Source organism: Bradyrhizobium sp. 14AA (assembly GCF_054185205.1).
In genome coordinates, this window is sequence record NZ_JAVAYM010000041.1 from 1 (window position 1) to 46,153 (window position 46,153).

Here is a 46,153-nt window from a genome sequence, read left to right on the forward strand (position 1 = left end):
TGCGCCTCGGTCAGCTCATATCGCTTCGCCGCCATCATCTGCTCCGTGTCGAATCACGGAACTCTATGAATCAGCGATCAAACCACTTGGGAATCCTGAATGTCGATCGGCCCTAGGCCGGGACGACGGCGGTGGGTCGGCGCCAGCGTGCCCAACGCTCACTTACGGCTTCGCATCGCCCGCATGCAGCACGACCTTGCAGGCCGCGGGCATCTGCGCCAGCGTCATCGGCGGTTTTGGCTTCGGCGGCTCCGGCGGCGGCTTGGGGTGCAGCACGGCGTCGGAGAACCAATAGGCGAGATCGGCGGGCTTGCAGCCTTCGTCCTCGGCCTGCGACGGCTGGCCCTCGCATTCGCCTGATCCCGCCGGGCAGCGCATGCGGATGTGGAAGTGGTAATCGTGACCCCACCAGGGGCGGATCTTCGACAGCCAGGAACGGTCGCCCTTGGCCTCGCGGCACAGCGCCTTCTTGATCGCGGCATTGACGAAGATGCGCTGCACGCCCGGCTCCTGCGCCGCATCGCGCAGCACCAGCACATGGCCAGGGGTGAACACCTTCGGGTCGATGTCGAGCCGGTCCTGCCGCACCATCATCACCGCCGACATCTCCTCGCGCTCCTCGCGCGAGAGCCGGCGGTCGGGCATCGGCGTCAGCCAGATGTCGGCATCGAGACCAATTTGATGGCTGGCATGGCCTGACAGCGCCGGCCCGCCGCGCGGCTGGGCGATGTCGCCGACCAGGATGCCCGGCCATCCCGCGTCCTTGCGCGCCCTGGCGGCGAGCCGCTTGATCAGCGCGATCATGTCGGGGTGGCCGTAGCTGCGATTGCGCGACAGCCGCATCACCTGCCAGGCGTCGCCGTTGAGCGGCATCTGCTCCGCGCCGCCGATGCAGCCCTTGGTGTAGGAGCCGATGACATGCGCCGCGCCCTTCGACGGCAGCAGCTTTCGCGCGAACAGCTCCTTGGCGCCGAGACTGGGATCGTTGGGATTGGCGAGCGGCGGCAGCGGCTTTGGGTTGACGCTGCCCTTGTCCTGGGCCGGCGCGCCGCCGGCGGTCAGGAGTGTCGCCAAAAGCAGGAGAGGGGTGAAGCGGCGGGGACTCATGCTGACGCTCTTATAGCCCAACGCCGCATCAGGGTTAAGAACGGTGTCTTTAAGCCTTTGCCCCGCGCGAAGGCGCGCCTGGCATGCTTCCCATCTCGGAGGTGATCGTCCGAAAGTCGTAGTGTCCTGCCGGGATCGGCCGCGTTCTTAACAGCGCAATAACCGTATCCCGCATTGACCAAAATTCGTGCGCGGAACGGCTTTCGTTTCTGTCCCGTATGCAATCGGACGCACGGGCGGAATTGATTCATGGAGAGAGCGCGTTTTTGCACCATGTCTGTTTCCGATTGTAACGACACAGCAGGTTTGGCGCGCCTCGTGACGCCGCCGAGCCTCTCAAACAGGCAAATCGGTCCGGTTCTCAGCGTCGCGAGACACGGCCTTGGCTGACGCGTCCGCCCGAGATTACTTTTTTTTCAGACACTTGCCTCAGAACTTGCGATCGCTGGCGCGACTGGGACGAGTGACGTTGAGTTTGAGGCCTCGAAAAACAGGAAAACGAAAGCGAAGCGTGCTTGCCCGCGCCGGCCAACCGCCGCGCAAGCCGCGTTTTGCGCGCGCGCCTCAGCCGGTTTCCGAGCGCGACGAAATCCTGCGCAGCCGCGCCGAGGCGGAAGCCGCGATCGCGGAGGCGCGCAAATCCCATGAGCGCCTGCGCCAGGCCATCGACATCCTGCCCCAGGGCATCGTGTTTCTCGATGCCGAGGGCCGCTACGTTCTCTGGAACAAGAAATACGCCGAGATCTACAGCAAGACCGCCGATCTGTTCGAAGAAGGTGCGCGCCTCGAGGACACGCTGCGCATCGGCGTTGCCCGCGGCGATTACCCCGAGGCCGCCGGCCACGAGGACGAGTGGATCGCCGAGCGGCTGCAAAAGCTTTATCAGCCCGGCGCCCGCCACGAGCAGAAGCTGGCCGACGGCCGCGTCATCCTGATCGACGAGCGGCTGACCGATGACGGCGGCGTCGTCGGACTGCGTGTCGACATCACCGAGTTGAAGCAGCGCGAGGCCTCCTTCCGCCTGCTGTTCGACGGCAATCCCGTTCCCATGATCGTCTGCGCGCTGGACGACGAGCGCATTCTCGGCGTCAACGATGCCGCGGTCGCGCATTATGGATACAGCCGCACCGAGTTCGAGCGGCTGAAGATCCGCTCCCTGCAGGCCTTCGACAGCGAGCCGCCCTGGACCGCCGATCCGACCGGGGAAGAGCAGGCCGGCCGCACCTGGAAGCACGTCAAGGCCGACGGCGCGCTGATCGACCTTGCGATCTATTCGCGCGAACTGACCTATGCCGAGCGGCCCGCGGTGCTGCTCGCATTGATGGACATCACCGAGCGCAAGCGCGCCGAGGCGCGGCTCGCCTTCATGGCCCAGCACGACGGGCTCACCGGCCTGCCCAACCGCAACCTGCTGCGCCAGCAGGTCGACGAGATGCTGCTGCATACGCGGCGCGGCACCGAGAAGGTCGCGCTGCTGATGCTGGGGCTGGACAATTTCAAGGCGGTCAACGACACGCTGGGACATGCGGTCGGCGACAAGCTCCTGCGCGGCGTCGCCAAGCGGCTGCGCTCGACCTTGCGCGAGGAGGACGCGCTGGCGCGGCTGAACTCCGACGAGTTCGCGATCGTGCAGAGCGGGCTGACGCGGCCGGAAGACGCGGTGATGCTGGCCAAGCGCCTGTTGGAAGCCATCGCCGATCCCTATCTGCTCGATGGCCATTCCGTGGTGATCGGCGCCTCGATCGGCATCGCGATGGCGCCGGGCGACGGCGACGATTCCGAAAAGCTGCTCAAGAGCGCCGACATGGCGCTGTCGCGCGCCAAGCTGGATGCGCGCGGCACCTTCGCCTTCTTCGAGGCCGCGCTCGATGCGAAAGCGCAGAGCCGGCGCAAGATCGAGGTCGAGCTGCGCGATGCGATCCAGAACGACGTGCTGCGTCCCTATTACCAGCCGCTGGTCGACCTCCAGAGCGGCCGCATCACTGGTTTCGAGGCGCTGGTGCGCTGGCCGCATGCCGAGCGCGGCATGGTCTCGCCGGCCGAGTTCATTCCGGTCGCCGAGGAAACCGGCCTGATCAATCCGCTCGGCGGGTTGATGCTGCGCCGCGCCTGCCTCGACGCCGCGGCCTGGCCCGACGACGTCCGCGTCGCCGTCAATCTGTCGCCGCTGCAGTTCCGCAGCGGCAATCTGCTGTCGATGGTGACGGACGCGCTGAAACATTCCGGCCTGCCGCCGCGGCGGCTGGAGCTCGAGATCACCGAGACGCTGCTGCTGGAGAAGAGCGCGCAGGTGCTGGCGACGCTGCATGCACTGCGCGCGTTAGGGGTGCGCATCTCGATGGACGATTTCGGCACCGGCTATTCCAGCCTCAGCTATCTCAGAAGCTTCCCCTTCGACAAGATCAAGATCGACCAGTCCTTCGTGCGCGATTTAGGGGCCAACCGCGAGGCCCAGGCGATCATCCGCTCCATCGTCAGCCTCGGCAAAGGTCTTGGCGTCATCATCACCGCCGAAGGCGTCGAGACCGAAGCGGAGCTCAGCTGCCTCCGCACTGAGGGCTGCGACGAAGGCCAGGGCTTTCTGTTCAGCAAGGCCCGGCCCAATGCCGAGATCATCAGCCTGCTCGCCGCGCAGCGCGGCATCGACGGTGCCGACGAGGACGCGGCGCTGGTGGCCTAGGACCGTTTGCTTTTGGCCTGACCCGGTCGTTTTTGAATTTGCGCCAGATCAACTTCGTCGTTGCCATTTTTTCCTAGTCTGCCTCCAAAATAAGGGAGGCGATCATGCTGCTGCGGAACGGCAGGGCGGCCCACCACGCGGACGACGGGTATCTGGGCGTGCTGGCCGGCGAGCGGGTGCTTGCGAGCCATTTCAAGTATCGAAGAGGTTCCGAGATCTTTGGCGAGGGAGATGAGGCGGAATACGTCTATCAGATCCAATCGGGAGCCGTGCGTACGTACAAGCTGCTTCCCGATGGCCGTCGCCAGATCAATTCATTTCACCTGCCCGGGGATCTGTTCGGCCTCGAGAATGGCAAAGTTCATCGCTTTTCAGCCGAGGCCGTCATCGAGACGAACGTTCGCATCATGAGGCGGCACAGCCTTCTCGACGCGATGGCGAGCAGAGAAGGTGGCACGAGAGACCTCATCGGCCTCGTCACGCGCAATCTTCAGCACGCCGAAAATCACATGCTGCTGCTCGGGCGAAAGACCGCTTTGGAGAAGGTGATCGCATTCGTCCATGAGATGGACGAGCGACAGCTCCAGCCGGACATCATGGTTTTCCCGATGAGCCGCCGCGACATTGCGGACTATCTCGGGCTGACCTTGGAAACGGTTTCGCGCGCCCTCTCCAATCTTCGCGACGAGGGAATCCTGCGGTTCGAAGGAGCCACGCAGAGACAGGTGACGATCCTCGATAGGAAGCGTCTCGGAGAGCTGAACGCGTGATGAAGACGATTGCCGGCATGTGATAAACGGCAGCTTGAAATAAAGGCCGCCATGCCCGGGGCAAAAGCGCGAAGCGCCTCTTCGCGCGGGATGTCCCGGCATCCACGTTCTTCGGTATGCGCGGCAAGCCGTGGATGGCGGGAACGAAGCCCGGCCATGACGATGTGGAGGCTTGGGTGCGCCGAAAACCCTCGGGTTCCAATCTGCCTCGTCTACGGGGCGCCGCCCGACAAGATCGCCTTGCCCACATCCTCAAAATGCGTGTCGCGCGCCTGGATCTGCTGGGCGATGGCGTGCATGTCGCGAAAGCGCCGCTCGAACGGCTGGCTGCGAAACACCGCGGTGGCGCCGGCCATGTGATAGGCGGTGTCGACCACTTTGGCCGACTGATGGATCGTCCAGGTCGCGGCGAGGCGAACCGCGCTCCGATGCGCGGCGCTGAACTCGCCGGTCGTGCCGAGGTCGCGCCACATCGCATTCGCGGTCGCATAGAGATAGGCGCGCGCGGCGCGCAAGTCGCCCTCGGTGCGGCCGATCAGTCCCTGGACCGCGCCGTTGTCGCGCATGGCGCCGGCCGCAAGCGACTGGTGTTTTCCACGCGCGAGCGCAATGGCCGCATCCAGCGTGGCGCGCGCCACCCCGAGCGAGACCGCGGCAAAGCCGAGACTGAAGGTCGAGCCGGTGCCGATCCTGTAGAGCGGACCCGCCTCGCGCAGCGCGGCCGGCACGTCGCGGAACGCCGTGAAGCGCTCGGGGATGAAGAGGTCGCTCACCTCATACGAATCCGTGCCGGTGCCGGCGAGCCCGATCGCCTGCCAGACGTCGTGCAACGTCGCGCGCGCGACCGGAAACAGGATGGTGCACACCTCCGGTGAGCCATCGGCGTTTTTGCGCGGCACACCGTCGTTACCCACGATGCGGACATGCGCGCCCAGCCAGCTCGCCTGCCGCGAGCCCGAGGCGAAATCCCAGCGCGCCGTGACGCGATAGCCGCCCTCCACCGCGCGCGCCTCATGCGCAATCGCGCCCCAGGCGAGGATGCCGGGGTCTGCGTTGAAGATCTCCTGCGCGGTGTCGTGGTCGAGCCAGGCCGCGATCATCGCGCAGACGCCGCACTGGCCGAGACACCAGGCCGTGGAGGCATCCGCCTTCGCGATCTCCTCCAGCATCTGCATGAAGGTTTCGATCGGCGCCTCAGCGCCGCCGAGGCTTTGCGGCAGCAGCGCGCGGTAAAGCCCGTTCTCGATCAAGGCGGAGACGACCGCCGGCGTCAGCCGCCGCGTCCGTTCGATTTCGTCGGCCTCGCCCGCAATCAGCGGCGCGAGGGCACGAGCCCGCTCGACGAGGCCAACTCCGGGAGTTGCGTTCATGCGCGTTTCCTCGCCCCTTCTGTCGTGAGCGGTGTGAGGCGCGATGGTGGTCTATTTGGCGGGGAGGATCAAGACGGAGCAGGGGCCGTCATTCCGGGACGCGTGATCGCCACGGACGTTTGATTTATTCGATCACGTCGTCCGCAAACGCCAACAGAGCCGGCGGGATTTCGAGGTTGAGCGTCTTTGCCACCTTCAGGTTGATCACGAACTCGAACCTGGTGGGCTGCCAGATCGGCAGGTCGCCCGGTCTGTCGCCTTTGAGAATGCGGCCGACATAGAGCCCGCCTTGCCGAAAGGCGTCGGTCAGACTGTTGCCGTAGCTCATCAGTCCGCCGGCATCGGCAAAATCGCGCCAGGGGTACATTGCGGGTATGGCGCTACGCGCTGCCAGATCAACGACACGATGACGCTCCAGATTGAAAAGGCGGTCGGAGGTCACGAGCAGCGCGTTCGCGTGGCGTTCGGCCAATGTTGCAAATGCGGTTTCGAGTTCGGCGAGGTTTCGCGCCTCCAGGACGAGCATTTGCAGCCCCGAGGAAGCTGCCGCTGAGCGCAGACCCGCTACATCCGCATTTGGATTGTCCGGATTGACCAGCACGGCCACCAGGGACGCGTTGGGCAATAGTGCGTGCAGCAATTCGAACCGCTTCGGCTCCAGCGCGCTCACCCGGAACGCAACCCCGGTCGCGTTACCGGCCGGGCGATTGATCGATGCGGCAAGACCCATGGCAACGGGATCGAGACCCACCACGAACACGATGGGGATGTTCGAGGTCGCCGCCTTGGCCGCCAGCGCGCCGCCATTGTCGGCGGTAAAGATGAGAGCGACGCGCTTGCGCACGAGATCGGCTGCGGCGTCCCGCAGCTCCTCATTGGCGTTGGGCCAGCGCTCCTCGGTGGAAACGTTCTGACCTTCGACAAATCCCATTTGCTTGAGTCCGCGGCGAAACGCCTCCCCGAACGTCGCCGTCCCCGGGCTCGGGCGGTTGAGCGAGCCGATCACCGGGATTGCCAATTTCTGTGCCCGGGCGGCCAACGGCAAAGTCATTGCCGCGGAGCCAAGGGCCGTCATGAATTCACGCCGCTTCATGCGTGCGACCTCGGAAAGCCCCTTTTGGATCAGGCGCTATCGCTTCACAGGCTCGGTCACCGGTTTTCCCTTCTCGACCACGAAGACGTTGAACGTTTTCGCCGGAACGCTTCCCTTGTTGTTTGCCTCGTGAACGATGCCGGGCTCGTTGTGATAGGACTGTCCCGCCGCATAGGTCTTTGCTTCGCTGCCTTCCTTTCGACCGATGACCTCGCCTTCGAGGACGGTCGTGTATTCGTCGCCGGGATGCGTATGAAGACCGGTGCCGGAGCCGGGCGGCCACTCGACGATCAGAGAGACGACTTCCTTGTCCGGTTGTCCCGTCAGCGGCTCCTTCTGCAACGGAGTCACTTTGAGCTTTGGAGGCTCCTGTGCGAGAGCGACGGGATTCACCGCGACGACTGTGACCAGCGCAATCGACGCCAAAATGTGAGCGAGCTTCATTGAGATCTCCCCCCGGAATGATGAAACAAAAAAGACAAACGGCCGTTTCGTGGAAACGCAGCCAGACTATTCGTCGCGGTGTTTGTTGCCAAGGCCGTTGGTGGTCGCCGGAAGGCCCATGGCCGATCCATGGCTGATCCTTGGCTGATCCTCAGCCGTTTGGCAGCCACCACCCGAAGATCGCAACGACGAGGCACGCTGCCAGGCCGATGGCCTGGAGGGCCATTTCCATCCAGTACTGGACCGGCGCAGTGTCCCTCCCAAAAACCTGCCGCGACCAGTCCAGCAGATCGGGGCTGAAAGCCCTGATTTGCCGCTCGGCATAGCCATCCCGCAGCATACGGCCGCAATCGACGCACAGGTAGACCGCGACGAGCCGGGCGACGATTTCACAGAGGAAGAACCGCATGCAGTGACCCGTTTCATCGCGCGTCTCTCGGCGGGATACGGCCGTTATTGCATTGGCGCGACCTTGTTTGGTGTGGCCGGCCTTGCGGTCGGTTCAATCGCGGAAATGACCCTTCTCGGGCCTGCGCCCCGCATCGTGATGGCGGGCTTCCGCGTCTTCCACTACCATCCGATCGAGGGATTTTCGGAGATGCCGGGATGCGAACCATTGGCCTGATCGGGGGCATGAGCTGGGAGAGCACTGCGCTCTACTACAAGCTCATCAACGAGCGTGTTCGCCATCGCATGGGCAAGCTGCATTCGGCTCCGCTGCTGATGTATTCCTACGATTTTCAGGCGATCAAGGAGATGCAATATGCCGGCCGTTGGGAGGAGGCCGCAACCAGCCTGGCGGAGATCGCGCGGCGTCTCGAAAGCGCCGGTGCGCGGGCGATCGTGTTGTGCACGAACACAATGCACAAGCTGGCGCCCGACATCACGTCGAACCTGACCGTTCCCTTCATCCACATCGGCGACGCAACGGCGGAGCGCATCCGGTCCAAGGGGTACCGTCGGGTCGGACTGCTCGGCACGAAGTTCACGATGGAGGAGGATTTCTACATCGACCGGCTGCGCGCGAACGGTCTCGACGTCCTGGTTCCTCCCGAAGGCGCGCGCGCCGAGGTGAACCGCATCATCTACGACGAGCTGTGCCTCGGGATCGTCAATGCTCCCTCGCGCGGCCTCTATCAGGACGTGATGGCCGCATTGGTCGCCTCGGGCGCGGAGTGCATCATCCTCGGCTGCACCGAGATCACGATGCTGGTCGGCGAGGGCGATACCTCGGTCGAGACGTTCGACACGACGGCCATTCACGCGGAGACAGCGGCTGATTTCGCGATCGGGTGAGCAGGCGCCAGCGCCCAGCCATCCTGCGGGCTTCAATAGTATGATTATTCAAAGGCCTGTTTGCGCGGCAAATCTGCCCGACTGAGCCCGGAATAGCACGTACTTGATCTCCATTGAGGGCTCTGTTTGGATCGTTTCGTTGGGCAATCCGCATTTCGGGTCATCGTAGTGGATCAAACGAATGGATACCGTCGTTCATTGACGGCTCTTTCGGCAGAAGGCGTCCCGGGCGTGCGGAGCACCGGCATCGGCAACCGGCTGCTTGCGGCGCTGCCGCCGGCGGATCTCGCCTTGCTCACCCCCCATTTCCAGAAGGTCTCGTACGAACCCGATTCCATCCTGGTGCGCTCGGGCGATGAGCTCGACCCGATCTACTTCCCCCATAGCGGCGCCATCGCGTTCATGCTCGACATGCCGGACGGGCAAACGGTCGCCACCACGTTGATGGGACGGGAAGGTGCCTTGGCCTCGTTCTCCGTGCTCGGCCCGTCGCTGTCATCGGTCACCGCGGTTGCTCGCGTCGCGGGCACGGCATCGCAGATCTCTGCCGCGAAGTTTCGGGCGGCCTATGCGCAAAGCGCGGCCATCAGGAATGTCGTGCAAATCCACGTCCGTGCGCTGATGTTGCAGCTCCAGCACGTCGCCGCCTGCAACGCGCTGCACCGGGTGGATCGCCGCATGGCGCGGTGGCTGCTGCAGCTGCAGGACCGCGTTCCCGGGGACCACCTTCCGGTGACGCAGGAGGCGCTTGCGCAGTTGCTCGGGGTGCGGCGGACGACAGTGACCCTGACGATGAGCAAGCTGCGCGCCGCCGGCGCCGTTCCGTCCGACCGGCGCGGGTTCGTCGAGATCGACCGGCCGAAGCTCGAGCGCGTCGCATGCAGTTGCTATGCGCTCATGCAGCGCAAGATCGATCGGATGTATTGCCAGGAGCTGCCGGCGCAGCAGCCTGCCCTTGCGCTGTTGTAGAAGGCCGCCGATGCCGCCTTCGCCGCCGCGCTGCAGGCGGTGAATTGATCTGAGGTCTTGCCGGATGCGCGGTGAGCGGCTTGGTCAGACGCTGTCGTTGAGCTCGTAGGGTCGAGCGACTTGTCCGCCGTAGCTCAAAGAGCGAGGGCGGAAGCGAAGCCCATCAAACTTCATCCCTACAATCAGGTCTGCGTCTGCCCGACAGGACGATGGGTTTCGCAAGAGCTCAACCCGTCCTACGAGCTCTGGTTGCCGTATCCCGACGGGTGACCGGGGTATCCCTGGCCCGCCGGCGCCTTGCGGCCGATCAGGCCGAATACGATCATGACGATGCTGATGCCGCTGACGGCGCCGGAGACCTCTCCGACCGTCCGCATCAGGGCGACAGGATTATTGGACCAGGGCGTCATGTCACGCATGTTCAGAAAGAACAGCACGGCGAGAGCCAGCAACACCACGCCGACGGCGATCAAACGCCAGTTTCGCTTCCGCATGACAGATCTTCCCCTGTGTCACCCGTCGATGAACGCGGGTGTTCATGACGCGCAGGGAATAGTGTCGTCGATCTCGATTCGGGTTCAATCGGACCCGCAGAATTCGCAAGAGCTCAACCCGTCCTGCGAGCTGCCTCGTGTGACCAGGGCTGACCCTCGACCCGGCTAAATCCCATGGCTTCCCAAAACCGGGCAGCGCCGTCATTTCCTGCGTGGACAGTCACGGTTGAGACCTTCCCCGCTGCTTCTTGCAGCAAGGCGTTCGCGATAGCCTGCGCAACCTTGCGTCTTCTATAGTTGTGGTGCACGTAAAGCCGCCGCATCCGCCACATGGGTAGCGACGTCGGCGTAGGCTCATTGGTAATCGCTCCGATCCCTACCAATCTGCCATCCAGGCGGCTCGTGAATATCGCGTGAAACTTGGCTCGTTCGTGTGTGAATTCCGCGACCAGGCGAGTCATGTGTGCGTGGCCATCCGCCTTGGCGTCAGCCTCCAGCTCGGGAAAATCTGCGGGAAGAGTATCGGCGGTTCGTTCAAGCGAAATCATCGTCATGATGCAGTTCACCCCCATCCTACAGGCTGTCTGCTTCCCGCAGGAGTGTCCAGATCCAGCCGATGAAGGTCGCGACCAGCACGGGATAGGCGTAGGTCGGCAACGGTGTCGACGTCGGCTGCAGCGGCTCACCCCAGAAAATTCTCGCCGCGGTGACGATGAACAGGACCGCACTCACGATGCCGAGGAGTCGGATCGGCATGGCGAACAGCCTGGGAATGCTGATGAGGAGGAGCGCCGTCCCCCAAAGAGCGCTGCCGGCGGCAAATGCGCCGATGCTGCCCGCAACGCCTGCCGCAGGCCCCGACAGCATGATGACCCCCTCGCCGATGGCAAAGACCAGAAAGCCGCCGGCGACAACGTCATGGCCTGCCCGGAAATATTTTGTGGCGAGGAGTGCTGCGGCCATCACAAGTCCCGAGCCGTCGATCGCCCACAGCATCGCCTGCACGTTTTGTTGCGTGACAATGGCCCCCGCCATTCCCAGAGCGCCACCAAGTGCAAGGCCTACGGCCGCGATCACGTTGATCGAGCGATGCATCTTCGTCCCCCGGCGGGACTCCACCCGTCCCGCGGGCGGCGATGATGCCATCCTGCCCCTGATTTGCCCGGCGTGTCAACTCGATTTCGTAAAATCGTAAGCTCGTAGGATGGGTTGAGCTCTTCGCGAAACCCATAAGACTCAGTGTCGGTGGAGGAGCTGGGTCGCCGTTCGATCGGATCGGTACCCATCGAAGCCTTGAGGGCTGTCTGACGTAGCGAGATCGCGATCGGCACTTCATCGGTGCACCAGAGGGGTTGAAGCTCACTGAGGTGCGGTCATGATTTCGAGCACATGGCCGTCAGGGTCGCGAAAATAGACGCCGCGGCCGCCGTTCCAGTCATTGAGCTTAGCATCGTCGATGCTCCACGGTGCGCTGCCATAGACGAGCTTCGCCTCGCGAATGCGGCCGAAGATGGCATCGAACTCGGCATCACTGACGTGGAAGGCATAGTGGTGGCTCTCGAACTCCTCGCCGTCGTCGAAAAGGAGCGTGAGCGTGTCGTTGATACGTACGGGTGCGAAATGGCCGCCTTTCGCATCGGCATGGAGGCCAAAAATGCGCGCAAAAAATTGCGCCGCTGCCCTCTTGTCGCGGGCAGGGACGATGGTGTGGTTGAGGATGATGGTCATTCGAGGACCTCTCGTTAACGACTGCCGCAGACCAATCGGCATACCCAAGACAAACCCAAGATAGGTCTTGGAGATTGTGCGTGAAGGAGAGTCACCGGCCTGCGGTGCCATCACGACAAAAGGCTGGATTGGCTCATGAGCGAGGTCCCGAGCACAGGGTCGGGGGCCACAGCCTAATAGGCGTGCCGCCTGCACCACATGCGGCGACCGGCCATGCGTCCCGACCTGCGGGAAGGCAGCGAGAACAGCTCAAATTGCGCGTACGCTCGCGCCGATGTCTGGTAATCCTGGCCAAGTATGACAGGAACTCTGGTTGACCCGACTGCTAAGTCGGATAGGATTGTGGCCCCAGAGAACGGAAAGAAGGCGACGGTCGCGCTTCGCATGCGCTGGTTCCGGGATCATGTCAGACAAGGCTCATGGCTCGCGCTCCTTGCGATTGCCATAAACTTTGCGCTGGCCTTTGGTCACGTTCACGCCATTGGCGGCCCGGGCTCAGGTCCAAGCCAAGTTGCCCTCGCCGCGTCAAGCACGCCGGACAATGGCGATCAGACGCCAAACCATCCTGCCAACGGTGTGGACCATCTCTGTCCGATCTGCATCGCCACCGCGGCGGTGGGAAACGCCCTGGCGGCGACACCACCTGCGCTACCCGTTAGCTTTGCCGACGTGTCGATCGACCGCCCGATCGAGCATGAGTACCCAATCCCTCAGCCGCCACGCGCGGCCTTTCAGTCCCGCGGACCACCGATTTCCTGACGCCGCTGCCTCGCTCGCGTAGCGCAGCACCAGAACTGCTGTCGCCATCGGCCGAGGTTCCGTCGCTCACTACACGGCGTGTGTCGCCTTTTGGCCCCTAGCGCGTGAATCATCTCAGTCAGGAATCTTCATGTACTCCGCCTCGTTGCGCATCCCGCGTAGCCTTTTCCTATCAGCGTCCACGCTTGTGCTGGTCGCAGCGTTAGGCGCACCCGCGCTCGCGCAAGCCGGCGCCGCCTCGCCGACGCCGCAGCCATCCGCTTCCCCTTCCGCGCCAGAAACGCCGGCTCCGACCCAGCCCTCACCGCAGCAAAGCCCCCCTGCTACGGAACAGCCCCCGTCGCCTCCGCCTCAAGCGCAGGGCGGCAACGTGCTGCCCGAGACGCGCGTCGTGGCGCCGGTAGAGCGGCCACGGCCGCGTACCAAGCCTCCGCGCGTCGTGGCGACCAATCGGCCGGCGCCGCCGTCTACGCAGGCACAGGTCATCACCGAGCAGAACCAGAAGTTCGACGCGGCCCGCCAGACCATCTTCCCGGCGATAGGGGCCAGTTCCTACCAGCTCAGCCACCAGGCCATCGAATCCCTGCCGCAGGGCAACAACACCTCGCTGGATAAGGCGCTGTTGCAGTTCCCGGGCGTGCATCAGGATTCGGCGGCGAGCGGCGAACTGCATGTGCGCAACGAGCATGCCAATCTGCAATACCGCATCAACGGCATTATGCTGCCCGACGGTGTCGGCGGCTTCGGACAAATCCTCGACACAGGTATCGTCGGCAATATGGCGCTGCTGATGGGCGCGCTGCCGGCGCAATATGGCCTGCGCACGGCCGGCGTGCTGGACATTACGACCAAGGCTGACGCGTTCGACAATTCCGGCAAGGTCAGCGTCTATGGCGGCAGCCACCAGACCATCACGCCGTTCGCCGAATACGGCGGGACGGTGGGACAAACGCAATATTACGTGTCGGGTCGCTATCTCTACAACAATCTCGGCATCGAGAATCCGACGCCCGCAAATGAGGCCATTCACGACCGCACGCAACAGGAAAAGGGCTTTGCCTACGTCTCGACGGTGCTCGACCCCAACAGCCGCATCACCTACATCGGCGGCGTCTCGAACGCGCTGTATCAGATTCCCAATAATCCCGGTCAGCCGTCCAACTTCCAGTTGGGAAACATAACCAGCTTCAATTCCGCGTTTCTCAATGAGCGCCAGTCCGAACTCAATCAGTTCAATGTCGTGGCCTACCAGCACTCGGCCGAAGGAATTGACTACCAGCTTTCCTATTTCAACCGCTACAGCCAGCTCCACTTCTGGCCCGACCCGACCGGTGACCTGCTCATCAACGGCGTTTCGTCGAGCGTGTATCGTCAGAGCTACGTCAACGGCATTCAGGAGGACACGGCTTGGCGCATCGCCGACGCGCACACGCTGCGGTTCGGGTTCACCACCAGCGCAGAGCGGTCCCTGGTCACTGGCATCAACACCACATTCCCGGCCGATCCGGTGAGCGGTGGTCAAGCGTTCGACCCGACCACGGGCGCACCGCTTCCGCCTGTCACCATTTTCGATTCCAGTTCCAAGCTCGGCTGGCTGTTCGGCGCCTACGTGCAGGACGAATGGAAGATCACCAACAACCTGACCCTTAACGTGGGCCTGCGCTTCGACCAGATGTGGCAATATGTAGATGCCAACCAGTTCAGCCCGCGCATCAGCCTGACCTGGGTGCCTCAGGACGGCACCACGGTTCATGCCGGCTACGCGCGGACCTTTACGCCGCCGCAGCAGGTGATTGCGGCGCCGAGCAACATTGCGCTGTTTCAGGGCACCGTGGCTGCGCCGGCGGTCACTCAGAACGATCCGGTGCTGCCGGAACGGGCCCACGTCTTCGATGCCGGCGTGGTTCAGAAGATTTGGCCGATTCCCGGCCTCGAAGTCGGCGTCGACGGCTATGTCAAGCTGGCAACCGATCTGCTCGATGACGGGCAGTTCGGCCAAGCTTATGTGCTCGATGGCTTCAACTATGCCAAGGCGAACAATATCGGCCTCGAGTTCAAGGCGAGCTATACCGATGGCAATCTCAGGCTTTATGGGAACGTCGCCTGGGCACGCCAGATCGGCACCAATGTCGTCTCGAACCAGTTCCTGTTCGATCCGGACGAGTTGGCCTACATCGCCCGTCACTACATCTACACCGACCACAGCCAAGTCCTGACGGCGTCCGCCGGGGCCTCCTATCAATGGCACGACACGAAGTTTACCGCGTCCATGATCTACGGCAGCGGACTTCGTTCCGGCTTCGCCAATACCGACCACATGCCGTCCTACACTCAGGTCAACGTCGGCGTGTCGCACGATTTCTATTTCGTCGCCCCGAACAAACCGACCACAGTGCGGTTCGACGTCGTGAACCTTTTCGACAAGATCTACGAAATCAGGGACGGGTCCGGCATCGGCGTATTCGCGCCGCAATTCGGACCGCGGCGAGGTTTCTTCGTCGGTATCTCTCAGAAGATATGAGCGGGAGCAGGGGTGATTCAGAAGGACAACGGAAAAGAGAACCATATGCCTGATCGCAAATCTCGGGCCACGTTTGGAAATTTCGCCCGCATCGTCACGCTGAGCATCGCGAGCCTTGCATCGCTCGCGATGCCGACCGCTGCGCTGGCCCAGGCGGACACCTCAAATCCGCTGCTGCCCCGCAATCTCTCGCCGTGGGGCATGTTCCTCAACGCCGACATCATCGTGAAGGCGGTGATGATCGGGCTTGCCTTTGCATCTCTGGTGACCTGGACGGTGTGGCTTGCCAAGACCATCGAGCTTGCGGGCGCGCGGCGGCGGGCGCGCCGCCGCATCAGGCTGTTGGAAGCTGGCGGCAGCCTTGTCGAGGTGGTCCGCGCTTGCCGGAACGACAGGGACGGCGTTGCCCAGCTCATCCTCTCCGCCGCACGCGAGGCCGAACTATCAGACGGCATCGTCGACGACGCGTTCAAGGAACGCGTCGCCTTGCGGCTGGAGCGCGTGCAGGCGGCGATGACACGGCAGATCTCGCGCGGAACCGGCCTGCTCGCCACGATCGGCGCAACCGCGCCCTTCGTCGGCCTGTTCGGCACGGTCTGGGGCATTATGAACTCCTTCATCGGCATTTCCGAATCCCACACCACCAATCTCGCGGTCGTGGCGCCAGGGATTGCCGAAGCGCTGCTGGCAACCGCCATGGGGCTCGTCGCAGCGATCCCCGCGGTCGTGATCTACAATCACCTGGTGCGGGTCATTGGCGGCTACCGCGTGTTGCTGGATGACGCTTCGGCGCAACTTCTGTTGATGATTAGCCGCGTCCATCACGGCCGGGCCACGCTGCCGCGCGCCGCGGAGTGAAGGTCATGGCTGTACGTCTTGGACAACGTTCGGGCAGCGACGATCTCGAGATTCAGCATGAGATCAACGTCACGCCCTTCATCGACGTCATCCTGGTGCTGCTCATCATCTTTATGGTGGCGGCTCCGCTCGCGACCGTGGATATCGGCGTCAACCTGCCCGCGAGCACGGCTCCCGAGCAGCCGCGCCCCGACAAGCCCATCTTTGTTACCATCAAGCCGGACCAGACGATTGCGGTGGGAGAAACCGTGGTTGCGCACGAGTCACTCGCAAGCGCGCTCGACGCGGCGACGGGAAACCACAAAGACGAAACGATTTTCGTCCGCGCCGACAAGTCGCTCAGCTATGGCAGCCTGATGGGGGTGATGAACAGTCTGCGCGACGCCGGTTATCTCAAGCTGGCGCTGGTCGGATTGGAAGAAGCGCCGGCAAAACCATGACAGCCTTCGCCCTCCATCTACCGGAACGGCCTGGCGTCACGCGCTGGATGTTCGCCGCGGCGGTGATTGCGGCCCTCCACGTCGCGATCTTCGCGACCGCGCTGTTGTGGCTCGAGCGCAACCCCACGCCGCCGCAGATTCTTCCCGCTATCGCGGTGACCCTTGCGCCCGTGCAGAGCAGTTCGCCCGAAATCCAGGACCAGGATATTGCCGTCGGGCCGACCATGCAGCAGGCCGAGGCGACGCCGCCGGAGCGACCCAAGGTCGAAGACAAGCCGGTCGAACGCGTGGAGCCGCCGCCATCGCCGCCGCGAGAGGCGGAGGTCACCTTGCCGAAGGACGAGCCCAAAGAGCAGGAGCAGCCGAAGCCAGAGCCCCAGCCGCCTGCACCCGAAACCCGTGCGCTGCCGAAGAATGACCGTGTGGGTCAGTTCAGCGAGGCCGGCGCAAAAGCCTACAATTCACTGATTCTTGGCCACCTCCAGCGCTTCAAGCGCTATCCGAAATCGGCGCATGGCGTCTTGGGCAAGGTGGTGGTGCGCTTCGTATTGAACCGAGAAGGCGACGTGATCGACAGCACGATCACGAAATCATCCGGCAATACCGTACTGGACCGCGAGGCATTGGACATGCTTCATCGCGCGAGCCCCTTCCCGCCATTCCCGGCCGAGAAGCCAGGCGGGCAGGACATTTACATCGCGCCCGTGAATTTTGATCGTGACTAGCTCTCCTACAGCGCCTGGCGGATGGTGATCTCGCTTGGTGCTGCGGCTTGCCCGTCTGGGTGAGTGCATGTTTGGTCGCCATGCGGAATGAGAAGCCCGAGGTGACGCTTTGACGATTGGCGGTCAGTCGTCGTCGCCGCCGTAATAGCTTCTCTGGAGCCGGTAATGTCCGCCCGTAGAGATGTACTCTTGCCGGAGGCAACTGGTACCCCTGCAAAACCGTGCCTGCTCATCACAATGCAGATGTTCGAAGTGCAGCTTGATCAGCCGTGAATTGTCGAGAAAGGTTGCAAAGTAATGAGCGGCCGTCGCATTCCCGCACATGCGGGTGACGGCACCTCGAACCTCGGGCGGCAAACGATCGATACGTTCCGAATTCCAGGGATCGTCGTGCGCTACCTGACTGCCGCGAGCGAATGTAGGTGGCTGATTGGCGAGCAAGAGCAGCAGAATCCCGGCCGCGATTGGCGAAAACCGTGTGTAAGGCATCCACATGCCAGCACCCCATCCAGAGTGGAAGATTTGGCAAATGCAGTCGCGAAGCAAAGACTATCAGGAACGTAAAAGAGCGCCAGCGGTAATGAATCGTCCAAAGTACGTGCGGCGCATCAATTTGATCAACTTCCTTGGCGTTCGAGGTCAGTTCAGGGTCACAAGCGGCCGTCGGAGCGAGCGCGGCCCCACGTCTGCTCTACCGACGATAACCGACATCACGACGGGCTTATCGTGGTTCGGCTAAGGGCCAATAAGCGAAATTGGAAACGGAAAGCGATCGCCACGGAGGCGCCCAAGCCGCCACGTTACAATCACCAATCCGACCGATCGATGCGGCCGCTGCTTCCGACAGCCATCCGGTCATGGTGACGTTGCCGGTTGATCGATCTAAGGCTGCTTCTCGAACGTTCGCAGAGATCCGATCTGTGTGACCCATGGCCGCGCGGAGCGAGACCACCACTGCGTTTGGGGGACGATCTGATCGCGTTGACGGATGGTGCCCATGCGGATGGCGTAAATCTTGGGGCCTGCTCCGGCCGCGGCCGCGTAGATATGCGTGCCACATTCCGGGCAAAACGCCTGTGGCCTCTTGCTGCCGCTTTCGGCGGTCTTGATGTAGATTTTTGGCTCGCCCGAGAGCAACCAGAAAGCGTCTTCCCGCGTGAAGGCGTGCACGCGGAATGCGGAGCCGGAGAACGTCTGGCAATCAGTGCAATTGCAAAGCAGGGTCTTGTCCGGCTCGATCTCGGCTTCAAATGTGATGTATCCGCAGTGACAACGGCCGTCGATTTTCATCCTTCAATCCTCCGCGGCGCGGTTATATGCAATGGAGCGTCGCCACTTTGCTGATGGGCGCCAAAGGCGACAAGCTCGCAGCCGCGAACATCAAGAATCAGAATGCGGGTGCCATCGGTCGCCGCCGGCTCATAACCGCATTCGCGTTACTTGCACGAACCGGTTGGATGCTGCGTGCCATCGAACATGCTGACGTAGACGCTGGTCTTGCCGTTGCAGCTCGCCTTGCACTGCTGCACGGCGGCGGCGCACTTGCTCATGAAGGACGCATGTTCGGAGGCCGGCACCTTGAGCTTCACCTGGGACCGGCAATACGCGCCGGCCGCAGAACAGGAAGCCGGCTCAGCGTGCACCGAGGAGATGGCGAAGACGGCCGAAAGGACAAGTCCGGCGACGGGCGCGATAACCTTGCTCGTGGAAGCCCCCGATTGAACAAGCGCGACCAGGTGTGGCAACCCGGATGGGCGCCCGCGTCACACAGGCTGCGATGATCCCATTCTGCCAGTGTTTTGCCCGACGGGTCAATCGGATTTCGGTAAATCAAAAAACTGTAATGTAAACAAAGCCCCGGCTACTGTGCATGGGGTTGTTTTCGCGATTTTTATTTTGGGGCTCAGTACGTCCCGGACCGGACGCACCTCGTCACGCCATTCGGGTGCCGCCTTCGTCGTCATGGCCGGGCTTGACCCGGCCGTCCACGCCTTCCTCTTCCGATCTTACTGGAAACGTCGATGCCCGGGACGGGCCCGGGCATGACGGTGGCTGATGTCTCCGTGAAAGCGTCGCCTCAGCTATCCACCTTCAGCGCGGCAATGAAGGCTTCCTGCGGGATGTCGACCTTGCCGAACTGCCGCATCTTCTTCTTGCCTTCCTTCTGCTTCTCCAGAAGTTTGCGCTTACGGGTGATGTCGCCGCCGTAGCACTTTGCGGTGACGTCCTTGCGCAGCGCACGGACCGTCTCGCGCGCGATCACCTTGCCGCCGATCGCCGCCTGGATCGGGATCTGGAACATGTGCGGCGGGATCAGCTCCTTCATCTTCTCGACCATGGCGCGGCCGCGCCCCTCCGCGCGGGTGCGATGGACCAGCATCGAGAGGGCGTCGACCGGCTCGGCATTGACCAGGATCTGCATCTTGACCAGATCGGCCGGCTTGTAGTCGGTGAGATGATAGTCGAACGAGGCGTAGCCCTTGGAGACCGACTTCAGGCGGTCGTAGAAGTCGAACACCACCTCGTTGAGCGGCAGGTCGTATTTCACCATCGCGCGGGAGCCGACATAGGTCAGCTCCTTCTGCGAGCCGCGGCGGTCCTGGCACAGCTTTAAGACGCTGCCGAGATATTCGTCGGGCGTCATGATCGTCGCCTCGATCCAGGGCTCCTCGATCTCGGCGATCTTGACCACGTCGGGCATGTCGACGGGATTGTGGATCTCGATCTCGGATCCGTCGTTGAGCTTCATCTTGTAGATGACGCTCGGCGCGGTCGCGATCAGGTTGAGATCGAACTCGCGCGACAGCCGCTCCTGGATGATCTCGAGATGCAACAGGCCGAGGAAGCCGCAGCGGAAGCCGAAGCCGAGTGCGGCCGAGGTTTCCATTTCGAAGGAGAAGCTGGCGTCGTTCAGCCGCAGCTTGCCCATGGCGCCGCGCAGCGTCTCGAAGTCGTCGGCATCGACCGGGAACAGGCCGCAGAACACCACGGGGATCGCCGGCTTGAAGCCCGGCAGCATGTCGGTAACAGGCTTCCTGTCGTCGGTGATGGTGTCGCCGACGCGGGTGTCGGCGACTTCCTTGATCGCGGCGGTGATGAAGCCGATCTCGCCGGGGCCGAGCTCGTCGACCTGCTGCATCTTCGGCGTGAAGAAGCCGACGCGCTCGACGTCGTAGGCCGCGCCCGTGCCCATCATGCGCACGCGGCTGCCCTTCTTCATGACACCGTCGACGACGCGGATGAGAACGACGACGCCGAGATAGACGTCGTACCAGCTGTCGACCAGCAGCGCCTTCAGCGTCGCATCGCGATCGCCCTTCGGCGGCGGCAGGCGGGTGACGATGGCCTCCAGCACATCGGGCACGCCGAGGCCGGTCTTGGCCGAGATCATCACCGCGTCGGACGCGTCGATGCCGATGACGTCCTCGATCTGCTGCTTGATCTTCTCGGGCTCGGCGGCGGGAAGGTCGACCTTGTTCAGGACCGGAACGATCTCGTGATTGTTGTCGAGCGCCTGGTAGACGTTGGCGAGCGTCTGCGCCTCGACGCCCTGGCTGGCGTCGACCACCAGCAGGGAACCTTCGCAGGCCGCCAGCGACCGCGAGACTTCGTAGGCGAAGTCGACATGGCCGGGCGTGTCCATCAGGTTGAAGATGTAGTCCTTGCCATCCTTGGCCTTGTAGGCAAGGCGGACCGTCTGCGCCTTGATGGTGATGCCGCGCTCGCGCTCGATGTCCATGGAATCGAGCACCTGCTCCTTGCCCGCCATTTCGCGGTCGGAGAGGCCGCCGGTCATCTGGATCAGGCGGTCGGCCAGCGTCGATTTGCCATGGTCGATATGGGCGACGATGGAGAAATTGCGGATGTTGGAAATGGGGGCGGTCGTCATGGGCGCGGGATACCACTCACATCCCCGTGCGGCAACCATATTGCTGTATTTTCAGGGCCTTTCTTCACGCCAAGCTGATTCCACGAGGGCCCAAAACGCGCTACGCAACGGCCCATGTCCTCGACCTCCATCCCCTCTGCCCGAACGCGCGTAAAACCCCGGGTGAGCTACAACCGCTTCCGGGCCTGGCTGGTTGCCTGCGCGATCCGCCCCGAGGCCCGCCTCTGGCTGGTGATCCAGCTCGCCATCCTGCATGGCGTGCTCTGGACCTTCATCCTGATCAATCTGAAGGCGGCGCAGGACGTTCACATGGACGTCGCGGAAGCCTGGGGCTGGGGCCAGAAATTCCTCTGGGGCTACGGCAAGCACCCGCCGCTGTCGGGCTGGGTCGCCGGCGTCTGGTTCACAGTGTTCCCGGCGGCGGACTGGGCGACCTATGCGCTGGCGATGGCAACGGTCGGCGTCGGCATGGTGATCTGCTGGCTGGTTGCGCTGCGCGTGGTGGACGCACGCCGCGCGTTCCTGGCCGTGGTGATGGTCGCGCTCTACCCGATCTTCAATTTCAAGGGTTTCAAGTACAACCCGGACCTGCTGCAGCTCGTCACGCTGCCGCTGCTCGTGCTCGCCTATCTCAACGCGTTCGAGAAGCGGAGCTGGCTATCAGGCATCTGGCTCGGCCTCGCCGGCGCGCTGGCGCTGATGACCAAATACTGGGTGCTGACCATGATCGGCGCCATCGGCCTTGCCGCGCTGATCCATCCGGATCGGATGAAGTTCCTGCTGTCGCCGGCGCCGTGGGTCGCGATCGCGACGATGCTGGTGGCGATGATCCCGCACGTCGTCTGGCTGGCGGAAGCGCATTTCGTGCCGCTGACCTATGCCGGCGATACCTACAGCCTCGAGAACAGCGGCCTCGTGCATCAGCTCGTGGCCGGTTACTTCCTGCACAATTTCGCGCTGCTGGCATTGCCGGTGGCGCTGGCCGCGCTGGCCATGGCGTGGGTGCCGCCGTGGACGACGCTGCTCTTGCGCGCGCCGCTGCGCATCGTCACGCGGGCCTGGGCGCGCGGCGCAAACGCGAGCGTGAATGTTTCGCAGGCGCTGAACGTCTGGATCGTCCAGATCATCGTCGCATTCGGCCCGCCGCTCGGCGCGCTCGCCTTCAGCATCTACATGAAGACCGATTGGGGCATCTCGCTGTTCTTCCTGGTGCCGCTCGCGCTGGTCGCGATCCCTGCGCTGCGGGTGCAGAGCGCGACGCTGTTCAACATCGCCGCGATCTGGCTGGTGCTGAGCGTCGCGACGCTCGCCGCCTCGCCCTGGATCGCCGCGCGCGAGATGGCGGCCAATGCCGGCAACGCACAGATCTATGGCGCGCGCTCGGAGCTCGCGCGCGAATTGACCCAGGCCTGGCACACCCGCTTCGGCTCGCGCTGGGCCGTCGTTGCCGGCACGATGGAACAGATCCAGCCACTGGTGTTCTACAGCCCGGATCATCCGTCCGCATTGCTGTCGTTAGAGGCCTGGGATTCCGGGCTGACCTCGCGCGACGACGTCAAGACATACGGCTTCATCGGCGTGTTCGATCCGACCGACGGCCGTCTGCCCGCGTTCGAGAAATGGGTGGCGGACGTAGCCCCGAACGCCGAGCGCATCGTGATGACGACGCGCCGCTTCACCAACGGCAAGGCCGGCCCGTCGATGAGCTGGAACATCTACATCGCGCCGCCGGCGAAGTGAGAGGTGCCGTAGGGTGGGCAAAGCGGAGCGTGCCCACCACGTCGCATGATTGTGGAAAGATGGTGGGCACGGCGCGTCGCGCCTTTGCCCACCCTACGGCGTCGAGCGTGTGGCTCAGACGCCTTCCTCGTTGAACTTGCTCTCAACGAGTTCGGTGATCGCCGCGAGCGCGGCATCCGCTTCGGCGCCCGCCGCGGCGACGGTGATCGTCGTGCCGGGACCTGCGGCCAGCATCATCAGGCCCATGATCGAGGTGCCGCCGACGGTCTCGCCGCCGCGCGTCACCCACACTTGCGCGTTGAAGCGCTCGACCGCCTGGACGAATTTCGCCGAGGCGCGGGCGTGCAGGCCGCGCTTGTTGATGATCAGGAGCTCTTTGGAGATCGCGCCCGCGGGCACGCCCGTTGCGGCTTGAGGCGCGTCGTCGCTCATTTGCCGGCGAGCACGCGGCTGGCGATGGTGACGTATTTGCGGCCCGCTTCCTGGGCCATCGCGATCGCGTCCGGCAGCGGACGCTCCTCGCGCACCTTGGCGAGCTTCACCAGCATGGGCAGGTTGATGCCCGCGAGCACTTCGACCTTGGGCCGGCTCATGCAGGAGATAGCAAGGTTGGACGGCGTGCCGCCGAACATGTCGGTGAGGATCGCAACGCCGTCGCCGGAATCGACGCGGTTAACCGCCTCGATGATGTCGCTTCGACAGAGATCGGAATCATCTTCGGCGCCGATCGTGATCGCTTCGATTTGCTTTTGTGGGCCCATGACATGTTCAAGCGCTGCCTTGAATTCGTCGGCAAGGCGCCCGTGGGTCACAAGTACTAGACCAATCATCGGAAAACTCCTCGCGGGCGCTTTTGGTGCACCGCACGAACGCGCCACTTTGACCATCCAGAGCCCCTGCGCAAGAGGGGATGTTGCGTATCTCCCTGAATCTAGACGGATGGATGAGGGGAGCTGCGCCGGTCTATTCGGTCGCGATAGTGGGGTTCATATGGTTACCATTTCCCTTCAAACAATCGCCTGAGGGATTAGCAGAAGGTTAACTCTTGGTAGTGGTCAAGGCCGCGACAACCAGTGGGAGGGGCGAATAGTCGCGGGGGACCGGGATTCGCGGTAATTCGACACCTAAAATGCTTGTTTTCAGGGATTCGGCCGGCGGCAGCCGTTCCGCGTCCTCAGCGTCCAGATCGACCACGAGGCCGACGGTCGCATGGCCTTCGAAGTCGCAGCGGCGGATCCCGAGGCCACGGATCTCGATCAGGCCGGCCAGCGCAGGCGCGGGACGCACTTCAATTTCGTGGCCGAGTGTCGCCAGATGGACACGGTCATCGCCGACCAGAACGGCCCTTTCGACCACGCCTGCGCGCCCTGCCATGATCAAATCGAAGGCAAGGCGCGACTTGCCCGAACCCGAGGGGCCGCGGATCAGCACCGCCAGAGTCCCGACCTTGACCGCGGAGGCGTGAACGCTGGGGCCGCCTTCGTTCAAGCTGCCTTCGTTCAAGCTACGTTGGCTCATAGCGCCGGCAGCCTCACCACGAAGCGCGCGCCTGACACTGTCGGGATGCCCTCGTCATCAGGCGGGCCTGCGCGGTTCTCGGCCCAGATCCGCCCGGCATGGGCGTCGACGATCTGCTTGGAGATCGACAGGCCGAGGCCGGAGTTCTGGCCAAAGCCCTGATGCGGACGGTCGGTGTAGAAGCGCTCGAAGATGCGCTCCAGCGCGTCGTCGCGGATGCCGGGGCCGTCGTCGTCGACCACGATCTCGATCTCTCCGCGCACGCGCCGGCAGGTGAGGCGCACCTTGCTGCCGGCTTCCGAGAACGACTGCGCGTTGGAGAGCAGGTTGGAAACCACCTGTCCCAATCGCGAATCGTGGCCGGTCACGGCGAAGGTGTCGGCCGGGCCGCGACCCTCGAAGCGTGTCTCGACGGCGACGTCATGGCCGAGCTTGGTCTCGTTGGCGACGGATACGAGCGTCGTCAGCAGGCGGCGCAGGTCGACGGGGATCGCGTCCTGGCGCTGCAATTCGGCGTCGAGGCGGCTGGCGTCGGAGATGTCGGAGATCAGCCGGTCGAGCCGCTTGACGTCGTGCTCGATCACCTCGAGCAGGCGCGCGCGGCTGTTCTCGTTGCGCGCCAGCGGCAGCGTCTCGACCGCGGAGCGCAGCGAGGTCAGCGGGTTCTTCAATTCGTGCGCGACGTCGGCGGCGAACATCTCGATCGCCTCGATCCGGCTGTAGAGCGCGCTGGTCATGTCGCGCAGCGCGCCGGAGAGATGGCCGATCTCGTCGCGGCGGCGGGTGAAGTCGGGAATCTCGATGCGGGCCTTGATGCGGCGGCGGACGCGCTCGGCGCTGTCGGCGAGCCGGCGCACGGGACCGGCGATCGTGCTGGCGAGCAGCAGCGACAGCATGATCATGACCGCGGCCGCGACGCCGCCGACCTTCAGGATGGCGAGGCGCTCGGCGGTGACCATCTGGTCGATTTCGTCGCCTTGCGTCGACAGCATCAGCGCGCCGTGGATGGCGCGCGAGCGCAGCACGGGCACCGCGACCGAGACGATCACCTCGCCGCGCGCATTGACCCGCACCATCGAGCGCTTCTGGCCCTGGAGCGCGTCGGCGACTTCCACATAGCCATTGCCGTTCTCGCGCCCGAGCTCGCGATACAGCGGCAGGTCGCCGCGGTTCAGCCAGGTGCGCACGGGGACCATGATGCGTTCGACCAGACCGGGTTTCTCGGACAGCGGCGGCAGCGGGAATGCCCTGAGTACGTCGAGGTCACGGCTGTCGAGCAGCATCGAACCGTTGGGATCGAAGATCCGCGCACGGGTCTTGGTTGGCGAGATCAGCGTGCGCAACACCGGCGCCACGCGTTCGGGATTGATCGGAAAATCCAGCGAATCGTCCGTTCCGCCATAGCTCTCGCCCAGTTTCAGGTCGAGCAGGCGCTCCGGATCGACGGTAATCGCGTTGGTCTGCACGGTCGCCGACGCGCTGATGGCGCCGGCGATGATTTCGGCTTGCACCAGCAGGCTCTGCGCGCGCGCGTCGATCAGGCCGGCACGGAATTGCGACAGATAGAGGATGCTCGCCACCAGCGCGACGAGGCCGGCAAGGTTGAGCGAGACGATGCGGCGGGTCAGGCTCGAGAAGGACAGCGCGAAGAAGAACTGTCCGGCGCGCTTGAGCCAGTTCAGTGGCCGCCAGCCTTGCGGCTTGTCTTGCGCCGCATCTTGGACGACGTGCTCCGGAACGCCGTCGGATGCGATATCCCCGGCGCTCTGGTTCTCGTCAGGCTGCGTTCGATCCAGCAATGCTTACGTCCGCGTTAGGACAGCTCGTGGCAATGGTCCCCGCATCCTAGAGCCATCCCGGTCATGATGGAATCAGAACCGGCGATGCTCTCAGTCCTTCGTGAAAGGCGCCTCGCGCCTCAGGCTTCCTTGAAGCGGTAGCCGACGCCGTAGAGCGTCTCGATCATCTCGAACTCGTTGTCGACCACCTTGAACTTCTTGCGCAGCCGCTTGATGTGGCTGTCGATGGTGCGGTCGTCGACATAGACCTGGTCGTCATAGGCGGCGTCCATCAGCGCGTTGCGGCTCTTCACCACGCCGGGCCGGGTCGCGAGCGCCTGCAGGATCAGGAATTCGGTGACGGTGAGCGTCACCGGCTCGTTCTTCCAGGTGCAGGTATGGCGTTCCGGATCCATGCGCAGCAGGCCGCGATCGAGCGCCTTGGCATCGTTCTCCTTGGGCGCGACGGTCGGGTCCTTCGGCGCCGAGCGGCGCAGCACCGCCTTGACGCGCTCGACCAGCAGGCGCTGCGAGAACGGTTTGCGGATGAAGTCGTCGGCGCCCATCTTGAGGCCGAACAGCTCGTCGATCTCTTCGTCCTTGGAGGTCAGGAAGATCACCGGCAGGTCGGATTTCTGCCGGAGCCGGCGCAGCGTCTCCATGCCGTCCATGCGCGGCATCTTGATGTCGAGGATGGCGAGATCGGGCTGGGTGGTGCGGAAACCGTCAAGCGCGGAAGCGCCGTCGGTGTAGGTCATGATGCGGTAGCCTTCGGCTTCCAGCGCGATCGAGACGGATGTGAGAATGTTGCGGTCGTCGTCGACCAAAGCGATTGTGGGCATGAGCCTCTGCTTTCTGCTTTCCGTTTGGGTCGTGGCTTGAAACGGCGAGCAATCCACTGATGCGCCGCATACATGGGTGCCGAAGATGGCGTTCGAACCTTGTCACCGAGCAATGCAAGCTGGGCTGAAGTGTGACCAAGTTCCACGAAACACGGCAGATTCGCCGCGTTTCGACCCATAACCAGACCCCCGTTTACCCGAAAAAAGGCCCCCCTTGCAACCACCCGAGCCGAGAAAGCCGATGCAACCGACCCCCGATTTCGACCCCGGAAAACTGGCCAAATCCCTGCTGCGGCGGTCACGGCAGGGTGCGCTGGCGACGCTGATGGCCGGCAGCGGCGATCCCTATTGTTCCCTGGTCAATCTGGCCAGCCATCCGGACGGCTCGCCGATTCTGCTGATTTCAGGGTTGGCCGTGCATACCAAGAACATCCTTGCCGACAGCAGGGTCTCCCTGATGCTGGACGAGCGCGCGGCGGGCGATCCCCTGGAGGGCGCCCGGATCATGCTGTCCGGCCATGCCGAGAAGGCCGATGCCGACAAGGATCTGCTGCAGCGACGGTATCTTAATGCCCATCCATCGGCAGAAGGCTTTGTTTCCTTTAAGGATTTCGCCTTTTTCAGGATCCGGCCCACGGGAACCCATCTGGTTGCCGGCTTCGGCCGGATCGTCGACCTCAAGCCCGAGCAGTTCCTCACGGACCTTACCGGCGCCGACGATCTGCTGGCGGCAGAGGAGGGGGCGGTCGAGCACATGAATGCCGACCACCGCGACGCCATGGGCCTCTATGCGACAAAGCTCCTCGGCGCGGCGGAAGGAGATTGGCGCTGCACCGGCTGCGACCCCGAGGGGCTCGACATGCAGGACGGCCAGACCGCCTTGCGGCTGGACTTCCCGGAACGGGTGAGTGACGGCACGGCGCTGCGCAAGATGCTGGTCCGCCTCGCTGGCGAGGCGCGCAAGAAGGTGGACCAGAGCGCAAGTCTTTGAACGCTGCCGCCCATCGCCGCGACCCAAGTCCGTGATGGTTTTACGGATCGCAGCGAGAGGGTTCATGACGCGTCGTCGTTTGGCATTGGCCGCGGGTCTGGCGCTCGCGATCGCCACGTTGTTTGCCACCCCCGCTCTTGCCCAGAAGGGCGATCTCGCCGCACAGGGCGCGCGGATCAACGCGCTCAATCAGGCCGGCAAATACGCGGAAGCACTGCCTTTGGCCCAGGCCATGGTGGCGAGCCTGGAGAAGGGCAACGACGGCCGCGAACTCTCTGCCGCGCTCAACAATCTCGGCCAGGTCTATGCAGGTCAGGGCCGCGACGATCTGGCCGAGCCGGCCTACAAGCGCGCCATCGCGCTGATGGAGAAGTCGCTCGGTCTCGACACCGTCTTGATCGCGCCCGAGCTGAGCAACCTCGCTGCGCTGTATCAGCGGCAGAGCCGCTTCACTGAAGCCGAGCCGCTGTTCAAGCGTGCGCTGGCCGTCAGCGAAAAGAGCCTGTCGCGCGAGCATCCCGATGTCGGCAGAGCCCTCAACAATCTCGCCACGCTCTACGTGAAGCAGGAGCATTTTGCCGAGGCCGAACCGCTGTTCCAGCGGGCGCTCGCGATCTATCAGAAAGCCGCCGGTCCCGAGCATCCCGCAGTCGCCACGGTCCTGAACAATATCGGCCAGGTCGATCGCGACCTCAACCGGGATGCAGATGCCGAGGCACCGATCAAGCGCTCGCTCGCGATCCGCGAGAAGGTGCTGGGAGCGGACCATCCCGATGTCGCGCGCTCGCTGAACAATCTCGCCGGACTCTACGAGCACCAGCAGCGCTATGCCGATGCCGAGCCGCTGTACCGCCGTGCTCTCGCGATCCGCGAGCGCGCGCTCGGGGCGGATCATCCAGATGTCGTGACCTCGACCAGCAATCTTGCCTATTTCCTCCACGTCTCCGGGCGTACCGTGGACGCGCTGCCGCTTGCGGAAAGGACGCTTGCGACCAACCGCGCGCAGTTGCGCGTCGTGCTGCCGGTCTTGTTCGCTGCGCGTCAGCAATCCCTGCTGTCCGGCGACAAGGCGCTGGACGAGGCGCTCGCCGCGATCCAGCGCGGCACCCAATCCTCCGCCGCCTCCGCCGTCAACAAGCTCGCGGTGCGGCTTGCCGCCGGCAGCGACCGGCTCGCCGAGCTGGTACGCCGGGACCAGGATCTCGCGGCCGAGGCCGAGGCGCTCGACAAGGCGATCATCACGGCGGTGTCGAAGCAAGCGGCCCAGCGCGACGTCGCGGCCGAGCAGCGCAGCCGCGCGAGGATCGCGACGATCGCGAGCGAGCGCGCCGGTTTGCAGAAGACCCTCGCGGTCGAGTTTCCCGACTATGCCTCGCTCTCCAACCCGCTGCCGCTGACGGTGAAGGACATCCAGCCGCTGCTGTCGACTGACGAGGCGATGGTGCTCTATTCCGTCGTCGACAAGCAGAGCTATGTCATCGCGATCACGCGCGACGGCATCGACTGGAAGGAGATTCCGCTCGGCGCGGACGCGCTGACGAAGAAGGTGACTGCATTCCGTAGGGGGCTCGACGTCGGCAAGGCGCGCGATAGCTCGGGCAAGTCGGGACTGTTCGATCTCGCGCTCGCGAACGAGCTCTATGTCGCGCTGCTCGGCCCGGTCGAGGCGCTGACAAAGGACAAGCGCAGCCTGCTGGTGGTGCCCTCGGCGGCGCTGACCGCATTGCCGTTTCATCTGCTGGTCACGGAGACCCCGCAGGCTGCGATCCCGGACAATCTCGAAGGTTATCGCAACGCAGCCTGGCTGCTGCGGCGCCAGGCGGTCTCGGTGCTGCCGTCGGTGATCAGCCTGAAATCGCTGCGCGCCTTCGCGCGCAGGGACCAGGGTGTCAAGCCGATGACCGGCTTTGGCGATCCCGTGTTCAACCCTGCAGCCGAAGGGCCGGCCGACCGGCGCGCCGCGGGCGGCAAGGTCGCCGCGCGCAGCATCGCGACGATTGCCTATACCGACTTCTGGCGCGGCGCCGGTGTTGATCGTGCGCAGCTTGCGAAAGCGCTGCCGCAACTGCCTGACACCGCCGACGAGCTGAACGCGGTGGCGAAGGATGTCGGCGCCGGCGAGGTCGACATCCATCTCGGCCGCGATGCGAGCGAAACGACGCTCAAGCGTGCAGCGCTTGCTCAATACAGCATCATCTACTTCGCTACCCACGGTCTCGTTGCAGGCGACGTCAAGGGACTGGGCGAGCCATCGCTTGCGCTTTCCATTCCCGACCAGCCTTCCGAGATCGACGACGGCCTTTTGACCGCGAGCGAAGTCGCGCAGCTCAAGCTCAATGCCGATTGGGTTGTGCTGTCGGCCTGCAATACGATCGCCGGTGACAAGCCCGGTGCGGAGGCGTTGTCCGGGCTGGCACGCTCGTTCTTCTATGCCGGCGCCCGCGCGTTGCTGGTCTCGCATTGGGCAGTGGATTCGGAAGCTGCCACCCGCTTGACCACGTCGACTTTCGCCCTGCTCAAAAACGAACCAAAAATCGGTCGTGCCGAAGCTTTGCGCCGCGCCATGTTGACGTACGTTGATGATGCCTCATCACCGCGTAACGCCTATCCTGCGATGTGGGGACCCTTCGCTCTGATCGGCGAGGGTGATGTACGATAAATCATCGCAGGGGATTGTGCGTCGCAATAACCCCCGATAACACCGAAACAGCCATTTGGTTGCGCGATCATTCGTGATTTTTTGGTGCGCCTGCTCAGAGCTGACATGCGCGACGTTTGGCGCGGTCCTTGAATAAACCAAATCCTGCGGGATCAGCTTGGCAACGCGAGCGTTCATCAGTATTAGGTCGTCCAGCCGAGGCCGGATGGCCTGTAATTCACGGTGACCGCGACGGTGCCAAGGCTTGGCCGCGCTGAAGGCTTGGCCGCGCTGAGTGTCGCGGGTTCTAGGAGGATTTTTTCGTGCAAGAGACGGGCGTGCGCAACGGTGCCTTTGGCGCCGATAAATTCGGCTTAAAGAATCTCAAGCAGGTTCACTGGAACCTCGGTGCGCCGCAACTCTATCAGTACTCGCTCTCCGCGGGCGAAGCGGTGCTGTCCGCCGACGGCGCGCTCTGCGCCGACACCGGCGAGTTCACCGGTCGCAGCCCGAAGGACAAGTTCACGGTGCGCGACGCCACCACCGACAAGAAGATGTGGTGGGCCGGCAACCAGTCGATCACCGCCGAGCAGTTCGAGACGCTCTATCAGGACTTCCTCAAGCACGCCGAAGGCAAGAGCCTGTTCGCGCAGGACCTCTATGGCGGCGCCGATCCGGCCTACCGCATCAAGACCCGCGTCTTCACCGAGCTCGCCTGGCACTCGCTGTTCATTCGCACGCTCTTGATCCGCCCCGAGGCGGTCGAGCTGTCGAGCTTCACGCCCGAGCTCACCATCATCGACATGCCGAGCTTCCGCGCCGATCCGAAGCGCCATGGCTGCAAGTCGGAGAACGTCGTCGCGATCGACTTCGCCCGCAAGATCGTGCTGATCGGCGGCTCCTACTATGCCGGCGAGATGAAGAAGTCGGTCTTCACCACGCTGAACTACTATCTGCCCGAGCGCGGCGTGATGCCGATGCACTGCTCGGCCAATGTCGGCGCCAAGGGCGATGCCGCGATCTTCTTCGGCCTATCAGGCACCGGCAAGACCACGCTGTCGGCCGATCCGAACCGCACGCTGATCGGCGACGACGAGCACGGCTGGGGCCCGAACGGCGTCTTTAATTTCGAAGGCGGCTGCTATGCCAAGTGCATCAAGCTGTCGAAGGAAGCCGAGCCCGAGATCTTTGCGGCGTCGACGCGCTTCGGCGCGGTGCTCGAGAACTGCGTGCTCGACGAAGACACCCGCGTGGTGGATTTCGACGACGGCTCGAAGACCGAGAATACCCGTTCGGCCTATCCGCTCGACTTCATCCCGAACGCCTCGCGCACCGGCCGCGCGCCGCAGCCGAAGAACGTGGTGATGCTCGCCGCCGACGCCTTCGGCGTGCTGCCGCCGATCGCAAAGCTCTCGCCGGCGCAGGCGATGTACCACTTCCTGTCCGGCTACACCGCCAAGGTCGCCGGCACCGAGCGCGGTCTCGGCAACGAGCCGCAGCCGGAGTTCTCGACCTGCTTCGGCTCGCCCTTCCTGCCGCTCGATCCATCCGTCTACGGCAACATGCTGCGCGACCTCATCGCCCAGCACAATGTCGACTGCTGGCTGGTCAACACGGGCTGGACCGGCGGCAAGTACGGCGTCGGCTCGCGCATGCCGATCAAGGTGACGCGCGCGCTGCTCACCGCCGCGCTCGACGGCAGCTTGCGCAACGTCGAATTCCGCACTGACAAATATTTCGGCTTCGCGGTCCCGACCGCGCTGCCGGGCGTGCCGGCTGAGATCCTCAACCCGGTCAACACCTGGAAGGACAAGGACGAGTTCGACAAGACCGCGCGCGCGCTGGTCGGCATGTTCCAGAAGAATTTTGCCAAGTTCGAAGCGCAGGTGGATGCCGAAGTGCGTGCGGCAGCGCCGGACGTGAAGCTCGCAGCGGAGTAATCTCTCGCTCCGTCTTCAATGCAAAAGGGCGGCCGAGGGGCCGCCCTTTTTGTTTGTGCGCAATTGCGCACTAGGCCGGGACGACGCCGTGGAAACAGTTGTGGCTACGCCTTGAAATACGCGATCTGCGTCGTGGTCGCGAGCAGCCTGCCGTTCGGCGACCACAGCTCGGCGTTCTGGTCGGCGTAGCTCTTGTGCATGATCTTCGAATCGGCGGTGGCGAGCACGCGGGTGATGTCTTCAGTCTCGAGCTCTTCGCTGTCGGTGTGGAAATACGTCGTCAGCGACACCGTGCCGAACGGCACCAGCTCGCGCCGCGCGTGGAAGATGCGGCCGAAGAAGGCGTCGGACATCGACATCAGCGAGAGCATGTCGAGCTTGCGCGGCGTGCGGTCGCTGATCCAGACCTTCGAATAGGTGCTGGCAAGCTCGGCCTGCGGCGGTCCGATGCGCATCTCGCCCTCGACGAAGCGGAATTCGTACTGGTTGGCCCAGGACGCCGCGATCTTCGGGAATGGCAGCGTCTCTTCGAACGGCTTTGCATCCGGATATGGCGCCACCCGGTGCTCCCAGGACGGCCGGCGCTCGGCGAACACGGCGGTGGCGAGCGTTGCGACCTCGCCGCCGCCCTGCGACAGTTCGACGCTCCAGTGCTGGCTGGAGCGGTTGGCCTTCACCAGCCGCACGTCCAGGTCAAACGGGCCCTGTGCGATCGGCGCACAGTAATTGACGGTCAGCGCCAGCGGATCGCCGGCGCGTTCCGGATGGTCGATCAGCGCACGCAAGATGGTCGCGGCGGTGGCGCCGCCGAACGGGCCGACAAAGGCCTCGTCGCTGGTATGCCCCTGCCAGCTGCTGTCGCCGGCGCTGATGCGGGTGGCGTCGTCGAAGGGGTGGGGGAGCTTGGCGTGCATTTTTGGTCCTCGATGCCGACCCCATTCGTCATTGCGAGCGCAGCGAAGCAATCCAGAATCTTTCCGCGGAGACAGTCTGGATTGCTTCGCTGCGCTTGCAATGACGGTGTTTGAGCTTACGGCGTCCCGTATCACGGGCCCGGTTTGGGAATGATGACGATCGTATCATCATCCTCCCCGCGAGATGCAATGACCTCACGGGTAACGCCGATTTCACGCCGCGGAAAATCAACCCGCGACGTCGCGCAGATTCGGCAGCAGGGGCGTGGTCGGATTGACCGGCACGTTCCAGATCTCCTCGGCGTATTCGCGGATAGTGCGGTCCGAGGAGAACCACGCCATGCGCGCGACGTTGAGGATAGAGGCGCGCGCCCAGGCCGGCGCTACCTGCCAGCGCGCGTCGACGCTGCGCTGCGCTTCGTAATAGGAATCGAAATCGGCGCTGACCATGTAATGGTCGAGATAGCGTAGCGCATGCGCGATGGATTCGAAGCGGCCGGGATCGCCCGGCGAGAACTCGCCGGTGCCGATCGCGTTGATGGCGCGTTGCAGCTTCGGTGAATTGCGGATGATGTCGGAGGCGTCCAGCCCCTGCTTGCGCTTGATCATCACGTCGCCGGCCTCCATGCCGAAGATCGCGATGTTCTCCGCGCCGACATGGTCGCGGATCTCGATATTGGCGCCGTCGAGCGTGCCGATGGTGATGGCGCCGTTGAGCGCCAGCTTCATGTTGCCGGTGCCGGAGGCTTCCATGCCGGCGGTGGAGATCTGCTCGGAGAGATCGGCCGCGGGAATGATGACCTCGGCGAGGCTGACATTGTAGTCGGGCAGGAAGACGACCTTGAGCTTGCCGCCGATCGCGGGATCGTTGTTGACGACCTCCGCGACGTCGTTGATCAGCTTGATGATCAGTTTTGCGTAACGATAGCTCGCCGCCGCCTTGCCGGCGAAGATCTTCACCCGCGGCACCCAGTTGCCGTTGGGGTCGTCCTTGATCGACTGGTACAGCGCGACGGTCTCGATGACGTTGAGGAGCTGGCGCTTGTATTCGTGGATGCGCTTGATCTGCACGTCGAACAGCGCAGTCGGGTCGACCTTGATGCCGAGCCGCTCGCCGATCAGGCGTGCGAGTGCCGCTTTGTTGTGGAGCTTGACGCTGCGGAACTTCTTCTGGAATTCGACGTCGCTGGCGCGCGCCTCGATCAGCGAGAGCTGGGTCGGATCGTCGAGCACGGCGTCGCCGCAGGTCTCGCGCAACAAATCGGTCAGCTTGGGGTTCGCCAGCATCAGCCAGCGGCGGAAGGTGATGCCGTTGGTCTTGTTGGTGATGCGGCCGGGATAGAGGTGGTTGAGGTCGTGGAACACGGTCTCGCGCATCAGGTCGGAATGCATCGCCGAGACGCCGTTGATGCGATGCGAGCCGACGAAGGCGAGCTGGCCCATGCGCACGCGGCGTCCGCTCCTCTCGTCGATCAGCGAGACCGAGGCGCGGAAGTCGATGTCGCCGGGCGCGCGCGCTTCGGCGAGCGCGAGATGCTGCACGTTGATGCGGTAGATGATCTCGAGGTGCCGCGGCAGCAGCCGCTCGAACAGCTCGACCGGCCAGGTCTCCAGCGCCTCGGGCAGCAGCGTGTGATTGGTGTAGGAGAGGGTGGCGACCGTGATCTTCCAGGCCTCGTCCCAGCGGAAATTGTGCAGGTCGACGAGGATGCGCATCAGCTCGGTGACGGCAAGGCTCGGATGGGTGTCGTTGAGCTGCACCGCGACCTTGTTCGCCAGGCTGCGCAACTGGCCGTCCGAGGACAGATGCCGTTTCACCAGGTCCTGGAGCGAGGCCGAGACGAAGAAATATTCCTGGCGCAGGCGCAGCTCGCGGCCTGCCGGGCTCTCGTCGTTCGGATAGAGGAACTTGCAGATCGCTTCCGCGCGCGACTGCTCGGCGCTGGCGCTGACATAGTCGCCCTTGTTGAAGGCGTCGAGCTTCAACGGATCGGGCGAGCGCGCTGACCACAAGCGGAGCGCGTTGACGTGCTGGCCGCGCCAGCCGACGATCGGCGTGTCATAGGCGATCGCCTGCACGGTCTCGCCCGGATGCCAGATCGCGCGGTCGCGGCCCTTGTCGTCGACATGCTCGACGCCGCCGCCGAAATGGATGTTGTAGATCACCTCGGGCCGCTGCAATTCCCAGGGGTTGCCGAAGCTCAGCCATTCGTCGGGATATTCCTGCTGCCAGCCCTGGTTGATGATCTGGCGGAACAGGCCGAAATCGTAGCGGATGCCGTAGCCGATGGCGGGGATCGACAGCGTCGCCATGCTCTCCATGAAGCAGGCGGCGAGCCGCCCGAGGCCGCCATTGCCGAGCGCGGCGTCCGGTTCGCATTTGCGCAGCTCGGGCAGCGAGACGCCGAGATCGCCGAGCGCGACCTCGAAGATCTTCAGGAGGCCCATATTGTTGAGCGCGTCGGTGAACAGGCGGCCGATCAGGAATTCAAGCGACAGATAATAGACGCGCTTGCGCCCCGCGTCGTAGCTGTGCTTTTCCGCCGTGAGCCAGCGATGCACGATGCGGTCGCGCAGCGCCAGCGCCGCGGCCTGGTACCAGTCGTGCTTCGTCGCCATGCCCGCGTCCTTGCCGATGGCAAGGCGCAGCTTCGCCAGGATCGCGCCCTTGATCTCGGCCAGCGCGAGCTCGTCGATAGGCTGCCCGGGGGCGGAGAAATTTGGCTGGAACGATGAATCTTGCAAGGCCGTCACTTCCTGGTCGAGAACATCACTAACCCTACGCGTCTTGCCCCTGCACCGGAACTGTCGCCGGCGCGGCCGTGCACTGCGCTGGCGCAAATTTATGCAAGGAACGGGCCGATTTGGGAACCCGGACGAGCACGGAGAAACCGGGATTCAGTGCTAGATTGCGGGCCAATTCGGCCATCAGTGTGGAGGAGACGTCATGCGACTGTTGATCGAAATCGCGACCGCGGCCCTGATCGTCATCTGCATCACCGCCTCCAGCGCCGCGTTCGCCGCCGGCAAGATGGGCCGCAGCGCCGACGCTCTCAGTTGCGGCTTCACTGTCCCGCAGAATGCATCTCCCGCACAGCGTTGCGCTGCCATCAAGCGCCAATGCGGCGGCAAGTTCTACGCGAATGCGTGCGGGGACAGATTGGTGTCGGCGGCGAATTGAGGGGAAGGGTGACGCTGCGGATGCAGCGTTGCTTGAGCGCAAGCTCCACCTCATCGTCGTCCTGGCGAAAGCCAGGACCCATTACCCCGACTGTTAGAGAAGGCCCGACCGATCATTCCAATCGGGATTTTCCTGCTCGATCAGCTTGATCTTCCAGTCGCGCTTCCAGAACTTCAGCTGCTTCTCGCGCGCAATCGCTTCCTGCGGCGTCGCGAACGCCTCGACATGAACGAGGCGGACGATTTTGTACTTCTGCACGAACTTCGAGCCGCGGCCTGAGCGATGCAGTTCGAGCCGCGCGCGTAGATCCTTCGTGACGCCAATATAAATCGTGCCGTGATGACGGCTTGCGAGAATGTAGACGTAATAGCTGCTCATGGCTCAAGCTCGCAAACACAACGCTGACCGGGGTAATGGGTCCTGGCTTTCGCCAGGACGACGGCCTCAACAATTGATCCTACCATCGGAACAAATTAAGAACACTTTAGCAAGTCTTTGATATATCATTGTGATTCGGCGCGTTGCCGACACAATATCTAGCGTCTGTCAGACTTTGCGAGGACTACATGTCCACCATTGCCTTCGATCAGTTTGCCCTCACCCGGATCGCCGATTTTGCGCGCTCGCTGTCGCGGCTGCATCAGGCGGCGCGGCGCCAGAGGATCGATGACGACCAGTTCGACCGCGAGTTCAACGCGGTGTGCCAGTCGATCTGGGGCTACACCATCGACGACGTCAGCGACGATTTGTTCTCGGTCGAGGACCACCTGTTCCTGGACACGCTGGACGAGGCGCATGCGCGCATCTTCGCGGCCGAGCAGGGCTATGACCTCGTTGGCGATCAGGGCATGCTGACCGACTGGTGGGGATTTTGCTGGATGATCCTGGCCGAGAAGCGCGGCCTGCTGACCCAGGAAAACCGCGCCGCCGCGCGCGCGGCGATCGAGGAGAAATATCTGGCGGCGCCCAACGTGATCGGGGTGATCATCGGGAGGTGAGTTCTCGTGCCCCGGGCGCAGCGCAGCACTCCCGGCGATGCGAAGCATCGTCCGGTGTGGTGCGCTGCTGAACCGGGGCCCATGCTCGCGGCATTCTGGGTCCCGGCTCTGCGTCGCGTCATTGCATGCCGCGCCGCGTCCGGGACACGAAACTGAGTTACTCCAACCCCGCCCGCTTCGCCGGCTTCTGCGCCGGCGTCTTCGGCACCGTCACATCAGGCAATGCCTCGCGCACGATCTCGGACTGTGCCGGCGCATCGGCCGACACTGTTTCCGCCCGCACCGGCGCGACCTTCATCTCGCCGAGGCGCGCGCGGACCTGCGCGGTGAGGCCGGGATAGGAGGCGACCGGGGTGAAGTCGGCGGTCTGGTCGTTGCCGACGCGGATGCCGGTATAGGCGACGAGGCCGTCGGTGGTGGCGATCACGTCGCCGGCTTTCAGCGAGGAGTCCAGCGCAAGATCGACCGGGGCGAGACCGACCGGCTCGCGGCCGTTGCAGGTGCAGTCGGCGCGCAACGCCTTGCGGTAGGCGAATGCGTTCTCGCTGTCGGCGTAGCGCTCGCCGGTCTGCGATGCGGCGCCGTCGATCGAGGAGCCGAAATAGATCTTGGTCGCGCTGGCAGGACAGAACGCCTGACACATCTGCGCCGGCGAGGCGAGGCCGCGCATCAGCGGAAAATATTTGCCGTCACAGCTGCGCACGCAGAACGCCGGGCCCGAGCCGCCGGCCGCGGCCGCGCGGGTCGGCGGCACATATTGCGGGGTTGCCGCATTTTGCTGGCCGGTGAAGGGATCGGCGTAGGAGCTCGCCTGCTGCGGCACCTCGCGCTGCGGCCGTTGCTGCTGTGCGCCACCGAAGAAGAAGTCGAACAGGCCTTCGGCCGAGACCGGGGCGGGCGCTGCAAGCAGCGGTGCTGCGAGGGTGGCGGCCACGAACATCGCGCGACGCCGCCGGCGCGCATGGGACAGGACTGTACGCAACGCTCACTCCACCCGACGCTACTGAACCGGCTGGGACCGTCAGGTCTCAGCACATGATTCACCATAAGGCCGGATGGTAAATGAGCGGTTGCTTCACCTCTCCCGTAAGAACGGGGCGAGGGAGAAGCGGCATCACGCCTTCAAGAACTCCGACGCCTTGTAGAGCGAGCGGAACGGCAGGCCGGCCGCACCGAACGTATCGGTGGCGCCTTCCTCGCGGTCGACCATGGTCAGCACCAGCACCACCTCGGCGCCGGTCTCGCGCACGGATTCCACCGCCTTCATCGCCGAGCCACCGGTCGTGGTGACGTCCTCGACGATCACGACGCGCTTGCCTTCGAGCGTCTCGCCCTTCGGCAGCCCCTCGATCGCGAGCTTGGCGCCGTGCTCCTTCGGCTTCTTGCGTACGAAGAACGCCGCGATCGGATGACCCTTGATCCAGGAGATCTGCGCCAGCGCGCCGGCCAGCGGCACCGCGCCCATCTCGAGCCCGCCGATGAAATCGAGCTGATCGTCCTTCAGCGCCTCGTAAGTGAGTTCGGCGAGCAGGGTCGCGCCCTCGGGGTCGAGCATGGTCGGCTTCAGGTTGAAATAGAAATCGCTCTTGCGGCCCGATGCGAGCGTCACCTCGCCGCGGCCGAATGAGCGCCGGCGGATGATTTCGAACAGGCGGGCGCGGGAGGCTGATTTCGACACGGCGGTCCCTCGAACAGCGTTTTTGAAGGAGGCGGAATTTATCCGCGACGGCTGCGACATTCCAGAGGGGGCGTCTCCCGTCAACAGGGATCGGCCATCCCGGTCCGCCGGTTGTGGGGTGCAACCTTCTGGAGTAGGTGAGGGCCCAGGCCGGCGCCAGGCCTCTTGGGGAAGGAAAATAAGGCATGACCATCGAACTGCATACCTGGAACACGCCGAACGGCCGAAAGATCTCGGTCGCGCTGGAGGAGATGGGACTGCCCTACAAGGTGATTCCGGTGAACATCACCAAGGGCGAGCAGATGGCGCCCGGGTTCCTCAAGCTCTCCCCCAACAACAAGATCCCGGCGATCCTTGACCCCGAGGGCCCGGACGGCAAGCCCGTCGGCATCTTCGAATCCGGCGCCATCCTGCTCTATCTCGGCGAAAAGACCGGCAAATTCCTGCCGAAATCGCTTTCCGGGCGCATCCCCGTCTACGAATGGCTGATGTGGCAGATGGGCGGCTTCGGCCCGATGCCCGGCCAGGTCCACCATTTCATCGCGCTCGAGAACGAGCAGGACCGCGCCTATGGCCTGAAGCGCTACATGGCCGAGACGCGCCGGCTCTATGGCGTGCTCGACCGCCGGCTCGAGGGGCGCGACTTCGTCGCCGGCGACCTCTCGGTTGCCGATTTCGCCATCCTGGGCTGGGCCTGGCGCCACCCTCGCCACAAGGTTGAGCTGACCGATTTCCCCAACGTCAAGCGCTGGTACGAGGCCCTGATGGCGCGGCCCGCGGTGAAGCGGGGCATGGAGGCGAAGCTGGACTAGCCTGGCAGCGAGCTCTCACGCCTCGTGCCCCGGAGGCGACGCAGCGCGCAGCGGTGCGGCGCAGAGCCGGGGCCCATGTCTCTGCGATCTCGTGCTTGGCCTTCTGGGTCCCGGCTCTGCGCAGCAGCGCAAGTGCGCCGCAGCGCGTCCGGGACACGGACGGGGTGTGGTTCGCGGCGTCCGCTAAACCTTCTTCGCTTCCACCGCCATCCGCACCGCGAGGCCGGCCAGCACCGTGCCCATCAGCCAGCGCTGCACCAGCATCCAGCTCGGCCGGCTCGTCAGGAACAGCGCGATCGAGCCTGCAGCAAGCGCGATCATCGCGTTGACGCTGACGCTGATCGCGATCTGGATCGCCCCGAGCACCACCGACTGCGTCAGCACGCTGCCGGCGGCGGGGTCGATGAACTGCGGCAGCAGCGCCAGATACAGCATCGCGATCTTCGGGTTGAGCAAATTGGTGACAAAACCCATCGCGAACAATTTGCGCGGGCTGTCGATCGCGAGCTGCTTCACCTGGAACGGCGAGCGCCCGCCCGGCTTCACCGCCTGCCAGGCGAGCCACAGCAGATAACCGGCGCCGGCAAAGCGCAGCGCGTCATAGGCGAAGGGGATCGCGAGCAGCAGCGCTGTGATGCCGAATGCCGCGCACAGCATGTAGAATACGAAGCCCAGCGCCACGCCGCCGAGCGAGACGATGCCGGCAGCCGGCCCCTGCGTGATCGAGCGCGAGATCAGATAGATCATGTTCGGCCCCGGCGTGAGCACGAGACCAAGGCAGACGAGGGCGAAGCCGAGCAAAGCGGAGGTGTGGGGCATGGGTGAACCGGTGCGGGAGACGGCACGGTTCTAATATGCGCAGGCCCGTGGGGCCATCGCGCAATTGCTCGGAGGACAATTCAAGCCGCGCTGCATCCCACTTGGGTCGTCCCGGCCCCCCGTGCGCAATTGCGCACTAGGCCGGGACGACGCCAGAGGTGAAGAGACGCCTCAATGCGCCTCGTCCCAATTATTCGCCGCGCGCGCGTCGACATGCAGCGGCACCGAGAGCAGCACGGCCGGGAACGGCGCGTCCTGCATCACGTGCTGCACGACCGGCAGCGTCGCCTCGACCTCGGCGTCCGGCACCTCGAAGATCAATTCGTCATGCACCTGAAGCAGCATCTGCGCCGAGAGCTTCTTCTCGGCCAGCGCGTCCTCCACCCGCGTCATCGCGCGGCGGATGATGTCGGCGGCGGTGCCCTGAAGCCGCGCGTTGATCGCAGCTCGCTCGTTGAAGGCGCGCACGGAGGCGTTCGAGGCCTTGATGTCGGGGTAGTGGCACTTGCGGCCGAACAGCGTGGTGACGTAGCCGTGGCTCCGGCAGAAGTCGCGCGTCTCGTCCATGTAGGCGCGGATGCCGGGGAAGCGCTCGAAATATTTCTTGATGTAGGCAGAGGCTTCCTCGCGGGCGATGCCGAGCTGGTTGGCGAGGCCGAAGGCCGAGATGCCGTAGATGATGCCGAAATTGATCGCCTTGGCGCGGCGGCGGATCTCGCTCGGCATGCCCTTGATCGGCACGCCGAACATTTCCGACGCGGTCATCGCGTGAATGTCGAGGCCGTCACGGAACGCCTGCTTCAGCACGGGAATGTCGGCGATCTCGGCGAGCAGCCGCAGCTCGATCTGCGAATAGTCGGCGGAGACCAGCTTGTGCCCCGGTGTCGCGATGAAGGCACGGCGGATCTTGCGGCCGTCCTCGGTGCGCACCGGAATGTTCTGCAAATTCGGCTCGTTCGACGACAGCCGGCCCGTCGTGGTCGCGGCCAGCGCATAGGTCGTGTGGACGCGATGGGTCTGCGGATTGACATAGGTCGGCAGCGCGTCGGTGTAGGTCGATTTCAGCTTCGAGACCTGGCGCCACTCCAGAATCTTCCGCGGAAAATCGTGGCCCTGCTCGGCGAGCTCGTCGAGCACCTGCGCGGTGGTCGACCACGCGCCGGTTTTTGTCTTGGTGCCGCCCGGCAGTCCCATCTTGCCGAACAGGATGTCGCCGATCTGCTTGGGGCTGCCGACATTGACGGGCTCGCCCGCAATCTGCTGGATCTCGGCCTCGACGCGCGCGGCGGTCTGAGCGAAGTCGCCGGAGAGGCGCGACAGCACCTGGCGGTCGATCGAGATACCGCGCCGCTCCATGCGCGCGAGCACGGACACCAGCGGCCGCTCCAGCGTCTCGTAGACCGCGGTCATGTGCTCGGCGACGAGGCGCGGCTTCAGCACGCGCCAGACGCGCAGGGCCATGTCGGTGCCTTCGGCCGACAGCGGCGCGGCCTTGTCGATCGGCACCTGGTCGAAGGTGATCTTGCCCTTGCCGCTGCCGAGCAGCTCGCTTTCCTTCAGCATGGCGTGGCCGAACCAGCGCTCGGACAGCGATTCCAGCCCATGCGAGCCGCGACCGGCATCGAGCACATAGGAGATCAGCTGCGCGTCGTCGGTGTTGCGCAAGGTGACGCCGTGCTGCGCCAGCATGACCGCGGTGAATTTGAGGTCGAAGCCGATCTTGAGGACGCCTGATGATTCCAGCACCGGCCGCAGCGCGTCGACGGCGTCGGCGTGCTTGACCTGATCGGGCGCGAGGCCCGCGTCGAACAGGCCGGCACCGCCGCCGGCCTGCTTGTGCGCCAGCGGCACGTAGCAGGCCTCGTTCGGCGCCAGCGCCAGCGCGATGCCGCAGAGATCGGCCTGCATCGGATCGATCGAGTTTGCCTTGATCTCGATCGCGACATGGCCGGCATCGTGGATGCGCGCGATGAACGCGCTGAGCTCCTCGAGGGACTTGATCGCCTGATACTTGCTGCGATCGACTGGAATCTTGCGCAGCGCCTCTTCGCGCGCGGCGGCGAGCGAGATCGGCGCGCCCTTGATGCTGGCCGACTTGTCGCCCTTGTCGCCGCCGGTCGCGGCTGCCGCAGGCGTAGCGAAGAGATCGCCGGATACGTCGGACGATCTTGCTTTCGCGGTATCGCCGCCGCCCCTGGCGCCGCTGCTGTTGGACGCATCGGCATCGACGTTGGCCGGATCGATCTGCGAATAGTCGGCGACGCGTCGTGTCAGCGTGGTGAATTCCATCGCCTTCAGGAAGGCAATCAGCTTGCGCGCGTCGGGCTCGTGGACGGCAAGATCGTCCAGCGGCACGTCGAGTGCGACCTTGTCGTCGAGCAGCACCAGCTGGCGCGAGATCCGCGCCTTCTCGGCATTCTCGATCAGCGCCTCGCGCCGCTTCGGCTGCTTGATCTCGGTGGCGCGGAACAGCAATTGCTCGAGGTCGCCATATTCGACGATCAGCTGCGCCGCGGTCTTGATGCCGATGCCGGGCACGCCGGGCACGTTGTCGGTGGAATCGCCGGCCAGCGCCTGCACCTCGACGACCTTCTCCGGCGGCACGCCGAATTTTTCGATCACCTCGGGAATGCCGATGCGGCGATCCTTCATGGTGTCGTACATCATGATCTTGTCGTTCACGAGCTGCATCAGATCCTTGTCGGAGGACACGATGGTCGTGGTGGCGCCGCGCTCGCTGGCCTGCCGCGCATAGGTCGCGATGAGATCGTCGGCCTCGAAGCCGCCCTGTTCCAGGCAGGGCAGGTCAAAGGCGCGCACGGCCTCGCGGATCAGCGCGAATTGCGGGATCAGATCGTCCGGCGCCGGCGGCCGGTGCGCCTTGTATTCGGGATAGATCTTGTTGCGGAAGGTGACTTCCGACTTGTCGAACACGATCGCCAAATGCGTCGGCCGGTTGTCGGCGGGCATGTCGCGCAGGAGCTTCCACAGCATGTTGCAGAAGCCGAGCACGGCGTTGACCTGCAGGCCGTCGGACTTGCGGTTCAGCGGCGGCAACGCGTGATAGGCGCGGAAGATGTAGCCGGAACCGTCGACCAGGAAGATGTGATCCCCCTTGCCGGCCGCCTTCGCCGCAACCGGTTTGGCAGCAGGCTTGTCAGCAGCAGGCTTGGTGTCGGCTTTGGCGGAGGTCTTCGGGGAGGTTTTTGGCATGGCCGCAATGTATGAATTTTTGCGGCAAAAGACAGCCATGGGAGGGGGATTTTTGGGCGGATTCCCACACCTCATCGTCGTCCCGGCGAAGGCCGGGACCCATACCGCGTGATTTATCCTACGCGGATGGTCGCAGTACCGAACTGCGAGTCTTCGCCAAACCACTTCTTGGGGTTATGGGTCCCGGCCTTCGCCGGGACGACGGCGTGGAGAGAACGTCGCTCAACTACTCCGCCGCCTGCAACACCGGTCCCGGCTTCTTCGGCGCGATCCAGAATGCATCCGGCCGTTCGAACAGGAAGCCGGCATTGAGCCGCAGCGCCAGCTGCCAGATCGCGAGTGCGCCGATCACACCGACAATGGTGACGATCAGCGAGACCGTGCCGATGTCGGGGATGACGCCGGTGCGCAGCAGCAGCGTCCGTGTCGCGGCCATCGGCAGGAAGAAGGCGAGATAGATCACGATCGAATGCTCGCCGCAGAAGCCCAGGAAATTGCACCAATGCGCGCGCGCGAGCAGCGTGCCCGTCGTGATGATGGCGCAGGCGCCGGCGAAGCCGAGCACGAGCGAGACGATCTTCCATTCGCTCACGCCGTACGCGACGAGGCCGGCATTGACCAGAACCCACGTCGCGAGCGCTGCGAGCGCCCATGCGGGATGGCTGCGCGCGCGATCCGCCAGAACGAATACGTAAGGCGCGAACAGATAGCCCGAATAGAAATAGACGAAGCGTGCGCAGAACTCGTCGATCGCGGTCCAGCCGGTCGTGATGCGCGCCGTCTCCAGTGCGGCCGCCACGAGCCAGATCGCGAGCGGCGGGAATTTGCGTGTCAGTTTTGTGACGACGAAGAAGATCGGCAGCAGGTAGATGAACCAGAGCGTGCCGAACGGCTCGACGAAGGACTCCAGATACAGGAAGCCGACGTCGCGCCAGCTCGTCTCCGCCGCAAAGGCGGGGGCCTTGAAGCCGAACTGGATTGTCACCCAGACGACATAGAAATAAGCGAAATGCACCACCTTGCGGTCGAGATAGGTTCGCCAGTCGCGGTCGATCACGAGCGGCAGAAACAGGCCCGAAATCAGGAAAAAGTCAGGCATCCGGAACGGCTTTGCGAAGGCCACCAGAACATGCATGAAACCGGTCTCGCCGGCGGCGAGCTCGACCCCCAGCACCGAATGCATCATCACGACCATGACGATGCAGATGCCCTTGGCGTAGTCGACCCAGTCGACACGCGCGGCAGAGGAGGGCTTGGGAAGCCCGCTTGCGGCGATTGTGCCTGATGGTGTCATGGTGTCCCTTTTCGAGGCGTGTTCCGCCCGGCTCTGTCTGGGCGTGGGGCAGTTTGGCGCCTTGCGGTTTCCGACTTCTTTACCGGTTCAACTCGCGTGCCGGTTTTTGCACGCAGACTGTTCCCTCACGCGGGGAAAATGCTAAACCGCCCCGAATTGGGGTTTCGTTAACCAAGCCAGAACAGGGTTTTTCATGCGAATCGCGATGATCGGCACGGGCTATGTGGGACTGGTGTCCGGAGCCTGCTTTGCGGATTTCGGTCACGACGTCATCTGCGTCGACAAGGACGAGAAGAAGATCGCGGCACTCCATCGCGGCGAGATTCCGATCTACGAGCCCGGCCTCGATGAACTCGTCGCGGCGAATGTGAAAGCCAAGCGGCTGGAGTTCACCACCGATCTGTCGAAGCCGGTTGCCGATGCCGACGCCGTCTTCATCGCGGTCGGTACGCCATCGCGCCGCGGCGACGGCCATGCCGATCTCTCCTATGTCTACGCCGCCGCCAAAGAGATCGCGCAGTCGCTGTCCGGCTTCACCGTGGTGGTGACCAAGTCGACCGTGCCGGTCGGCACCGGCGACGAGGTCGAGCGCATCATCCGCGAGACCAATCCCAAGGCCGACGTCGTCGTCGCCTCCAACCCCGAGTTCCTGCG

General features: G+C 64.0%; 43 protein-coding genes. 18 read left to right on the forward strand and 25 right to left on the reverse strand.

Annotated elements, in window-relative coordinates; genetic code table 11:
* Positions 1 to 162: 162 nt before the first annotated feature.
* Positions 163 to 1,107 (reverse strand): penicillin-insensitive murein endopeptidase, encoded by a 945-nt coding sequence (gene mepA, locus RAD15_RS40520; protein ID WP_458184296.1) that lies wholly within the window; start codon positions 1,105 to 1,107, stop codon positions 163 to 165.
* Between the two features lie 511 nt (positions 1,108 to 1,618).
* Here mepA and RAD15_RS40525 point away from each other — a divergent pair.
* Together RAD15_RS40525 and RAD15_RS40530 are read left to right on the forward strand one after the other, a co-directional pair.
* Positions 1,619 to 3,787 (forward strand): EAL domain-containing protein, encoded by a 2,169-nt coding sequence (locus tag RAD15_RS40525; RefSeq protein ID WP_458184297.1) that lies wholly within the window; start codon positions 1,619 to 1,621, stop codon positions 3,785 to 3,787.
* Positions 3,788 to 3,891: 104 nt separating this feature from the next.
* Positions 3,892 to 4,557 carry a helix-turn-helix domain-containing protein gene (locus RAD15_RS40530; RefSeq protein ID WP_458184298.1) on the forward strand — a complete coding sequence of 222 codons (666 nt, stop codon included), beginning with the start codon at positions 3,892 to 3,894 and terminating at the stop codon, positions 4,555 to 4,557.
* 212 nt (positions 4,558 to 4,769) lie between these two features.
* Here the strand turns inward: RAD15_RS40530 and RAD15_RS40535 are convergent, their stop codons facing one another.
* The 4 genes from RAD15_RS40535 to RAD15_RS40550 all read right to left on the reverse strand — a co-directional run bounded on the left by RAD15_RS40535 (position 4,770) and on the right by RAD15_RS40550 (position 7,873).
* Positions 4,770 to 5,927 (reverse strand): acyl-CoA dehydrogenase family protein, encoded by a 1,158-nt coding sequence (locus tag RAD15_RS40535; RefSeq protein WP_458184299.1) that lies wholly within the window; start codon positions 5,925 to 5,927, stop codon positions 4,770 to 4,772.
* A 124-nt stretch (positions 5,928 to 6,051) separates the two neighbouring features.
* Entirely contained in the window at positions 6,052 to 7,020 is a 969-nt protein-coding gene (locus RAD15_RS40540) for an ABC transporter substrate-binding protein (protein WP_458184300.1), read from the reverse strand.
* A 36-nt stretch (positions 7,021 to 7,056) separates the two neighbouring features.
* On the reverse strand, positions 7,057 to 7,464 hold the full coding sequence (locus RAD15_RS40545) for a cupin domain-containing protein (RefSeq protein ID WP_458184301.1): 408 nt from the start codon (positions 7,462 to 7,464) through the stop codon (positions 7,057 to 7,059).
* Positions 7,465 to 7,615: 151 nt separating this feature from the next.
* Positions 7,616 to 7,873, reverse strand: coding sequence for a hypothetical protein (locus tag RAD15_RS40550; protein WP_458184302.1), 258 nt, complete (start codon positions 7,871 to 7,873; stop codon positions 7,616 to 7,618).
* A gap of 3 nt (positions 7,874 to 7,876) precedes the next feature.
* Here RAD15_RS40550 and RAD15_RS40555 point away from each other — a divergent pair, with 3 nt between their 5' ends.
* From RAD15_RS40555 to RAD15_RS40565, 3 genes are all read left to right on the forward strand, one after another.
* On the forward strand, positions 7,877 to 8,089 hold the full coding sequence (locus tag RAD15_RS40555) for a hypothetical protein (protein ID WP_458184303.1): 213 nt from the start codon (positions 7,877 to 7,879) through the stop codon (positions 8,087 to 8,089).
* On the forward strand, positions 8,071 to 8,760 hold the full coding sequence (locus RAD15_RS40560; RefSeq protein WP_458184304.1) for an aspartate/glutamate racemase family protein: 690 nt from the start codon (positions 8,071 to 8,073) through the stop codon (positions 8,758 to 8,760). The genes RAD15_RS40555 and RAD15_RS40560 overlap by 19 nt, the downstream gene beginning before the upstream one ends.
* Positions 8,761 to 8,958: 198 nt before the next feature.
* Positions 8,959 to 9,729 carry a Crp/Fnr family transcriptional regulator gene (locus tag RAD15_RS40565; protein ID WP_458184305.1) on the forward strand — a complete coding sequence of 257 codons (771 nt, stop codon included), beginning with the start codon at positions 8,959 to 8,961 and terminating at the stop codon, positions 9,727 to 9,729.
* Positions 9,730 to 9,965: 236 nt separating this feature from the next.
* Here the strand turns inward: RAD15_RS40565 and RAD15_RS40570 are convergent, their stop codons facing one another.
* The 4 genes from RAD15_RS40570 to RAD15_RS40585 all read right to left on the reverse strand — a co-directional run bounded on the left by RAD15_RS40570 (position 9,966) and on the right by RAD15_RS40585 (position 11,951).
* Complete coding sequence (locus RAD15_RS40570) at positions 9,966 to 10,223, reverse strand: hypothetical protein (RefSeq protein WP_458184306.1); 258 nt, start codon at positions 10,221 to 10,223, stop codon at positions 9,966 to 9,968.
* A gap of 113 nt (positions 10,224 to 10,336) precedes the next feature.
* On the reverse strand, positions 10,337 to 10,777 hold the full coding sequence (locus RAD15_RS40575) for a GNAT family N-acetyltransferase (RefSeq protein WP_458184307.1): 441 nt from the start codon (positions 10,775 to 10,777) through the stop codon (positions 10,337 to 10,339).
* 19 nt (positions 10,778 to 10,796) lie between these two features.
* Entirely contained in the window at positions 10,797 to 11,318 is a 522-nt protein-coding gene (locus RAD15_RS40580; RefSeq protein WP_458184308.1) for a hypothetical protein, read from the reverse strand.
* A gap of 264 nt (positions 11,319 to 11,582) precedes the next feature.
* Entirely contained in the window at positions 11,583 to 11,951 is a 369-nt protein-coding gene (locus RAD15_RS40585; protein ID WP_458184309.1) for a VOC family protein, read from the reverse strand.
* Between the two features lie 384 nt (positions 11,952 to 12,335).
* Between RAD15_RS40585 and RAD15_RS40590 the strand changes: the two genes are divergently transcribed.
* The 5 genes from RAD15_RS40590 (at position 12,336) to RAD15_RS40610 (ending at position 17,254) form a co-directional block, all read left to right on the forward strand.
* A complete protein-coding gene (locus tag RAD15_RS40590) occupies positions 12,336 to 12,710 on the forward strand; it encodes a DUF2946 family protein (protein ID WP_458184334.1) in 375 nt (124 codons plus the stop codon).
* Positions 12,711 to 12,897: 187 nt separating this feature from the next.
* Positions 12,898 to 15,231 carry a TonB-dependent receptor gene (locus RAD15_RS40595; protein ID WP_458184310.1) on the forward strand — a complete coding sequence of 778 codons (2,334 nt, stop codon included), beginning with the start codon at positions 12,898 to 12,900 and terminating at the stop codon, positions 15,229 to 15,231.
* 45 nt (positions 15,232 to 15,276) lie between these two features.
* Positions 15,277 to 16,089 (forward strand): tonB-system energizer ExbB, encoded by an 813-nt coding sequence (gene exbB / locus RAD15_RS40600; protein WP_458184311.1) that lies wholly within the window; start codon positions 15,277 to 15,279, stop codon positions 16,087 to 16,089.
* Between the two features lie 5 nt (positions 16,090 to 16,094).
* Positions 16,095 to 16,529 carry a TonB system transport protein ExbD gene (gene exbD / locus RAD15_RS40605; protein WP_458184312.1) on the forward strand — a complete coding sequence of 145 codons (435 nt, stop codon included), beginning with the start codon at positions 16,095 to 16,097 and terminating at the stop codon, positions 16,527 to 16,529.
* Positions 16,526 to 17,254, forward strand: coding sequence for an energy transducer TonB family protein (locus tag RAD15_RS40610; protein WP_458184313.1), 729 nt, complete (start codon positions 16,526 to 16,528; stop codon positions 17,252 to 17,254). Before exbD ends, RAD15_RS40610 begins: the two co-directional genes overlap by 4 nt.
* 123 nt (positions 17,255 to 17,377) lie before the next feature.
* Here the strand turns inward: RAD15_RS40610 and RAD15_RS40615 are convergent, their stop codons facing one another.
* The 3 genes from RAD15_RS40615 to lepA form a co-directional block, all read right to left on the reverse strand.
* Positions 17,378 to 17,749 carry a hypothetical protein gene (locus RAD15_RS40615; protein WP_458184314.1) on the reverse strand — a complete coding sequence of 124 codons (372 nt, stop codon included), beginning with the start codon at positions 17,747 to 17,749 and terminating at the stop codon, positions 17,378 to 17,380.
* A gap of 387 nt (positions 17,750 to 18,136) precedes the next feature.
* Positions 18,137 to 18,544 carry a GFA family protein gene (locus RAD15_RS40620; protein WP_458184315.1) on the reverse strand — a complete coding sequence of 136 codons (408 nt, stop codon included), beginning with the start codon at positions 18,542 to 18,544 and terminating at the stop codon, positions 18,137 to 18,139.
* 787 nt (positions 18,545 to 19,331) lie between these two features.
* Entirely contained in the window at positions 19,332 to 21,143 is a 1,812-nt protein-coding gene (lepA, locus tag RAD15_RS40625; RefSeq protein WP_458184316.1) for a translation elongation factor 4, read from the reverse strand.
* A gap of 114 nt (positions 21,144 to 21,257) precedes the next feature.
* Here lepA and RAD15_RS40630 point away from each other — a divergent pair, with 114 nt between their 5' ends.
* Positions 21,258 to 22,883 carry a glycosyltransferase family 39 protein gene (locus RAD15_RS40630; RefSeq protein ID WP_458184317.1) on the forward strand — a complete coding sequence of 542 codons (1,626 nt, stop codon included), beginning with the start codon at positions 21,258 to 21,260 and terminating at the stop codon, positions 22,881 to 22,883.
* Between the two features lie 114 nt (positions 22,884 to 22,997).
* On the opposite strand, the gene RAD15_RS40635 is transcribed toward RAD15_RS40630, so the two are convergent.
* The 5 genes from RAD15_RS40635 to RAD15_RS40655 form a co-directional block, all read right to left on the reverse strand.
* The gene (locus tag RAD15_RS40635) at positions 22,998 to 23,315 is read right to left on the reverse strand and encodes an HPr family phosphocarrier protein (RefSeq protein ID WP_458184318.1); all 318 of its coding nucleotides are present in this window, start codon (positions 23,313 to 23,315) and stop codon (positions 22,998 to 23,000) included.
* On the reverse strand, positions 23,312 to 23,713 hold the full coding sequence (locus RAD15_RS40640; RefSeq protein ID WP_007597752.1) for a PTS sugar transporter subunit IIA: 402 nt from the start codon (positions 23,711 to 23,713) through the stop codon (positions 23,312 to 23,314). The genes RAD15_RS40635 and RAD15_RS40640 overlap by 4 nt, the downstream gene beginning before the upstream one ends.
* A gap of 208 nt (positions 23,714 to 23,921) precedes the next feature.
* On the reverse strand, positions 23,922 to 24,386 hold the full coding sequence (locus tag RAD15_RS40645; RefSeq protein ID WP_458184319.1) for an HPr kinase/phosphorylase: 465 nt from the start codon (positions 24,384 to 24,386) through the stop codon (positions 23,922 to 23,924).
* 11 nt (positions 24,387 to 24,397) lie between these two features.
* Positions 24,398 to 26,200 (reverse strand): stimulus-sensing domain-containing protein, encoded by a 1,803-nt coding sequence (locus RAD15_RS40650; RefSeq protein ID WP_458184320.1) that lies wholly within the window; start codon positions 26,198 to 26,200, stop codon positions 24,398 to 24,400.
* Between the two features lie 119 nt (positions 26,201 to 26,319).
* Positions 26,320 to 27,021 (reverse strand): response regulator transcription factor, encoded by a 702-nt coding sequence (locus RAD15_RS40655; RefSeq protein WP_008542552.1) that lies wholly within the window; start codon positions 27,019 to 27,021, stop codon positions 26,320 to 26,322.
* Between the two features lie 241 nt (positions 27,022 to 27,262).
* Here RAD15_RS40655 and RAD15_RS40660 point away from each other — a divergent pair, with 241 nt between their 5' ends.
* The 3 genes from RAD15_RS40660 to RAD15_RS40670 all read left to right on the forward strand — a co-directional run bounded on the left by RAD15_RS40660 (position 27,263) and on the right by RAD15_RS40670 (position 32,590).
* On the forward strand, positions 27,263 to 28,012 hold the full coding sequence (locus tag RAD15_RS40660) for a HugZ family pyridoxamine 5'-phosphate oxidase (protein WP_458184321.1): 750 nt from the start codon (positions 27,263 to 27,265) through the stop codon (positions 28,010 to 28,012).
* 64 nt (positions 28,013 to 28,076) lie between these two features.
* Complete coding sequence (locus tag RAD15_RS40665; RefSeq protein WP_458184322.1) at positions 28,077 to 30,671, forward strand: CHAT domain-containing tetratricopeptide repeat protein; 2,595 nt, start codon at positions 28,077 to 28,079, stop codon at positions 30,669 to 30,671.
* 302 nt (positions 30,672 to 30,973) lie between these two features.
* Entirely contained in the window at positions 30,974 to 32,590 is a 1,617-nt protein-coding gene (locus RAD15_RS40670) for a phosphoenolpyruvate carboxykinase (protein WP_458184323.1), read from the forward strand.
* A gap of 104 nt (positions 32,591 to 32,694) precedes the next feature.
* Here RAD15_RS40670 and RAD15_RS40675 read toward each other — a convergent pair whose 3' ends face one another.
* Positions 32,695 to 33,504: an acyl-CoA thioesterase gene (locus RAD15_RS40675; protein WP_458184324.1), complete on the reverse strand. Its 810-nt coding sequence runs from the start codon at positions 33,502 to 33,504 to the stop codon at positions 32,695 to 32,697.
* Positions 33,505 to 33,732: 228 nt separating this feature from the next.
* A complete protein-coding gene (locus RAD15_RS40680; RefSeq protein ID WP_458184325.1) occupies positions 33,733 to 36,249 on the reverse strand; it encodes a glycogen/starch/alpha-glucan phosphorylase in 2,517 nt (838 codons plus the stop codon).
* Between the two features lie 202 nt (positions 36,250 to 36,451).
* Here RAD15_RS40680 and RAD15_RS40685 point away from each other — a divergent pair, with 202 nt between their 5' ends.
* On the forward strand, positions 36,452 to 36,685 hold the full coding sequence (locus RAD15_RS40685) for a hypothetical protein (protein WP_458184326.1): 234 nt from the start codon (positions 36,452 to 36,454) through the stop codon (positions 36,683 to 36,685).
* Positions 36,686 to 36,778: 93 nt separating this feature from the next.
* Here RAD15_RS40685 and RAD15_RS40690 read toward each other — a convergent pair whose 3' ends face one another.
* The gene (locus tag RAD15_RS40690) at positions 36,779 to 37,063 is read right to left on the reverse strand and encodes a GIY-YIG nuclease family protein (RefSeq protein WP_458184327.1); all 285 of its coding nucleotides are present in this window, start codon (positions 37,061 to 37,063) and stop codon (positions 36,779 to 36,781) included.
* 188 nt (positions 37,064 to 37,251) lie between these two features.
* On the opposite strand from RAD15_RS40690, the gene RAD15_RS40695 reads away from it, so the two are divergent.
* Positions 37,252 to 37,683: a hypothetical protein gene (locus RAD15_RS40695; RefSeq protein ID WP_458184328.1), complete on the forward strand. Its 432-nt coding sequence runs from the start codon at positions 37,252 to 37,254 to the stop codon at positions 37,681 to 37,683.
* A 157-nt stretch (positions 37,684 to 37,840) separates the two neighbouring features.
* Here the strand turns inward: RAD15_RS40695 and RAD15_RS40700 are convergent, their stop codons facing one another.
* Positions 37,841 to 38,623, reverse strand: coding sequence for a DUF2865 domain-containing protein (locus RAD15_RS40700; RefSeq protein ID WP_458184335.1), 783 nt, complete (start codon positions 38,621 to 38,623; stop codon positions 37,841 to 37,843).
* Between the two features lie 174 nt (positions 38,624 to 38,797).
* Positions 38,798 to 39,361 (reverse strand): orotate phosphoribosyltransferase, encoded by a 564-nt coding sequence (pyrE, locus tag RAD15_RS40705; protein ID WP_254123827.1) that lies wholly within the window; start codon positions 39,359 to 39,361, stop codon positions 38,798 to 38,800.
* 185 nt (positions 39,362 to 39,546) lie between these two features.
* On the opposite strand from pyrE, the gene RAD15_RS40710 reads away from it, so the two are divergent.
* Positions 39,547 to 40,173, forward strand: a complete 627-nt coding sequence (locus RAD15_RS40710; protein ID WP_458184329.1) for a glutathione S-transferase family protein — start codon at positions 39,547 to 39,549, stop codon at positions 40,171 to 40,173.
* 183 nt (positions 40,174 to 40,356) lie between these two features.
* Here RAD15_RS40710 and RAD15_RS40715 read toward each other — a convergent pair whose 3' ends face one another.
* The 3 genes from RAD15_RS40715 to RAD15_RS40725 form a co-directional block, all read right to left on the reverse strand.
* Positions 40,357 to 40,992: a LysE family translocator gene (locus RAD15_RS40715; RefSeq protein ID WP_458184330.1), complete on the reverse strand. Its 636-nt coding sequence runs from the start codon at positions 40,990 to 40,992 to the stop codon at positions 40,357 to 40,359.
* 171 nt (positions 40,993 to 41,163) lie between these two features.
* Positions 41,164 to 44,205 carry a DNA polymerase I gene (gene polA / locus RAD15_RS40720; RefSeq protein WP_458184331.1) on the reverse strand — a complete coding sequence of 1,014 codons (3,042 nt, stop codon included), beginning with the start codon at positions 44,203 to 44,205 and terminating at the stop codon, positions 41,164 to 41,166.
* Between the two features lie 226 nt (positions 44,206 to 44,431).
* Positions 44,432 to 45,499 carry an acyltransferase family protein gene (locus RAD15_RS40725; protein WP_458184332.1) on the reverse strand — a complete coding sequence of 356 codons (1,068 nt, stop codon included), beginning with the start codon at positions 45,497 to 45,499 and terminating at the stop codon, positions 44,432 to 44,434.
* 193 nt (positions 45,500 to 45,692) lie between these two features.
* Between RAD15_RS40725 and RAD15_RS40730 the strand changes: the two genes are divergently transcribed.
* Positions 45,693 to 46,153 (forward strand): 2-dehydropantoate 2-reductase N-terminal domain-containing protein (locus tag RAD15_RS40730; protein WP_458184333.1); only part of this gene is annotated, 461 nt, incomplete at its 3' end.

Excerpts from the sequence above, each read along its gene's own strand:
- RAD15_RS40630 (WP_458184317.1), top strand. The coding sequence starts at position 21,258 with ATGTCCTCGACCTCCATCCCCTCTGCCCGAACGCGCGTAAAACCCCGG.
- RAD15_RS40540 (WP_458184300.1), bottom strand. The coding sequence starts at position 7,020 with ATGAAGCGGCGTGAATTCATGACGGCCCTTGGCTCCGCGGCAATGACT.
- RAD15_RS40710 (WP_458184329.1), top strand. The coding sequence starts at position 39,547 with ATGACCATCGAACTGCATACCTGGAACACGCCGAACGGCCGAAAGATC.
- RAD15_RS40700 (WP_458184335.1), bottom strand. The coding sequence starts at position 38,623 with ATGTTCGTGGCCGCCACCCTCGCAGCACCGCTGCTTGCAGCGCCCGCC.
- lepA (WP_458184316.1), bottom strand. The coding sequence starts at position 21,143 with ATGACGACCGCCCCCATTTCCAACATCCGCAATTTCTCCATCGTCGCC.
- RAD15_RS40590 (WP_458184334.1), top strand. The coding sequence starts at position 12,336 with ATGCGCTGGTTCCGGGATCATGTCAGACAAGGCTCATGGCTCGCGCTC.
- RAD15_RS40615 (WP_458184314.1), bottom strand. The coding sequence starts at position 17,749 with ATGTGGATGCCTTACACACGGTTTTCGCCAATCGCGGCCGGGATTCTG.
- RAD15_RS40715 (WP_458184330.1), bottom strand. The coding sequence starts at position 40,992 with ATGCCCCACACCTCCGCTTTGCTCGGCTTCGCCCTCGTCTGCCTTGGT.
- RAD15_RS40690 (WP_458184327.1), bottom strand. The coding sequence starts at position 37,063 with ATGAGCAGCTATTACGTCTACATTCTCGCAAGCCGTCATCACGGCACG.
- RAD15_RS40570 (WP_458184306.1), bottom strand. The coding sequence starts at position 10,223 with ATGCGGAAGCGAAACTGGCGTTTGATCGCCGTCGGCGTGGTGTTGCTG.
- exbB (WP_458184311.1), top strand. The coding sequence starts at position 15,277 with ATGCCTGATCGCAAATCTCGGGCCACGTTTGGAAATTTCGCCCGCATC.
- RAD15_RS40675 (WP_458184324.1), bottom strand. The coding sequence starts at position 33,504 with ATGCACGCCAAGCTCCCCCACCCCTTCGACGACGCCACCCGCATCAGC.
- RAD15_RS40560 (WP_458184304.1), top strand. The coding sequence starts at position 8,071 with ATGCGAACCATTGGCCTGATCGGGGGCATGAGCTGGGAGAGCACTGCG.
- RAD15_RS40530 (WP_458184298.1), top strand. The coding sequence starts at position 3,892 with ATGCTGCTGCGGAACGGCAGGGCGGCCCACCACGCGGACGACGGGTAT.
- RAD15_RS40695 (WP_458184328.1), top strand. The coding sequence starts at position 37,252 with ATGTCCACCATTGCCTTCGATCAGTTTGCCCTCACCCGGATCGCCGAT.
- RAD15_RS40640 (WP_007597752.1), bottom strand. The coding sequence starts at position 23,713 with ATGATTGGTCTAGTACTTGTGACCCACGGGCGCCTTGCCGACGAATTC.
- RAD15_RS40620 (WP_458184315.1), bottom strand. The coding sequence starts at position 18,544 with ATGAAAATCGACGGCCGTTGTCACTGCGGATACATCACATTTGAAGCC.
- mepA (WP_458184296.1), bottom strand. The coding sequence starts at position 1,107 with ATGAGTCCCCGCCGCTTCACCCCTCTCCTGCTTTTGGCGACACTCCTG.
- RAD15_RS40685 (WP_458184326.1), top strand. The coding sequence starts at position 36,452 with ATGCGACTGTTGATCGAAATCGCGACCGCGGCCCTGATCGTCATCTGC.
- RAD15_RS40635 (WP_458184318.1), bottom strand. The coding sequence starts at position 23,315 with ATGAGCGACGACGCGCCTCAAGCCGCAACGGGCGTGCCCGCGGGCGCG.
- RAD15_RS40580 (WP_458184308.1), bottom strand. The coding sequence starts at position 11,318 with ATGCATCGCTCGATCAACGTGATCGCGGCCGTAGGCCTTGCACTTGGT.
- RAD15_RS40550 (WP_458184302.1), bottom strand. The coding sequence starts at position 7,873 with ATGCGGTTCTTCCTCTGTGAAATCGTCGCCCGGCTCGTCGCGGTCTAC.
- RAD15_RS40655 (WP_008542552.1), bottom strand. The coding sequence starts at position 27,021 with ATGCCCACAATCGCTTTGGTCGACGACGACCGCAACATTCTCACATCC.
- RAD15_RS40535 (WP_458184299.1), bottom strand. The coding sequence starts at position 5,927 with ATGAACGCAACTCCCGGAGTTGGCCTCGTCGAGCGGGCTCGTGCCCTC.
- RAD15_RS40610 (WP_458184313.1), top strand. The coding sequence starts at position 16,526 with ATGACAGCCTTCGCCCTCCATCTACCGGAACGGCCTGGCGTCACGCGC.
- RAD15_RS40660 (WP_458184321.1), top strand. The coding sequence starts at position 27,263 with ATGCAACCGACCCCCGATTTCGACCCCGGAAAACTGGCCAAATCCCTG.
- RAD15_RS40725 (WP_458184332.1), bottom strand. The coding sequence starts at position 45,499 with ATGACACCATCAGGCACAATCGCCGCAAGCGGGCTTCCCAAGCCCTCC.
- polA (WP_458184331.1), bottom strand. The coding sequence starts at position 44,205 with ATGCCAAAAACCTCCCCGAAGACCTCCGCCAAAGCCGACACCAAGCCT.
- RAD15_RS40585 (WP_458184309.1), bottom strand. The coding sequence starts at position 11,951 with ATGACCATCATCCTCAACCACACCATCGTCCCTGCCCGCGACAAGAGG.
- RAD15_RS40545 (WP_458184301.1), bottom strand. The coding sequence starts at position 7,464 with ATGAAGCTCGCTCACATTTTGGCGTCGATTGCGCTGGTCACAGTCGTC.
- RAD15_RS40575 (WP_458184307.1), bottom strand. The coding sequence starts at position 10,777 with ATGACGATGATTTCGCTTGAACGAACCGCCGATACTCTTCCCGCAGAT.
- RAD15_RS40665 (WP_458184322.1), top strand. The coding sequence starts at position 28,077 with ATGACGCGTCGTCGTTTGGCATTGGCCGCGGGTCTGGCGCTCGCGATC.
- exbD (WP_458184312.1), top strand. The coding sequence starts at position 16,095 with ATGGCTGTACGTCTTGGACAACGTTCGGGCAGCGACGATCTCGAGATT.